The following is a 57671-nucleotide window of genomic DNA, read 5'->3' on the forward strand; positions in this document are numbered from 1 at the left end:
GGCGTGGCCCGCAAGCCGTGATCAGACCAGCGCCGCGGGCTCGATGTTCTGGTTGAGGCGGAACAGGTTGCCTGGGTCACGCTCGGCCTTGATCCAGGCGAGCGAGCGGGCGGGCGAGCGGGCGAGCGGGCGAGCTCGGCGGGCGAGCGGGCGCGGCGAATGGGGATTACTCGTCGGTTGCCGCCGCGGGCAACGCGGCGGGCGAGCAGGCGCAGGCGAGTGGGGGATTTACTCGTCGGTCGCCGCCGCGGGCAACGCGGCGGCCGGCCGCTGCCATCCCCGGGATCCCCTGGCCCGGAGCCACGCCGTGGCCTCGTCGGCGGGCATCGCGGCGGCGACCAGCCATCCCTGGACCGCGTCGCAGCCCAGATCGCGCAACCGCTCCCACGTCTCGTCGTCCTCGACGCCCTCCGCGACGACGAGAAGCCCCAGCGAGTGCGCCAGGTCCACCGTGCAGCGCACGATCTCCGCGTCCTCGGTGTCGACGGCGAGCCGCGCCACGAACGAGCGGTCGATCTTCAGCTCGCTCACCGGCAGCCGGCGCAGGTGCACGAGGGAGGAGTACCCCGTACCGAAGTCGTCCAGCGACATCTTCACCCCGTGCCCGGTCAGCCCGGCGAGGGTGTCGGCGGCACGCTGCGGGTCCTCCAGCAGCACGTGTTCCGTTATCTCCAGCTGCAGCGACCCCGCCGGGACCCCGTGCCGGGCGAGCCGGGCGGCGACCGCGCCGGCGAAGCCGGGGGTGTGCACATCGCGCGGCGAGACGTTCACCGCGACCGGCACGTGCAGGCCCTGCGCCCGCCAGCGCGCGACCTGTCCGAGCGCCGTCTCCAGCACGTACTCGGTGAGGTGGGGCATCAGCCCGGACGACTCGGCGATGGCGATGAACTCGTCCGGCGGCACCTTCCCGCGCTCGGGATGCACCCAGCGGACCAGGGCCTCGAGTCCGGCCACCTGTCCGTCGAAGCGGACCTTGGGCTGGTAGTGCAGTTCGACGTCGCCGGCGTCCAGGGCCCGGCGCAGGTCGCCGAGAAGGCCGAGCCGGTCGGGGGTGTTGGAGTCGCGCTTGGACTCGTACACCTCCACGCCCGTACGGTCCCGCTTCGCCTGGTACATCGCGACGTCCGCCCGGCGCAGCAGCCCCTCCGCGTCGAGCGCGTGGTCGGGGAAGACGGCGAGTCCGGCGCTGGCCTCCAGGACGAGGGTGAGTCCGTCGAGGTCGAGGGGCGAGCCGAGGGCGGCTACGAGATTGCGGGCGACCCGCGTGGCCGACGTCGTGGAGTCGACGACGGGGAGTAACACGGCGAACTCGTCGCCGCCGAGCCGCGCGGCCTCCGCCCCGCGCGGCAGCGCGAGGCGCAGCCGGTCGGCTATCTGAAGCAGCAGCCGGTCCCCGGCAAGGTGCCCCAAAGTGTCGTTCACAGAACGAAAACGGTCCAGGTCTATCAACAGGAGGGCGGCACGCGCACCGATGCGCTCGGCATCGTCCAGAGCCGTCCAGGTACGTTCGAGCAGCCACTGCCGGTTGGGCAGCCCGGTCAGCGGGTCACGCAGCTGCTCCTCCGCCCGCGCGCGGGCGATCCACAGCGTGGAGTCGAGGGCGATCAGCGGGATGGAGAACAGCGGCAGCAGCATCGGCAGCGCGACCGCGACCACGCAGATCAGCGGCGCGATTCCGAGCAGCGCGACGGCAACGAGCCCCTGTCTGACAAGGGCTGTACGGGCGACGGTGGGCAGACCGCCGGAGCGCGGCGCGTGCAGGTACCACAGCAGGGCGCGGCTGACCGCGAGATACGCCCCCGCGACCAGCACCACCTCGGGGGCGGCGTAGAACGTCCAGGCCTGAGGGTCCCAGGGCGTCTCGACGGAGGGGTACCGTCCGAAGGCGGCGAGCACCAGCGCTCCGGCGCCGATGCCGAGGATGTCGACCGCGCCGTGCAGCAGACCCTGCCGCCAGCGGTCGCGGCGCGCGGTGCCGACCAGGACGACGACGGTCAGGCTGACCATTCCGGCGGGCACCCAGCCGTACAGCAGCAGGACCGCGAGGGTGAGCGCCGCGCCGGATCCGGTGCCGCCCCACCAACGGGCCCGGCCGAGGGCGACCAGATGGCCGACGATGACGCCGGTCAGTACGGCGAGCGACCAGCCGGCGGTGCCGGACGGGAAGAGCGCGTGATCGCCGCTGAACGCGTGGTAGAAGCCGACGCCCAGGACGAAGCCGGCCGCCGCGACGACCGCCGCGGACAGCGCGGGCCAGGAGACGCGCCGTTCGGGGTCGGGACCGTGCAGGCCGGTGCCGCGTTCGGCGGTGAGTCTGCCGACGCCGGGTGCGGTGGGTGCCGTGAGGGGTGCGGAGCCCGGTCCGCCGGCGCCGGGGCGCTGCGAAGGCCGCCCCGTCCGGAGGCCGGTCCGCCACACGCCGGTCATCCGGCGCAGGCGCAGCCATGAGTCGAGGGCAGCGCTCTTGGTCGGTTCCATTCCCGTCCCTCTCACAGCCGGCGGTGCCCACGCCACGCGGTCCGTTGCCAGCGACAACTGCCAACGGCGCCGCGTCTGAAATCCCTTCCCCAGGCTCTCGAAGAGCATGGGGATGCCCCAACCGCAGTTGGGCACGGCAGGCGCACACCTCAACAGTAGGCCGCAGAAGGCTTCCACGGGCACCGGTCGTCGACGGTTGCCCGAATGCGACCCGGCCACCCGTATGCATCTGATATGCGCCGAACGGGTGGCCTTCAACCGCTACTCCGCGATCGGAAGCGCGACTTCCGCTGCCGCGTCCGGTCCTTGCTCGAGCAGGACGGCGAAACCCTCCTCGTCCAGAACAGGAACCTTGAGCTGCATCGCCTTGTCGAACTTCGAACCAGGATTGTCACCCACCACAACGAAAGCCGTCTTCTTGGAGACAGAACCGGTCACTTTCGCTCCTCGGCTCTGCAGTGCCTCCTTGGCGCCATCCCGTGTGTGGTGTTCGAGCGTTCCGGTGACGACGACGGTGAGCCCTTCGAGCGGGCGCGGCCCCTCGTCCTCGCCGGAGCTCTCTTCCTCCGTCCGCACCCCGGCAGCCCGCCACTTGCGGAGGATCTCGCGGTGCCACTCCTCGGCGAACCACTCCTTGAGCGAGGCGGCGATGATCGGTCCGACGCCCTCGGTGGCGGCGAGCTCCTCCTCCGTGGCTTGCTGGATCCGGTCGATCGAGCGGAACTCGCGCGCCAGCGCCTCTGCGGCCACCGGCCCGACATGACGGATCGACAGACCGGTGAGGACGCGGGCGAGCGGGCGGTCCTTGGCGGCGGCGATGTTGTCCAGCATCGCCAGCGCGTTCTTCCTGGGCTCGCCCTGCTGGTTGGCGAAGACCGTGGCGATCTTCTCCTCGCCGGTCTTCGGGTCGCGCTTGGGCAGACCGCTGTCCTGGTCGAGGACGTACGCCTTGATGGGCAGCAGCCGCTCGATGGTCAGGTCGAAGAGGTCGCCCTCGTCCAGCAGCGGCGGCTCGGCGGGCTCCAGCGGCTTGGTGAGGGCCGCAGCGGCCACGTATCCGAAGTGCTCGATGTCCAGCGCCTTGCGGCCCGCGAGGTAGAAGAGCCGCTCGCGCAACTGGGCCGGGCAGCTGCGGGCGTTGGGGCAGCGCAGGTCGACGTCGCCCTCCTTCATGGGCCGCAGCGCCGTACCGCACTCGGGGCACTCGGCGGGCATCACGAACTCCCGCTCGCTGCCGTCGCGCAGGTCGACGACAGGACCGAGGATCTCCGGGATGACGTCGCCGGCCTTGCGCAGCACGACGGTGTCCCCGATGAGGACGCCCTTGGCCTTCACCACGTCCTGGTTGTGCAGGGTGGCGAACTCGACCTCGGAGCCCGCGACCGTGACCGGTTCGACCTGCGCGTACGGTGTGACCCGGCCCGTACGCCCCACGCCGACCCGGATGTTGATGAGCTTGGTGTTGACCTCCTCGGGCGCGTACTTCCAGGCGATCGCCCAGCGCGGCGCGCGCGAGGTGGAGCCCAGTCGGCCCTGGAGGGGGATTTCGTCGAGCTTGACGACCACGCCGTCGATCTCGTGCTCCACGGAGTGGCGGTTCTCCCCGAAGTACGCGATGAACTCCCGTACGCCGTCGAGGTCGTCGACCACCTTGTTGTGCTGGGCCGTGGGCAGGCCCCAGGTGTGCAGCAGGTCGTAGGCCTCCGAGAGGCGGCTGAGGCCGTCGAAGCCCTCGAGGGCGCCGATGCCGTGGACCACCATGTGCAGCGGGCGGGTCGCGGTGACGCGGGGGTCCTTCTGGCGCAGCGAACCCGCCGCCGCGTTGCGCGGGTTGGCGAAGGGCTTGTCGCCGGCCTTCACCAGGCGGGCGTTGAGTTCCTCGAACTTCTCCATCGGGAAGTAGACCTCGCCGCGGATCTCCACGAGGTCCGGGACGCGGTCGCCCCGCAGACGGTCCGGGATCTCGGCGATCGTACGGACATTGGGTGTGATGTCCTCGCCCGTGCGGCCGTCGCCGCGGGTCGCCGCGCGCGTGAGGCGGCCCTGCTCGTAGGTGAGGTTGACCGCGAGGCCGTCGACCTTCAGCTCGCACAGGAAGTGGTACTTGGAGGTGCCCACGTCCTTGGCGACGCGCTCGGCCCAGGCCGCGAGCTCCAAGTCGTCGAAGGCGTTGTCGAGGGAGAGCATGCGCTGGCGGTGCTGGACGGCCGTGAACTCCGTCTCGTACGCCCCCGCGACCTTCTGGGTCGGCGAGTCGGGGGTGCGCAGCTCGGGGTACTCCTCCTCCAGCGCCTCCAAGGAGCGCAGCAGCTTGTCGAACTCCGCGTCGCTGACGACCGGAGCGTCCTTCACGTAGTACCGGAAGCGGTGCTCCTCGATCTGCTCAGCGAGCTGCGCGTGCTTCTCCCGTGCTTCGGCGGGTACCGATGTGGGCTGTGCGTGCTTTTCGCCGGCCACCGTGTTGTCCTCCCGTTACTCAGGGTTGTCCGCGAGGGATCTCGCCGCCCGGACGCAGTGGGCGAGTGCCTTGCGCGCGAAGTCGGGGGAAGCCCCCGCCAGCCCGCACGACGGAGTGACCGTGACCGCCTCCGCGAGAAGGTCCGGATGCAGCCCCAGCCTGCGCCACAGCGTCCTGACACCCATGACGCTACCGGCAGGGTCTGACAACGGGCCGTCCACGCCGGGGACAACACCGGCGAACAGGCGCGTCCCGCCTTCGACGGCTTCCCCGATCGCGTCGTCGTCACGCTCGGTGAGGAGCGCGAAGTCGAAGGAGATCGCCGCCGCGCCCGCCCGGCGCAGCAGGGCGAACGGGACGTCCGGTGCGCACGAGTGGACCACGACCGGGCCCGCTTCGTGAACGCCGACGACGTCCCTGAGCGTGGCCTCGACGACCTGCCGGTCCACGGCCCGGTGGGTGCGGTAGCCGCTGGCGCTCCTGACCTGACCGCGCAGCACGGCGATGAGCGACGGCTCGTCGAGCTGGAGGACGACCTGGGCACCGGGGACGCGCCGCCCTACCTCTTCGAGATGGAGCCGCAGTCCCTCGGCGAGCGATCCGGCGAGGTCCCGGCACGCGCCCGCGTCGGAGAGGGCCACCTCGCCGTTCCTCAACTCCAGTGCGGCGGCCAGCGTCCAGGGACCGACGGCCTGCACCTTCAGCGGGCCCTCGTACCCCTGCGTGAACTCCTCGAGGGCGTCGAGGTCCTGTCCCAGCCACGACCTGGCCCGCTTGGTGTCGCGCCCCGGCCGGTCCCCGATCCGCCAGCCACTGGGCTCCACGCGCGCGTACAGCTCGACGAGCATTCCGGCGGTCCGGCCGATCATGTCCGCGCCAGGACCCCGCGCGGGCAGCTCGGGAAGGAACGGGAAGTCATCGAGGGACCCGGTGACGGTCTTCGCGGCCTCCCGCGCGTCACCGCCCGGCATGGACCCGACGCCGGTGGCGGGACCGAACCTGAACTCGCTGTTTTCACTCACCCCGGAAGCGTACGGAATGACTCGGGGAGGTCAGTGGCCCGGTCGTACCGTCAGGTCGTTGACCTCGGCGTCCCGGGGCAGGTCGATGGCCATCAGGATCGTCGTCGCGACCGACTCGGGGTCGATCCACTTCGACGCGTCGTACTCCTTGCCCTCCTGCTGGTGGACCTTGGCCTGCATGGGGCTCGCCGTGCGCCCCGGGTAGACGGACGTCACCCGCACCCCGGCCGCGTGCTCCTCGTGGCGCAGGGAGTCGGCCAGGGCCTTCAGGCCGTGCTTGGAGGCGGCGTACGCCGACCAGTCGGCGTGGGCGTTGAGGCCGGCCCCGGAGTTCACGAACACCACATGGCCCTGTGCCACGCGGAGTTGGGGCAGGAAGTGGCGGGTCAGCTCGGCGGGGGCGATCAGGTTGACGTTGAGCTGGTGGCGCCAGGACTTGGGAGTCAGCTCGCCGACCGGACCCAGGTCGACCACGCCCGCGATGTGCAGGAGCGAGTCGACGCGGTCGGGCAGGGTCTGGTGCGAGAACGCCCAGGAGAGCTTGTCGGGGTCCGCGAGGTCGCCGACCAGGGTCTTCGCGCCCGGGTACTCCGCCGCGAGCTCCTTCGCGCGGCCCGCGTCGCGCGCGTGCAGCACGAGTTCGTCCCCGCGCGCGTGGAGGCGGCGGGCGACGGCCGCGCCGATGCCGGAGCCCGCCCCGGTGATCACATGTGTAGCCATGTCCGCCATGCTCGCATCACCGTGCGCCCCGGCTCGCCCCCAGGTGGGACTCTCTTCCCGGTAAGCCGGCGCCTACCGCGTGCCCTGGCCCTCCCTCAGGCAAGCCGGCGCCTACCGCATGCCCTGGCTCTCCCCCAGGCAAGCCGATGTCTACCGCGTGCCCTGGCTCTCCTCCAGGTAGGCGAGCGCGCCCACCGGCTCCTCGGCGAAGAAGACCAGGTCGGTGAGCGGCCGGGGCAGGAAACCCTCGTCCTCCATGCGCCGGAACTGCTCCTTCAGGCCGTCGTAGAAGCCCGCCGTGTTGAGCAGCACCACCGGCTTCTCCGTCTTCCCGTGCTTCTTCAGCTCCAGGATCTCGGTCGCCTCGTCGAGCGTCCCGGTGCCGCCCACCATGATCACCACTGCGTCGGCCTTCTCCAGGAGCAGCGCCTTGCGCTCGGCGAGGTCACGCGCGATGACCATCTCGTCGGCGCCGGTCCGCGCCTTGGACGCCAGGAAGTCCACGGAGACACCCAGCAGCCGCCCGCCCGCCTCCTGCACCCCGTCGGCGACCACCTTCATCAGACCGACGTCCGATGCGCCCCACACGAGCGTGTGGCCGCCCTTGCCGAGCAGTTCGGCGAACTCCCGCGCCGGACGCGTGTAGCGCTCGTCGAGGTCGGCGGCGGAGAGGAAGACGCAGATATTCATGCAGTCACCGTACGCGGGAAGAAAGCTCACCGTCCGCGGGAAGAACCCGGGCCCCCCGAGCGCTCTTCCGGTATGGCCGAAGGACACACGATCACCATCGAGCAGGGCACCCGGCGCGTACGCGTCGTGCGCGGCGACCAGGTCCTGGCGGAGAGCGACCGCCCCCTGGTACTCCGCGAGACGGGCTGCCCGGTGCGCTACTACCTCCCGCCCGAGGACGTCCGCCTGGACCTCCTGACACCCTCCGACACCCATACGTACTGCCCCTTCAAGGGCACCGCGTCCTACTGGTCCCGACCCGACGCGGCTGATCTCGTGTGGGCCTACTCCGACCCCAAGCCGGATGTCCTCCAGATCAAGGACCACCTCTGCTTCTACGAAGTGGAAGTGTCGTGACCCGATGAGTTCCGGGGCTTTTGGCAGTCTCCACGGGCATGGACAAGGAGACGCTCTCGCGCGACGGAACCCCCATCGCGTACGAACGCTACGGTGACGGCCCGGCGATCATCCTGGTCGGCGGAGCCATGTGTACGGGTGCCACGCTGGCGCCCCTGGGTGAGGCCCTCTCGGACCGCTTCGGTGCGGTCAGTTACGACCGCCGGGGCCGCGGCGACAGCGGCGACACCGCCCCGTTCGCGGTGGCCCGGGAGGTCGAGGACATCGCGGCGCTGATCGAGGCGTCCGGGGGCGGCGCGGCGCTGTACGGCATCTCGTCGGGCGGCGCGCTGGCCCTGGAGGCGGCGGCGAGCGGACTGGCCGTCAGCAAGGTCGCCGTCTACGAAACGCCGTTCGCCGTCTACGAAGGGGGCGGCAAGGAGCGTCAGGAGTACACCGAGCGGCTGACCGAACTCCTCGGCCAGGACAGGCGCGGGGACGCGGTCGAGCTGTTCATGGCGATCGCCGGTACGCCCCCGGAGATGATCGCCGGCGCCCGCCGGTCCCCCGCCTGGCCGCACATGGAGGCCATCGCGCCCACGCTCGCGTACGACAACGCGGCCATGGGCGACGGTCTGGTACCCCGGGCGCGGCTGGCCGCCGTCACCGTCCCCTTGCTCGCGATCGCGGGCGGCGCGAGCCCCGAGTGGATGCGCGAGGCGGCCCGGACCGTCGCGGACGCGGCGCCCGACGGGACGTACCGCATGCTGGACGGCCAGACCCACATGGTGGACCCCCAGGCGCTGGCCCCACTCCTGACGGAGTTCTTCGCGGGGCCCGGACAGGACGCCTAGACGCTCGCCGTCGCGCGCGTGGTCGTCGCGATCGTCGCCGAGCCCAGCACGCGCGTGCCGTCGTACAGGACGATGGCCTGGCCGGGAGCGACCCCGCGGACCGGCTCGGTGAAGGTGACCCCCAGCTCGCCGTCCACGAGCTCGGCGGTGACCGTCGTCTCGCCTCCGTGGGCACGGAGTTGGGCGGTGTAGGTGCCGGGGCCGGACGGGGCCTCGCCGCACCAGCGGGGCTTGATGGCGGTCAGGGCGGACACGTCCAGGGACGCCGCCGGGCCGACCGTCACGGTGTTGTTCACCGGCGAGATGTCGAGGACGTAGCGCGGCTTGCCGTCGTCGGCCGGGGTGCCGATGCGCAGCCCCTTGCGCTGGCCGATCGTGAAGCCGTACGCGCCCTCGTGGGTGCCGAGCTTGGCGCCGGACTCGTCGACGATGTCGCCCTCGGACTTGCCGAGCCGGTTCGCGAGGAAGCCCTGGGTGTCGCCGTCGGCGATGAAGCAGATGTCGTGCGAGTCCGGCTTCTTGGCGACGGCGAGACCCCGGCGCTCGGCCTCGGCGCGGATCTCGTCCTTCGTGGTGAGCGTGTCGCCGAGCGGGAACAGCGCGTGGGCGAGCTGGCGGTCGTCGAGGACACCGAGGACGTACGACTGGTCCTTGGCCATGTCGGAGGCGCGGTGGAGTTCGCGCGTGCCGTCCTCACGGACGATCACCTTCGCGTAGTGGCCGGTGCAGACCGCGTCGAAGCCGAGCGCGAGCGCCTTGTCGAGCAGGGCGGCGAACTTGATCTTCTCGTTGCAGCGCAGGCAGGGGTTGGGGGTGCGCCCCGCCTCGTACTCGGCGACGAAGTCCTCGACCACGTCCTCGCGGAAGCGCTCGGCGAGGTCCCACAGGTAGAAGGGGATGCCGATGACGTCCGCCGCGCGGCGGGCGTCGCGCGAGTCCTCGATGGTGCAACAGCCGCGCGCACCGGTCCGGAACGACTGCGGATTCGCCGAGAGGGCGAGATGCACACCGGTCACGTCGTGCCCGGCCTCGGCGGCGCGGGCGGCGGCTACGGCGGAGTCCACTCCGCCCGACATGGCGGCGAGGACGCGGAGGGGGCGCTGCGAGGTGTCAGTCATAACCCCTCCAGGGTAAGGGCTGCGGGAACCGAAGCCCGCGAGTATCCGTTGAAGGCCGCATGGGGGAGAAAAAGGGCGGGGACACCGACCAGCGCATCGGACGCCGGGCGCTGCTCATCGGCGGTGCGGCGGCCGCCGTGGGCACCGCGGTGCTGGCGCGGGAGGAGCTGGGGCACCTGTGGTGGCGGCTGCCGGGCGTGGAGAAACCGCGGGTCGAGGGCGCGGTCGACTTCCGGGGCGCCCAGTGGGTGGCGGCGTCGCCCGCGAACTGGCGACGCGCGGACCGGCCCGACGACTACGGCATAGACCGGGTGATCATCCATGTCACCCAGGGCAGCTTCACGAGCGCGGTGAAGGTCTTCCAGGATCCGGGGCACGGCGCGGCCGCCCACTACGTGGTCCGCGGGGACGGCCACATCACGCAGATGATCCGCGAGCTGGACGTCGCGTTCCACGCGGGCAACCGTGAGTACAACGAGCGGAGCGTCGGCATCGAGCACGAGGGCTTCGTCGAGCGCGCCTCGTCGTTCACGGACGCGATGTACGAGGCCTCGGCGCGGCTGGCGGCCGGGATATGCGGGCGGTACGACATCCCCGTGGACCGCGAGCACATCATCGGGCATGTCGAGGTGCCGGGCACGGACCACACGGATCCCGGGCGGTACTGGGACTGGGACCGGTACATACGGCTCGTGCGCAAGGCCCGTACGGCGAAAGCGAAGACCCAGGCATAGGACCGTACGGCCGGGACCTGGTCCCGCGGACGGGGCTCGACCCCGCGGGGATGCCCAGGACCTGTCCGGCCGATCATGACGCAGACGCGGGGTCCGGCACGCACTCCCCCACGCTCGGCTTCGCTCGCGCGGGGGCCCCATCGCCGTTGTCGTCGGTCACCGACGCTCCGCGTCGACTCTCCCCTCCGCCTTGCCGCTGCACCCACCGGACCCCGCTCACCGGCACTGCCGAGGCACCGTCGCTTTCCTGCGACTTGATCGGCCGGACAGGTCCTAGCTGAGGCCCGCCGTGCGTGCCCGTTCCACCGCCGGGCCGATCGCCTTGGCCACCGCCTCGACGTCCGCCCGTGTGGAGGTGTGGCCGAGGGAGAAGCGCAGGGTGCCGCGGGCCAGGTCGGGGTCGGTGCCGGTGGCCAGCAGGACGTGGCTGGGCTGGGCCACGCCGGCCGTGCACGCGGAACCCGTGGAGCACTCGATGCCCTGGGCGTCCAGCAGCAGGAGCAGCGAATCGCCCTCGCAGCCGGGGAAGGTGAAGTGCGCGTTGGCCGGGAGGCGGCCCTCGGCCGCGGGGTCGCCGCCGAGGATGGCGTCGGGCACGGCCTTGCGTACGGCATCGACCAGGTCGTCCCGCAGGGCACCGATCTCACGCGCGAACCACTCGCGCTGCTCGACGGCCAGCCGCCCGGCGACGGCGAACGACGCGATCGCGGGCACGTCCAGCGTGCCGGAGCGCACATGACGCTCCTGGCCGCCGCCGTGCAGCACGGGTACGGGGCTGTACTCGCGACCCAGGAGCAGCGCGCCGATGCCGTACGGGCCGCCGATCTTGTGGCCCGACACCGTCATCGCGGCGAGGCCCGAGGCACCGAAGTCGACGGGGATCTGGCCGAAGGCCTGGACCGCGTCGGCGTGCAGCGGTACACCGAACTCGGCGGCCACCTCGGCCAGTTCCTGGACCGGCACTACCGTGCCGATCTCGTTGTTGGCCCACATGACCGTGGCGAGGGCCACGTCGTCGGGGTCGCGGGCGATGGCCTCGCGCAGGGCGTCCGGGTGGACACGGCCGTAGGCGTCGACGGGGAGGTACTCGACGGTGGCGCCCTCGTGTTCGCCGAGCCAGTGGACGGCGTCGAGGACCGCGTGGTGCTCGACGGGGCTCGCCAGGACGCGGGTGCGGGCCGGGTCGGCGTCCCTGCGGGCCCAGTACAGGCCCTTCACCGCGAGGTTGTCGGCCTCGGTGCCGCCGGAGGTGAAGACCACCTCGCTGGGGCGTGCGCCTAGGGCGTCCGCCAGGGTTTCGCGGGCTTCCTCGACGGTGCGGCGGGCGCGGCGGCCGGCTGCGTGCAGCGAGGAGGCGTTGCCGGTGATGCCGAGTTGGGCGGACAGGGCCTCTGCCGCCTCGGGGAGCATCGGGGTGGTCGCGGCGTGGTCGAGGTAAGCCATGGTGAGCCCGATTCTACGGGCCTGCTCTCCACTGCCTCGGCCCCCACCGGTGTGAGGGTTGCCCGTGCTGGCGCCCGGGGTTGCTTTGCGCCCTATCGGTGCCTTGGCTGGGCCTCTTCGCGAGGCACCCGGCGCTGCGGGCTGTGCCCACCCTCCCCCACTTTCGGCTTCGCTCGAGCGGGGCCCCATCGCCCTGCGGAACGATGGCCCACAGCGGTAGCGACGAGCGAGAACGCGTCTCCTCTAGAAGTTCCAGGACACCGTGCTGTCGAAGTGCATGAAGGCGACCAGGACTATCAGGTCCGCGATGCCGAGGGTGAGGCCCAGGAAGGCGCGGCCGCGGCGGGCCGTGCCGCGCCAGAGGGCGACGGAGGCGAGGGCGATGGAGATGGGGCCCAGGAAGACGTTGAGGACCAGGAGGCCGACCAGACCGAGGATGAAGGAGGCGACGGCCATGCCGTCGGCGTCCCTGGTGCCGGTGCGGCGAGTGGGCGTGGCGGTGAGTTCCATGACGTGTCAGCTCCCGACGGTCAGTTGGTGGAGGTGTGGCGCCGGCGGGCGTGGCGCTCGCGGACCGCGAAGATCGCGAGCCAGACGCCGATGACGACGGCGGCGACGAGCGTGACGGGCAGCGGCGCGTGGGCCACGGAGCCCATGACGACACCCAGCAGCAGGAGGGCGGCGACGAGGAACAGCATGAGATGCCTCTCGTGGAAGTCTCGAAGTCCCATCCCGGGCTCTTCGGACCTCGACGGTGAGGCCCGAATGTTTCCGGGACTTGACGACTCAGTGAACGGTTGTAGTTACAGTTGTTCACTGACTCTTGAGTCTAGCGCGTCCCCCGGCTTTCCAATTACAGAGAACAGTTGTTAACTGCATGGCATGAGTCACACTCTCGGCATCCGACAGGCCCAGAAGCAGAAGACCCGACAGGCGCTCCTGGACGCGGCGTTGGTCTTGCTGGAGGAGCAGAGCCTGAGCAGCCTGGGCCTGCGCGAGGTCACCCGCGCGGTCGGCGTCGCGCCGACCGCGTTCTACCGGCACTTCCGCTCGACGGCGGATCTCGGCGTGGCCCTTGTCGAGGAGGCCCTCGGCAGCCTGCATCCGATGATCGGGACGACGGTGTCCGCGTCCGGCGACAGCGACGAACGCATAGCGCGCGCCGTCGATCTGATCGCGCGGCACGTTCACGCGTACCCCGCCCATGTCCGTTTTATCGCCCGCGAGCGACATGGCGGCGTCCAGCCGGTGCGGGAGGCGATCCGGGACCAACTGGCCCGGTTCGCCGAGGAGGTGAAGACCGAGCTGGCCAAGCACCCCGAGTCCGAGGGGTGGAGCGACGACGACCTGCTGATGCTCGCGGGACTGTATGTCGACCAGATGCTGGTGACGGCCTCGCTCCTCCTGGAGGCGCAGGAGGGCTCGGAGGAGGAACGCGAGCGGGTGGCCCGGGTGGCGAGCCGCCAGATGCGGCTGATCGCCATCGGCCGCCGCAACTGGCTGGGGTGACGCCCCGTTCACCGAACGGGCACGTCACCCCCGAGAACCTGTGACGTACGGCCCGGGTCAAGAACCGTGACCGTGCGGTCCCGGGTCAAAACCGGTGACCGTACGTCCCCGGATCAGCCCTGCGCCTGCTGCCCCCGCCCACCGCCGGGGCCGCCGCCACAGCCGCCCTTGCCACCACGGGGACCGCCGCTCGGCATACCGGAGGGGTTGCCGGAGGGCGCCTTGCCTGTGGGCCTGTTCGACGGTGTGCCGGGCCGCGACGGCATCCAGGACGGGGCGCCGCTGGGGCGCCCGGACGGGCCCGTGCTCGGCATGCCGGACGGCCGCCGGCAGTTCTGCTGCCCGGAGTTGCCGCTGTTCGAGGACGACGAGGAGTCGCCCGAGCCGCAGGCCGCGAGCAGGGGCGAGAGCGCCAGCAGGGCGACGACGGGGACAAGTCGTGCGCGACGGATCATGAGGGTTACTCCCAGTCAGATCACGGGGCCGGTTTATGAGTGCCGGATGAGCGGGGGGCCAGAGCACCAGATCCACATAGGCCCGCGCTGTGCCGGACCTGTGCGTTGCTGTGGATCACCGGCCCCGCGCCGGTCTCAATCGCCCTCGTAGACCGCGCTGATGGCGGCCGCCGTCGCCGCCAACTCCTGCCGCACCCGCGGCGGCCCGAGGACCTCCACCGCGTTCCCGAAGGCCAGCAGCGTGCGGGCCTCGCCCACGAAGCCGTACGACAGCCGGGCGCGTACCCACTCGCTCGCGCCGTCGTCCGGCGGCAACTCCGTGAGCGAGGCGGCGTTGAGGCGCAGGAACATGTCGAGGCGGGAGCGCTGTACCCGAACTGTGACATCGAGACCGCCGGGCCGCTCCTCCACCTGCCGTCGCAATACCTCCCAGGCGTCGGCGAGTTCGACGCCGGGCCGCCGCTTCACCGGATCCGGCAGCACCGTCGCCGACCGCACCCGGTCGGCCCGGAACAGCCGCGGCTTCCCACGCCGGTCGGCGACGAGGTACCAGACGCCCGCCTTGGACACGAGTCCGTACGGGTCGACGGTGTACATGCTCGGTTCGGCGTCCCCGCTGTGCCGGTAGCGCAGCCGCAGGCGGCGGTCGGTGAACACCGCGTCCTGCAGCACCTCCAGGTCGACGGCCCGCTGCGGGCCGCCCTTCCAGCGCGTCGCGTCGACCAGGATGCGACGGCTGGTCACCTCGGCGGCGGGGCGGTGCGGCGCGGGCAGCGCGGCCATCACCTTGCGCAGCGCGGACCCGAGCGCCGCGTCCAGGCCGAGCGCGGCGTGCGCGCCCTGTGCGGCCAGGATGAACAGCGCGCGGGACTCGTCGGCGGTCAGCCCCGTGACGTCCGTACGGAATCCGGCGAGCAGCTCAATGCCTCCGTGCCGCCCGCGCTCGGCGTACACCGGTACCCCCGAGGCGGACAGGGCCTCGATGTCCCGGTAGATGGTGCGCACGGACACCTCGAGCCGGTCGGCCAGTTCATGCGCCGGCACGCGGCCACGGGTCTGCAGCAGCAGGAGGATCGAGAGCAGGCGGTCGGACTTCACGCCCTCAGGATCGCGCCCGGCGAAGGTCTCGGCAAATGTTGACGGAAACTGTCAGGTTATGCGGCGAACGTGGGGGCACACCGACACACGGAAGAGGTTCAGCCATGAACGCCATCGACCCCCGCCCCCTGTACGCCCGCGCCGCCGAGCAGATCGCCGCGCTGGTCGAGACCGTGCGGCCGGAGCGGCTCGCCGGCCCCACGCCGTGCGCCGAGTACGACGTACGGACCCTGCTGTCGCACATCGTCGGAGGCACCCGCCGTATCGCCGTGATCGGGGCGGGCGGGGACGGGCTCGCCGTACGGCCGTTCGCCGAGGGGGTTCCTGACGACGGCTGGAGTGCCGCGTACGACGAGGTCAGGGCGCAGGTGCGGAAGGCCTGGGCGGACGACGCGCGGCTGGACGCTCCGGTCCACGTGCCGTGGGGAGAGGCACCCGGCCGCAACGCCCTCGCCGGTTACGTGATGGAGGCCGTCACCCACACCTGGGACCTCTCCGAGGCGCTCGGACGACCGCTCGAACTCGACCCTGAACTCGCCGAGTTCGCGCTCGCCATGGCCCGGCGGGTACTGCCGGACGAGCTGCGCGAGGGCGACGAGCTGCCCTTCGACTCGGCGGTTCCGGCTCTCGAAGAGGCCGACGCCTACGGCCTGTTGGCGGCCTACCTCGGCCGTCGCCCCCTGATCCCCGCGTAGGACGAACGCGCCGTACTCAGCCCAGTCTGACGCGCGCGAGCTGCCGGGACTGCGCGACCAGCCGGTCCGCGCTGTCCCACACCTCGGCGTCCTCCTCCAGGAAGCCCCCGGCGAGGTTGCGCGTGGTGATCGACACCCGCAGCGGACCGGGCGCCGGACGCGAGCGTACGTGCACGGTCAGCTCCACGGTCGGCACCCAGCCGGACAGCCCGATCTCGAACGCGGTCGGCGGCAGCGCGTCGACCGCGAGGAGCAGCGAGAGGGGATCGGCGTCGCGGCCGTCGGCGAGCCCGAACCAGGCTCGCATCTCGCCCTTCCCGGACGGCGCACCGAGCGCCCAGCCCAGGGTCGAGGGGTCGAGCTTGAGGAACAGCCGGTCGGCGATCGCCGAGCTGCCGGGAACGGGCGCCGGGGCGTCTTGCGGTCCGAAGCACTGGTCGATCGGCGGGATCGCGGGCGGCCGCGCGGTCGTACGGACGTCGTCGGGCAGGGTGTCGAGATCGCCGTACGAGGCGAGGACACGGATCCGCTCGATCTCGCGGCCCTCGTCGTCGTACTGGAAGAGGGACGCCTGTCCGGTCGACAGGGTCCGGCCGGTGCGGACGACGTCCGTGCGGACGACCGCCGGGCCCGGCTGGGAGGCGGTCAGATAGTGCGCGGAGATCGTGAACGGGTCGGAGTGCGGCAGGGCGTCCGCGAGCGCGCGGCCGAGGACGGCCAGCAGATAGCCGCCGTTGACGGCGTTGATGATCGTCCACCCGGCGGAGAGGTCGATGTCGTAGACGCCGGGTCCGCGCAGGGTGACCACGGTGTCGCGGTCGAACTCGCTGTCGCCGATCGTGGCCCGTACGGCCCGTACCGAAGCTGCTTCTGGCATGGGTGAACGGTACAACAGGAAATTACTAAGCGGTAGCTTTGGATGTTTCGGAGGCGTGACGTCTCCGCACAGGGGCGTGACGTCTCCCCACAAGGGAAGGGTGAGGACCCGGCAATTTCTTGGTAAGTGTCCGCACTCGTCCGTGACCGACTCCCCCGCCCACTCCTCTGACAGGACATGAGCCTCACCGGGACGCCGTTCCTCTTCACCGCGATCACGCTGTTCGCCGTCGCCCTGCTCGTGCCTCTCGTCCTGTGGTCACGGGTGCGCGGCCCCGCCCCCGTGCGCGGCGCCGCCCGCCTGCTGATGCTGCTCTTCGCCCAGGGCACGGCGATCACCCTGGTCTTCGTCCTCGTGAACAACGCCAACAGCCTGTACGACAACTGGGCCGACCTGCTGGGCACGGGCAACCACGTCCAGCAGGCCGCCGACCTCGGCGCGGACGGCACCGGCGGGATCGCTCTCAAACAGCTGCCCAGGGTCCGGCAGACGTTCACGCAGGCCGACGGTCCCGGCATGCACCAGGCGGGCGGGGTGCGCGTCACTCAGCTCAAGGGCCGGGTGTCGGGGGTGAACGCGGAGGTGTATGTGTGGCTGCCGCCGCAGTACCAGGAACCTGCCTACCGCCACCGGAAGTTCCCCGTCGTCGAGCTGCTGCCGGGCTATCCGGGCTCGGCGAAGGCGTGGTTCGGCTCGATGAAGGTGCATGAGCAGCTGCTGCCGATGATGCGCACCGGGCAGGTCGCGCCGTTCATCCTGGTCGCGCCTCGCACCAACCTGGTGGCCCGGGTGGACACGGGCTGCGCGAACATCCCGGGCACGGTGAACGCGGACAGCTGGCTCAGCATCGACGTGCCGAGGATGGTGACGGACAACTTCCGCGCCGAGGCCGCCCCGGACGGCTGGGCCACCGCCGGCTACTCGGCGGGGGCACACTGCGCGGCCAAGCTCGCCATCGCGCATCCCGACCGCTACCGGGCCGCGGTGAGCCTGTCCGGCTACAACGACCCCATCGGCGAACGCAATTCGCTCCCCGCGCGCAGCCTGGCACTGCGCCGGCAGAACAATCCCTACCTGCTGCTGCGCGCCTACCGCACCCCGCCCCGCGTCGCGCTCTACGTCTCCGGCGAGTCCGGCGACGGCTACCAGGCGGGCGTGGCGCTCCAGCGGATCGCCCGGCGGCCTACGACCGTCGACGTGACGCTGCTGCCGAGGAGCGCGGGCGGCCACGACATGGGGCTGTGGCGGCCGCAGGTGCCTGAGGTGTTCCGCTGGCTGACCCAGCAGTTCCGCTCCGGGACCGGCGGGACCACCGGGACCACCGGGACCGGCGGGATCACGGGGGCTAAGGGGTCTCCTCCTCCCGCACCGTCGAGCGGCGGTTCCAGGCGCGCGGCGCTCGCCAGTGGAACCGCATCGCGAGCAGCCTCAGCACGAAGGCCGTGACCACGGCCAGACCACTGGTGAACGGGGTGAGCGCGTCGTAGCGGATGCACAGCACCACCAGTGCGCTGCCGACCATCGCGGGGACCGCGTACAGGTCGCGGTCCCAGCGCAGCAGCGAGGGCACCTCGTTGGCGAGCACGTCACGCAGCACACCACCGCCGACGGCGGTGGCCAGACCCAGGGCGGCCGACTGGGTCAGCCCGAGCCCGTACTCGTACGCCTTCGTCGTGCCCGCGACACAGAAGAGGCCGAGTCCGGCCGCGTCGAAAACGTTGACGGCGACCTGGGTCCGCTCCACCTGCGGGTGGAGGAAGAAGACCAGCAGGGCGGCGAGCAGCGGGGTGCTGAAATAGCCGAGATCGGTGAACGCGGCCGGGGGCACGGCCCCGATGATCAGGTCCCGGAACAGCCCTCCGCCCAGCGCGGTGACCTCGGCGAGTACGGCGATGCCGAAGACGTCGAAGTTCTTGCGGACGGCCAGCAGCGCGCCGGAGATCGCGAAGACGAAGATTCCCACGAGGTCGAGCACATGCTGGACGGAGGGGCTGAACAGTTCCTGGAGCACTCGAACATTCTCACCCGCCGACGGGCGTGAACCTTACAAAGCAAGGTCCGCGCCCGTCAGCACGGCCTACACCACCGGCTTGCCCGTCGTGTAGATCCAGGTCTGAAAGAGGTCGTCGAGCTGCTGTCCGGAGACCTTCTCGGCGAGGCGGATGAAGTTGGCGGTGTTGGCGTTGCCGTACTTGTGCAGCTTCGTCCAGGCGGGCAGCAGCTTGAAGAAGGCGGTGTCGCCGATGCGTTCGCGCAGCATCTGGAGTGTCATCGCGCCGCGCTGGTAGACCGCCGAGGCGAACATCGTGTCGCGCTGCGGGTCGGCGACCGTGATCTGCCAGAAGGCGGAGTCCGCGGGCCGCGCGTTGTATCCGGCCGCGAACGAGTCGCGGGCCGAGCGGATGCCCTTGTGCTCGGCCCACAGCCACTGGGCGTAGGTCGCGAAGCCCTCGTTCAGCCAGATGTCCTTCCAGCGCTCCACCGAGACGGAGTCGCCGAACCACTGGTGGGCCAGCTCGTGCACGATGGTCGTCTCGGACCGCACGGCCGAGTACGCGGGCTTCGACTGCACCTCCAGCGAGAACCCCGCCTCCGGCATGTCGTCGACGATCGCGCCGGTCTCCTCGAAGGGATAGGGACCGAAGACCTGCGACCAGTAGTCGGTGGCCTCGGCGGTGACGCCGTACACGTCGACGCTGTTGCTGTTCGCGAGCACCGGGTCGATGGCGACGTAGATGGGCGTCCCGGCGGGGGTCGTGCCCGTCTTCACGTCGAACTTTCCGATGGTGGCGGTCGCGAGATAGGTGGCCATGGGTTTGCTCTCGCGCCAGTGCGTGAAGGTCTGGTCGCCCTTGTCGTACGTCGATATCAGGCGGCCGTTGGAGACACCCGTCAGGCCTTTCGGCGCCTTGATGCGGATGTCGTAGGTCGCCTTGTCGGACGGGTGGTCGCTGGCCGGGAACCAGGTGGAGGCGGCGTTGGGCTCGCAGGCGACGAAGACGCCGTCGGTGGTCTTCATCCACCCGTAGTCGGAGCCGAAGACGATGGGCCCGTTCAGCGGCTCGGGGACACCGCCGTAGGTGACGGTCACCGTGAAGGTCCGGCCCTTCGACAGCGTGCCGCGCGGAGTCACATGGATCTCGTCGCCGTCCCGCGTGAAGTCGGCGCGTCTGCCGTTCACTTCGACCCTGGTGACCTCGAGCTTCTGGAGGTCCAGGTCGAAGGCGGAGAGGTTCTGGGTGGCACGGGCCGTGAGAGTCGTACGGCCGTCGAGGCGGTCGGTGTCCGGGTTGTACGCCACGTCGAGGTCGTAGTGGCGGGCGTCGAAGCCGCCGTTGCCGAGCTGCGGGAAGTAGGGATCGCCGATGCCGTCGGCGCCCGGGGTGGGGGCGGAGGAGGCGGCGATGACGAGGAAGGAGGCCGCCGCGGTCGCGAGGGCTCCTAAGCGTGCCGAACGGGAGAGTGCCATGAGCGTCCCTTTCGAGCGTGTTCCGATCGCACGGACACGCGAGACTCTGCACTCTCCCGTTCAGGCATGTTCATGACTTTGCCAACTTGTCATGCGCGACCCCTTGGTTCACTCCTGTTCGTGACGCGGATCACATCGCCTCGAGACTATGTCCGTTTGAATACCGGAAGGGAAGATTTCCCGCCTCCGCACGACGGGAAAACCAGACATCCAGAAGTGCGCCCACCGCCCCCGAAACAAGGAATTGAGGGTCGCTTGAGGGTAAATACAGGTAAAATGCCCATCCCGCTTGTCGTGGTCACAGCAGCTGAGTAACTTCACATACATCAGCGCGGAACAGGGACGACCGGTATCCCACGCCGCAATAAAACTGAGTGCACACAAAAGAAAACGGGGTTGCAATAATGAGAGAATTCGGCAAGACCGGCCGAGTGATCGCGGCGACAGCGCTCCTGGTAGGCGCCTCCATCGCCGTTCCCGCCGTCGCCTCCGCGTCGCCGTCGGCGAATCACCCGATGAACTGCGGAACCGACCCGTTCATCACCGTCGACTCGTACGGCACGCCGTACTACAAGCCCATCGGCAGCACCGCCGGGAAGTACAACGCCAGCAGCTCGACCTCGACACTCACCTACGCGCTCCAGACGACCACGAGCCGCTCGACCAGCTGGACCATCGGCGGCAGTGCGAGTGTGAGCTGGGGAATCGGCAAGGTCGAAGCGAACTTCAACCACAACGTGACCAAGACGACCACCAAGGGCATCACGGTTACGGACACCTTGAGTGTCAAGGGAAAGAACTACGGCTATGTCACCCCGAAGGTCGAGTACCGCCGTTTCAACATCCGCAAGGAACACTACGGCGCGAATTGCAAGGTCGTCGTGAACCAGGACTACGGCGTCATCGACGTGATCTGGACTTACCCCTTCTTCTCCGAATGCGTCGCCCAGCACGCGTGCACGACGAAGCCGTGATATACGGAGAATGAATCGGGGCGTGCGTGCCGTAAAAAGGCCGAGCGCAGCCTCAACGCCGGAAAGGGGGCGGACAGACGGGATTGCTCCCGTCTGTCCGCCCCCTTTCCTGTGGCAGCGGACCGTCTTTTCAGCTCTGGGTGTTTCCCGGGTCCTCAGGCTCCTGCCCACTCGCCTCCGCCGAGGCCTCGGCGTCCGGAGAAACCTCAGCGTCCGAAGCGGCCGAGGAAGTCACGGCATCGTCCTCGACCATCGCGGCCACCGCGGCCGACGTCTCCGCCGACTCCTCCAGCACCGCCTTCGGCACCAGCTCCACCGCCTCCTTGGCGTCGGAGAGCAGGACCGTGTCATGCGGAGCCTGGTCCTCGAAGTTCTCCGGGTGGTGGCAGGCGACCTGCTGACCGGGCTTCAGCTCCAGGAGCGGGGGCTCGGTCGTCTTGCAGATCTCCGTGGCCTTCCAGCACCGCGTGTGGAAGCGGCAGCCGCTCGGCGGCGAGATCGGCGAGGGCACGTCGCCCTTGAGCAGGATGCGCTCACTCTTGGCCGACTTGCGCCGCGGGTCCGGGATCGGCACCGCCGACATCAGCGCCTTGGTGTATGGGTGCATCGGCGCCCGGTACAGCGACTCGCGGTCGGCCAGCTCGACGATCTTGCCGAGGTACATCACCGCGATCCGGTCCGAGACGTGCCGGACGACCGAGAGGTCGTGCGCGATGATCACGTACGTGAGGCCGAGCTCCTGCTGCAGGTCGTCGAGAAGGTTGACGACCTGCGCCTGGATCGACACGTCGAGCGCCGAGACCGGCTCGTCCGCCACGACCAGCTTCGGGTTGAGCGCGAGCGCGCGGGCGATGCCGATGCGCTGGCGCTGACCGCCGGAGAACTCGTGCGGATAGCGGTTGTAGTGCTCGGGGTTGAGGCCGACCACGGACAGCAGGCGCTGGACTTCCTTCTTGATGCCGCCCTCGGGATTGACGCCCTGCAGCTTGAAGGGGGCACCGACGATCGTGCCGATGGTGTGGCGCGGGTTCAGCGACGAGTAGGGGTCCTGGAAGATCATCTGGACATCGCGGCGCAGCGGGCGCATACCGCTGACCCCGAGGTGCGTGATGTCCTTGCCCTCGAACTCGACCGTGCCGGCCGTCGGTTCGAGCAGCCGGGTGATCAGCCGGCCCATCGTCGACTTGCCACATCCCGACTCGCCGACGACACCGAGCGTTTCACCGGCCTTGACCTCGAAGTCGATGCCGTCGACCGCGCGCACCGCGCCGACCTGCCGCTGGAGCAGGCCCTTGCGGATCGGGAAGTGCTTCTTGAGCCCGGTCACCTTCAGCAGGGTCTCGCCGGGGGCGGCGCCGTCCTTGGTGACCACGGTGCCTTCGCTCTGCGCAGGGATGCCCACTGCTTTGTCCTCGCTCACAGCTTCGGCGCAATCTCTTCGGTCCAGATACGCTCCCGCTGCTCCTGCGTCATGTGGCAGGCGGCCCAGTGCTGGCTGCCGACCTCGGTCAGCTCGGGGCGGACCGTGCGGGTGACGTCGTCCTTCGGGATGTCGGCGTACGGGCAGCGCGGGTTGAAGGCGCAGCCGGACGGGATGTTGATCAGCGAGGGCGGGGATCCCTTGACCGGGATCAGTCGCTCCTGCTGCTCGCGGTCCAGGCGCGGCATCGAGCCGAGCAGACCCCAGGTGTAGGGGTGCCGGGGCTCGTAGAACACCTTCTCGGCCGGGCCCCGCTCGACGCAACGGCCGCCGTACATCACCAGGATGTCGTCGGCGAGCTCGGCGACGACGCCCAGGTCGTGGGTGATGATGACGACCGCGGAGCCGAACTCCACCTGCAGATCCCGAATCAGGTCGAGGATCTGCGCCTGGACGGTCACGTCCAGGGCGGTCGTCGGCTCGTCCGCAATCAGCAGTTCGGGGTTGTTGACCAACGACATCGCGATCATCGCGCGCTGGCGCATACCGCCGGAGAACTCGTGCGCGTAGCTGTCCACCCGCTTGTCCGGCTGGGGGATGCCCACCCGGTCGAGCATCTCGACAGCGCGGCGCTTCGCGGTCTTCTTGTCGACGTTGTGGTGGATCCGGTACGCCTCCACGATCTGCTGACCGATCGTGTAGTACGGGTGCAGCGCCGACAGCGGATCCTGGAAGATCATCGCCATGTTGCGGCCGCGCAGCTTGCGTACGTGGTCCGGGTCCGCGGACAGCAACTCCGTGCCGTCGAGCCAGATCTCGCCGGAGATCTGCGCCTTGCGCTTGCCGTACTGGCCGGCGGTGTGCAGGCCCATGATGCCGAGCGAGGTCACCGACTTACCGGATCCGGACTCGCCCACGATACCGAGGGTCTTGCCCTTCTCCAGCTGGAAGCTGAGCCCGTCGACGGACTTGACCAGACCGTCGTCGGTGGGGAAGTGCACCTTCAGGTCGCGTACTTCCAGGAAGGCCGTCGGGGCGGGCGAGGCGCCGGTGGGCTCGCCCACGGCCGCTCCGCTCTTGCTGAGTTCCGTCATGCGAGCCTCACTCGGGGGTCGATCACGGCGTACAGGACGTCCACCACGAGGTTGGCGATCAGCACCGCGAGAGAAGTAATCAGGGTGACGCCCAGAATGATGGGCAGGTCCTGGTTCCTGATGGCGTCGAGTACGGCACGGCCGAGGCCGGGCAGGTTGAACGTCGACTCCGTCAGGATGGCGCCGCCGATGAGGGCGCCGAGGTCCATGCCGAGCATGGTCAGGATGGGCGTCATCGTGGAGCGCATGGCGTGCTTGCCGATGACGACCTGTTCCTTGAGGCCCTTCGCGCGTGCCGTGCGGATGTAGTCCTCGCCGAGGATCTCCAGCATGGTGGCACGGGTGATCCGGGCGTACATCGCCGCGTACAGGAACGCGAGGGTGATCCACGGCAGGATCATGCCGCCGAACCAGCCGCCGAAGCTCTGGGACAGGGGCACGTACTGCGCGTCGATCCACTTCAGCCCGAAGGCGAAGATCGCCAGACTGAGCAGACCGGTGAAGTAGATGGGGAGGGAGACACCCGCCAGGGCCACGACCATCGCGCCGCGGTCCCAGATGGTGCCCCGCTTGAGCGCGGAGAGCACGCCGGCCGCGACACCGAAGACCAGCCACAGCACGGCGGCACCGAGCGCGAGACCCAGGGTCACCGGGAAGCGGTCGGTGAGCACCGGCCAGACGGCCTGCTCGCTGCGGAAGGAGTAGCCGAAGCACGGTGCGGCGCAGTGCGTGACGTCGCCGCCGCCCGAGTAGGTGCGGCCGGCGAAGATGCCCTTGAAGAACTCCCAGACCTGGGAGTAGATCGGGTCGCCGAGTCCGAGCTTCTGCCGCACCGCCTCGACGGCGGCCGGGTCGGCCTGCTTGCCCACGAAGCTCGAGGCGATGTCGACGCCCGCCCACTTGGGGACGAGGAAGAAGATGCCGAAGACCACCATGACGATGACCACGAGCATCACTGCGGCGGCGAACAGCCGCCTGATGAGGTAAGCGAGCACAGCTTACGGCCCGCCGCGGGACCGCGGGCCACCGGAGGTCGTCCAGTGGCCCGCGATCACGCCGCGCCGGCCTTCACCTGCCTTTCGTGCCGTTCGGCGGGTGTGCCGGGTTTACTTCGCGGACTTCAGACCGAGGTTGACGAAGTCGTACATGCCGCTGTAGCCGTCGGTCGTGTAGACGTTCGCCAGGTTGTCCGAACGCCAGTTGATGAACTTCTCGAAGACGAAGGGCAGGTAGTAGCCGCCCTCCATGACCTTGTGGTTGATCTGCGTGGAGATCTTGGTCTTGCCGGCGTCGTCCAGCGTGTTGACGTACTGGTCGAACAGGCCGTCGATCGCCTTGTCCTTGATCAGCGCGTAGTTCGAGTTACCGCTCGGCAGGATGTACTTGCTGTCCCACAGCGGCAGACCGAAGCCCTGGACGGACGGGAAGTCCGGACCCCAGCCCATGATGATGATGCCGTAGCCCTTCTTCGCCACGTTCGAGGGGCTGCCGATGATGCCGGTGGTCTGCGAACCGTCGTACTGGTCGATCTGCGCGTTGATGCCGATCTTCTTCAGCGACGCCTGCAGGGACTGAGCGGTGGCCACCTCGACCGGCTTGTTGTTGCGGACGGCGATGGTGGTGGAGAAGCCGCTCGGCTTGCCGCAGGCCTTCAGCTCTTCCTTGGCCTTGGCGACGTTGCCGTTCTTGTTGGAGGTGGCGAGCTGGTACGGGTCGTACTTCTGGCCCTCGGCACCCGCGACGGACGGCGGCAGCATGTTGGTGCCGATGTCACCACCGGCGACCGGGCCACCGCGGGCGGTCTGCAGCGACACGTGGTCGGCGCCGTAGATCACGGCCTTGCGGCAGTGCTCGTTGTTGAACGGCTTCACGCTCTGCGGGAAGGTCGCGTAGCGGATGTAGCCGGAGACCGGGTTGTCCAGGTTGGCCTTGTGCTCCTTCAGGGCGGTGGTGCGGCCCTGCGGCGACATGCCGGTCTGGTTGATGTCCAGGTCCAGGTCACCGTTGAGCAGGCGCTGGTCCAGCTGGTTGGCGTCCGAGAAGAACGTGACCGAGATCTTGTCCGGGTACGCCTTTCGGATCGGGTCCGCAGACTGCTTCCACTCGGTGTTGCGCACCAGGTTCAGGCTCTTGCCCGGGCTGTACGACTCGAACTTGTACGGGCCGGAGGAGAACGGCTTCAGGCCGTACTTGGACTTGGTGTCCTTGTCCTGGCGGACCGGGGAGGCCGAGACCAGGGCCAGCATCTCCTCGAAGTCCGAGTTGGCCTTCGGGAGGTGGAAGACGATGGTCTTGTCGTCCGGCGTGGTGATCGCCTTCAGACCCAGCTTGTCCTTGGAGGTGTCCTTGTACGGGCCCTTGTACTCGCCCTTGGGGTCGAGCACGTCCTTCAGGTAGACCGGGCCGCCGGACAGCACGTCCTGCGCCCAGACACGCTCGATGCCGTACTTGACGTCCTTGGAGGTGATCGGCTTGCCGTCCTCCCAGGTGCTCCCGTCGCGCAGCGTGTACGTGTAGGTCTTGCCGCCGTCCGAGACCTTCGCGGTGCTGGTGGCCAGGTCCGGAGTGACCTCCGCGCCGGCCTTGCCCGGCTCCGTCTTGTTCGTGACGAGCTGGCGGCTGTAGTAGCGGGCGAAGTTCCACATGAAGCCGTAGTAACCGCGCGTGGTGTCCCACGAGTCGGCGTCCTGGGCACCACCGAACTTCAGCGTGCCGCCCTTCTTGGCCAGGGAGGCCTGGGCGGCCTTGTTGTTGGCTGCGTCGAAGCCGGCGGCGCCGGACTTCGAGCCGCCGCCGTCATTGCCACCGCCGCCGCACGCTGCCGTGGTCAGCAGCGCGGCGACCGCAGCAGCAGCGGCCAACGCCTGCTTACGCCGCCCTGAGGTGCGTTGGGTAGTCACGATCTCGGATCCTCCGGTTTTGATGAGAGACCCCGTGTTGGTGCCACGGGACGCTTGGGTACGGCAGTTCAGCGGGACGCCTTCGGGTCCAGCGCGTCCCGCACGCCGTCGCCGAAGAGGTTGAAGGCGAGGACGGTGATGAAGATCGCCACACCCGGGACCACCATGTACATGGGGTCCGACTCGTAGTAGTCGATCGCGCTCGAAAGCATCTGCCCCCAGGAGGCCGTGGGCGGCTTGACGCCCACGCCCAGGAAGCTGAGTGCCGCCTCGGTGAGGATGTTGGTGGGGATCATCATCGTCGTGTACACGATGATGGGCGCGACGAGGTTGGGCAGCAGCTCCTTGAAGAGGATGTAGAGCCGCCCGGCGCCCAGGGATCGGGCGGCCTCGACGTACTCGCGTTCACGCATCGAGAGCGTCTGGCCGCGCACCACGCGTCCGATGTAGGGCCAGCCGAAGAAGCCGATGACCAGGATCATCATGAACACACGCACGTTGGACCCGCTCAGGCCCAGCATGTTGTTCGGCATGACGGAGACCAGGGCGATGGTGAACAGCAGCTGCGGGAAGGCCAGCAGGCCGTCCATCACCCGGCTGATGAGCGAGTCGACCCAGCCGCCGAAGAACCCCGCCAGGATGCCCAGCACGGTACCGAGGATCACGGCGACCATGGCGGACAGGAAGCCGACCAGGAGCGAGACCCGGGCGCCGTAGAGGATGCGCGCGAAGATGTCGCGGCCGTTGACCGGCTCGACACCCAGCAGGTGGTGGCCGCTGATGCCGCCCAGCGCCCCCTTGGGGGTGCCGAAGAGCGGGTCGATCAGGCCCTCGTGGTAGGCGTCCGGATCCTGTCCGACCAGGCTCGTGATCACCGGCGCGAGCACGGCGACCACGATGAGGACGAGCACGACTACGCCGCCCGTCAGGGCGAGCTTGTCCCGCTTGAGACGCTCCCAGGCGATCCGGCCCAGGGAACGTCCCTGTACGGCCTTCACTCCGGCAGTGGCAATCGCCGCTTCCTCGGCCGCGCTCGGGGCCGCTTCCGCGGTCGGCTCGTGCAATGGTGCCGTCATCTGGCAGGGACCCCTCTCAACCGGCGGTAGCCGGCCCACACTTGCCGCTGTAGCGGCGTGATCAGTCCGTCGTACACGGGGGCGAACCCCCCTGGAGCGGGAGTCTTCAACGCATTGGCGATCTGTTACCAGACTTGACGGTGAATGGATGCGCAAACGTGATGCAGGCTGGAAGGTTCCGTTATCCGGACGGCGGGTAACGGGGGGCGGACAGTGGTGAGTTGGGGCAAAAGGGAGGAAATGGGACCTTCCTGCCTCATCTACGCGCGGAGAAGAGCCCACGGCCCCGGCTTCGATCCGCACCCCCCGGGCACTTCCGCGCGGGCCTCACCAGCCAAGCAAGGTCGGGCCCGCCGCCCTTCCGCGGGGGCGGGCCCGATCGCGTCGGATTCCTCGGGTCAGTAGCCGCCGGGGGCCGGCGGATAGCCGTATCCGCCCGGCACCGGTGCCTGGGCCGGAGCCGCGTGTGCCTCGCGGTCGTAGAACGGCCGGGCGTTGGCCCGCAGCCACATCGCCACCGGGTCGTACTCGTCGGACATCGCGACCGTCGAGACGGGCAGCCCGTCCGGGACCGCGCCGATGGACTGCTGCATCATCGCGCGCACCGAGTCGACGGCGGGCGGCGAAGTGTCGTACACATCCAGACCGACGGCCAGATACGGCGCCCCGAGCGCGGGCTGCACCCAAGCGCGGCGCAGTGAGCGCACGGCCGGGGTGCGGTGCGCGTTCTGCGTGAGCAGGGCGTAGAACTGCGGGATCTCGATGGCCGGTTCGCAGAGCCGGAGCGGGCCCGAGGGCTGCCGTTCCAGGCCGGTGGCGATGCGGCGCAGATCCAGCCAGGGGATGCCGACGCCGCCGCCGGGGGCGTGCGGATTGAGCCAGAGGCCGAAGTGGTCGGCGTAGAGGGTGCGGGCGACGTCGAGGCCGTCGACGACCTCGTACGAGCGGTTCCAGCCGCTGGCCGAGAGCTCCTGGGCGGAGGTGACACAGGGCGCGTACCCGAAGCCGTCGACCTCCATGTTCCCGTACTGGGCGTCCGGGGAGCCGGCCTGGCCGTGCCAGAGCAGCATCCAGACCTGGCCGGACGACGGGGTCGCGAGCGCGCGAAGGAGCGCCTCGTAGGCGTCGTAACGCCCCGGCGTCACCTGGCGCAGCATGTGCTCGACCTGCCCGGCAGCAGCCGTGCCGCTCGCGCTCACCGTTTACCGCCCTTCAAGGAGGACCTGGACCTTGGATATGAAACCAGCTTAGGTGGCCCCGCCGACAGCAACCGCCCAAGAGCTCGGGACTTGCTGTCGTCTCGCGGCTGCGGGCCGGTTCCTGGCTGGTCGCGCGCACGCGGCGGAGCCGCACAATGTCACGCCCCGCCCCCCTGAAGGGCGCTGCTCAGTGGCCGTGTTGATAGAAGGGCCGCACGTTCGTGCTCATCCAGTGGCCCACCGGGTCCTGGGCCACGTCCAGGAGGACCAGGTTCACCGGCCACTTCACCGGGACCTTGCTCAGGGCCCGGCCCAGCGCCTCCATGGGGAGCGCGCGGAGGTCTCCCTCCCACTGGGACAGCTCGACTCCGACGAACATCACCGGATCGGCGGTCTCGATGGCGGCGAGGCAGCGACGGGCGGTCAGGACGACGCCGGTCCCGGCGAACTCGGCGGAGGCGGCGGACAGGAAGTCCACCGGATCGTCCTGCCAGTCGGGCTCGAACAGCCGCACCCGGCCGCCGCTCGCGGGTCCGTCCAGCGGGGTCCGCCCGGTCCGGCACAGCTCGGCGACGGCGATCGGCGGCAGCGGTACGCCCACCACACCGTCCGGGTTGACCGCGATGCCGACCTGCGGCGGGAGTCCTCGGGCGAACTCGACCGCCGGCGCGATCGTGTACGACATATGGCCGCCGGTGACCTGGCGGAACTGCTCCTCGGAGCTGAAGACGGGGACGTATGACTGGCCCTCGATCTCCAGCGTGGGCAGGTCGAGCGGGCCGCCGTGCGGGCCGCCGCCGTTCGGCAGGGGCACCCAGACGAAGCTGCGGCCGAGCACCTCGACGATGCGCGCGCCGGCCGAGGGGACGCCGAGGGACGCGGCGAGTACCTCCTCCAGCTCGTTGCCCGGCCATCCGCCGTGCGGATGCGGGTGCGCCGACGCCGAGAAGCCGGGGCTTTCGGGGAATTCGGGGAAGTCCATCTGTCTACCGCCTGCTGTGAACCACTGTTCCGGCTGGCAAGGTTAATGGGCTCATGCGACCGGTCGGCGTTAACGGGCTCATGCGACCGGTCGGCCGCGCTCAGTCGGCGAAGTCGATCCGGCGCAGCACGTCCGCCGCGGCCCGGTCGATGAGGACCGCCGAGCCGCAGCCCTCCGGCAGGTCGCCCCGCTCGACGGAGCGCAGCAGCCGGGTGAGCGCGCCGCGGTGGCGTGCGAAGGCGTAGCGCGACACGCCCCGGCCGCGCTCGCGCTGGCCCTCACGGGCGGTGCCGGGCGCCACGTCGAGCAGCAGCAGGTGCAGCGCGCCGCCCCGGCGCCGGGCCTCCCGGGCGAGCCAGCGGCGCACCCATGCCTGCGTACCGCAGTCGTGCACGACGACTCCGGCGCCGGAGCGCAGCGTGCGGCGCAGACCCGCGTAGTGCGCGAGGCGGACCAGGGGGCGGTAGACGGCGTACGGCAGCCAGCCGGCCATCCGGCCGTCCCAGCGGTCGCGGGTGTCCTGCGAGTCGACGCGCGCGCCCGTGACGGCGCGGCGCATCAGCGTCGACTTGCCGCTGCCGGGCAGCCCGGTGACCACGACGAGGTCCGACGTTCCGAAGCGCAGACCGTGCGGGCTGTGTGCCGCGCGGTCCCTGAGGTCGCGCACGACGGCCGTCGGGAGCGGCCCGCAGGCCTCCCGGGCCGGGGCGCCGGGCCGCTTGGGCAGCGCGATGGCCGAGGTCGTCGCGTACGCCGTGGCCTTGTTCACCGTGATCGTCCTCCCCTTGGGTGTGGAGTGCCCTCCCCGCCGAGTGTAAAGAGAAGGTAATGCGCGGTGTCTGTCGTTTCCGTACCCGGACTGCCACAGCCCGGTTACAGATCCGGGCTGCCCGGATCGGACGGCGCGTGCAATGATGTGCCCGCCAACTGCATACCGGCCGCTTGAATCCGCGCGGGAGAGTCCCAGGTCACCCTGGGCGCCGAAGGAGCAAGTCCCTCCCTTGAATCTCTCAGGCCCCGTTACCGCGCGGGCGAGGCACATCTGAAAAGCGGGCCGCTGACCAGTGGCTCCACCCAAGGTGCAAGTCAGGACCACCGTTTCGCGTGGTCTTGATGAACCTCTCAGGTTCCGATGACAGATGGGGAGGAACGACCTCGCCGTCATGCCTTGGGAGCCCCACCGATGAGCAGCAACGCACCCCGTCACACCGCGCTCGATGCCCTGCATCGTTCGCTCGGCGCGACGATGACCGACTTCGCAGGCTGGGACATGCCCCTGCGCTACGGCTCCGAGCGCGACGAGCACCTCGCCGTCCGCACGAAGGCCGGTCTCTTCGACCTCTCCCACATGGGCGAGATCACCGTCACCGGCCCGCAGGCGGCGGCCCTCCTGAACTACGCCCTGGTCGGCAACATCGCCTCCGTCGGCGTGGGCCGCGCCCGCTACACCATGATCTGCCGGGAGGACGGCGGCATCCTGGACGACCTGATCGTGTACCGGCTGGCCGACACGGAATACATGGTCGTCGCGAACGCCTCCAACGCGCAGGTGGTACTGGACGCGCTGACCGAGCGGACGGCCGGTTTCGACGCCCAGGTCCGCGACGACCGTGACGCGTACGCGCTGATCGCCGTGCAGGGCCCCGAGTCCCCCGGCATCCTCAAGTCGCTGACCGACGCCGACCTGGACGGCCTCAAGTACTACGCCGGTCTGCCGGGCACGGTCGCGGGCGTCCCGGCGCTCATCGCGCGCACCGGCTACACCGGCGAGGACGGCTTCGAGCTGTTCGTGGCCCCGTCCGACGCCGAGAAGCTGTGGCAGGCGCTCACCGAGGCGGGCGCGCCCGTCGGGCTCGTCCCCTGCGGCCTGTCCTGCCGCGACACGCTGCGCCTGGAGGCGGGCATGCCGCTGTACGGCCACGAGCTGAGCACCTCCCTCACCCCCTTCGACGCCGGGCTCGGGCGGGTCGTGAAGTTCGAGAAGGAGGGCGACTTCGTGGGGCGCGAGTCGCTCGCCGAGGCCGCTTCGCACGCGCAGGAGAACCCCCCGCGGGTGCTGGTCGGCCTGATCGCCCAGGGCCGCCGCGTTCCGCGCGCCGGGTACTCCGTCGTCGCCGACGGCAAGGTGATCGGCGAGATCACCTCCGGCGCCCCCTCCCCGACGCTGGGCAAGCCGATCGCGATGGCGTACGTCGACGCCGCGCACGCCGCGCCTGGCACCGCCGGCGTCGGTGTGGACATCCGGGGCAGCCATGAGCCGTACGAGGTCGTGGCGCTGCCTTTCTACAAGCGCCAGAAGTGACACTGGGCCTCATGCGCCAGAAATGACCCTGGCCCTCGAGCGCCCGACGACTGCGCCCCGCGAGCACCGAACCGACCTGCCGCAAATGACCCCGGGCACATCCGCCCAGCTCATCAACACTCCCCCGTTCATCAGCACTCCCCCGCGTACAGGAGAATTCAGGCCATGAGCAACCCCCAGCAGCTGCGCTACAGCAAGGAGCACGAGTGGCTGTCGGTCGCCGAGGACGGCGTCTCGACGGTCGGCATCACCGAGTTCGCGGCCAACGCGCTCGGCGATGTCGTCTACGCCCAGCTTCCGGAGGTCGGTGACACGGTGACCGCGGGCGAGTCCTGCGGCGAGCTGGAGTCGACCAAGTCGGTGAGCGACCTGTACGCGCCGGTCACCGGCGAGATCGTCGAGGCCAACCAGGACGTCGTGGACGACCCGTCGCTGGTCAACTCCGCGCCCTTCGAGGGCGGCTGGCTGTTCAAGGTACGCGTGACGGACGAGCCGGCCGACCTGCTCTCCGCCGACGAGTACACCGCTTTCACCGCCGGCTGAGGAGTCCCCGCATGTCGCTTCTGAACACGCCCCTGCACGAACTGGACCCGGACGTCGCCGCCGCCGTCGACGCCGAGCTGCACCGCCAGCAGTCCACCCTGGAGATGATCGCCTCGGAGAACTTCGCTCCGGTCGCGGTCATGGAGGTCCAGGGCTCGGTCCTGACCAACAAGTACGCCGAGGGCTACCCCGGACGCCGCTACTACGGTGGCTGCGAGCACGTCGACGTGGTCGAGCAGATCGCCATCGACCGCGTCAAGGAGCTCTTCGGCGCCGAACACGCCAACGTGCAGCCCCACTCGGGCGCCCAGGCCAACGCCGCCGCGATGTTCGCGCTGCTCAAGCCGGGCGACACGATCATGGGTCTGAACCTCGCGCACGGCGGGCACCTGACCCACGGCATGAAGATCAACTTCTCCGGCAAGCTCTACAACGTGGTCGCGTACCACGTCGACGACGCCACCGGCCAGGTCGACATGGCCGAGGTCGAGAAGCTGGCCAAGGAGTCCAAGCCGAAGCTGATCGTGGCCGGCTGGTCGGCGTACCCGCGTCAGCTGGACTTCGCCGCGTTCCGCCGGATCGCGGACGAGGTCGGCGCGTACCTCATGGTCGACATGGCGCACTTCGCCGGTCTGGTGGCGGCGGGCCTGCACCCGAACCCGGTGCCGCACGCCCACGTCGTGACCACGACCACCCACAAGACGCTGGGCGGCCCGCGCGGTGGTGTGATCCTTTCCGTTCAGGACCTCGCCAAGAAGATCAACTCCGCGGTCTTCCCCGGTCAGCAGGGCGGTCCCCTCGAGCACGTGATCGCCGCCAAGGCCGTCTCCTTCAAGGTCGCCGCCTCGGACGACTTCAAGGAGCGCCAGCAGCGCACGCTGGACGGCGCGCGGATCCTGGCCGAGCGCCTGGTGCAGGCCGATGTCACCGAGCACGGCGTCTCGGTCCTCTCCGGCGGCACCGACGTGCACCTGGTCCTGGTCGACCTGCGCAACTCCGAGCTGGACGGTCAGCAGGCCGAGGACCGCCTCCACGAGGTCGGCATCACGGTCAACCGCAACGCCATCCCGAACGACCCGCGCCCGCCGATGGTGACGTCCGGTCTGCGCATCGGTACGCCGGCCCTGGCGACCCGCGGCTTCCAGACCGAGGACTTCACCGAGGTCGCCGACATCATCGCCGAGGCCCTCAAGGCGCCCGCTCCCTTCGGGGAGGCCGACGCGGAGGCCCTCAAGGCCCGGGTGTCCGCTCTGGCCGACAAGCACCCGCTGTACCCCGGCCTGAAGTAATTCGTACGGAACGTACGATTCTTCAGGGCGCCGCGCACACTGGATGGTGCGCGGCGCCCTACCCCCTGCACCACCCCCGCTTTGAGGAGTTCCCGTGGCCATCTCGGTCTTCGACCTGTTCTCGATCGGCATCGGCCCGTCCAGCTCCCACACGGTGGGCCCGATGCGCGCGGCACGCATGTTCGCGCGGCGACTGCGCAAGGAAGAGCTGCTGGAGCCGGTCGCGTCGATACGCGCCGAGCTGTACGGCTCCCTGGGCGCGACCGGCCACGGCCACGGCACCCCTAAGGCGGTGCTGCTCGGCCTGGAGGGCGCCTCGCCGCGGACGGTGGACGTGGAGGGGGCCGACGACCGGGTCGAGGCGATCAAGTCGTCAGGGCGCCTGAGCCTGCTCGGCGAGCACGAGATTTCCTTCTCCTTCGACGACGACCTGGTCCTGCACCGCCGCAAGGCCCTGCCGTACCACGCGAACGGCATGACGATCTTCGCCTACGACGCCTCCGGCGAACTCGTGCTGGAGAAGACGTACTACTCCGTGGGCGGCGGCTTCGTCGTCGACGGGGACGCGGTCGGCGAGGACCGCATCAAGCTGGACGACACGGTGCTGAAGTACCCCTTCCGCACCGGCGACGAGCTGCTGCGGCTGACCCGGGAGACGGGCCTGTCGATCTCCGCCCTGATGCTGGAGAACGAGCGGGCCTGGCGCACCGAGGAGGAGATCCGCGAAGGACTCCTCGGCATCTGGCGCGTGATGCAGGCGTGCGTGTCGCGCGGCATGTCCCGCGAGGGCATCCTGCCGGGCGGCCTCAAGGTCCGCCGCCGCGCCGCCATCTCGGCCCGCCAACTGCGCGCCGAGGGCGACCCGCTGGCCCACGCGATGGAGTGGATCACGCTCTACGCGATGGCGGTCAACGAGGAGAACGCGGCGGGCGGGCGGGTCGTGACGGCCCCGACGAACGGTGCCGCAGGCATCATCCCGGCGGTCCTGCACTACTACATCAACTTCGTGCCCGGCGCCGACGAGGACGGGGTGGTGAGGTTCTTGCTGGCCGCGGGCGCGATCGGCATGCTCTTCAAGGAGAACGCCTCCATCTCCGGCGCCGAGGTCGGCTGCCAGGGCGAGGTCGGCTCCGCCTGCTCGATGGCCGCGGGCGCCTTCGCCGAGGTCCTCGGCGGCAGCCCCGAACAGGTCGAGAACGCCGCCGAGATCGGCATGGAGCACAATCTCGGCCTCACCTGCGACCCGGTCGGCGGCCTCGTGCAGATCCCCTGCATCGAGCGCAACGGCATGGCGGCCGTGAAGGCCGTCACCGCCGCCAAGATGGCCATGCGCGGCGACGGCTCCCACAAGGTCTCCCTCGACAAGGTCATCAAGACCATGAAGGACACCGGCGCGGACATGAGCGTCAAGTACAAGGAGACGGCTCGGGGTGGGCTCGCGGTGAACATCATCGAGTGCTGAGGGGGCGGGGCCCGGCCTGCGCGTTCGGTTCTTTCAGCACTGTCGGGGTCTTCCCTGCTTACGCGGCGGAAGGTCCCCGGAATGTCCCTGGGGCAGGCGTGAGAGCCCCCGAAAAGTCCCCGGGAAATCCCACGGGATGGGCGTCTGGCCTGGGGGTTGGTGGGCCCTGCTCTCCCCCCGCGATCTGGCGTCCTTGGTCGCGGAGGGAGAGATGGACGAACCGTCCCGGGGGGTCTACCGGCGGGCAGACGCACCGGAGACCGCGCACGCAGATCTGCTGGCCGTGTGCGCGCGGGCTCCACGCGCCGTCGTGTGCGCTGAGTCCGCCCTGGCCCTGCACGAGCTGATCGACGACATCCCCTCAGCAGTACACATCGCCGTGCCGCGCGGTTCACAACGCCCACGATTTCCTACCTGCCGACCGTGGTGGCGCAGTACGCCTCGAAGACCTTCGCCCTCGGCGTCGAACGGTTCGAAGCAGCCCCGGGAGAGACCGTCCCCGCGTACAACGCAGCCCGCAGTGTTGTCGACGCGATGCGCCACCGCAGCCGCATCGGCGAGACCCTCACCCTCTCCGCACTCGGCCGCTACCTGCGCCAGAGCGGACGCGGCGCGGTCACCGAACTCCCGCACATCGCACGCGAGTTGGACGCTCTCTCGAACGCGTCAGCGAAGCTCGCGCCAACGAAAGCACGGCCCATTGCCTTGTCGTCCTCACTCCATGCAGTTACCTTCGTTGGCAGGGCGGGACGGCATGGGGGAAGCGTCGCGCCACAGGGGACGGCGCGACTACGCTGTGGATCGCTGCCGACACGGGGGGCAGTCCGTATGACAAGTCGGGTAACTCGCGGCCCGATGTCGATGTCCAGTGCCCGCATCCGGTTTGTCGTGGTGGACGATCACAACCTGTTCCGCACCGGTCTCGTGTCCCTCCTCACGTCGGTTCCGACTTTCGTGGTCGAGGCCGAGGGCTCGACCGGCGCCGAGGCGGTCGTCCTGTGCAGGCTGCTCCGTCCGGACGTCCTGATCATCGACATCGAGATGCCCGGTTCCGATCCGCACGAAGTGTTGATCGACATCCTCAAGGACAGCCCGGACACCAAAGTGATCATCCTGAGCATGCACGACGACGGCGCGCAGATCCGCGAACTGTTAGCCGTTGGAGTGTCCGGCTTCCTGCACAAGTCAATCGACTACCCGGCGCTCAGAACGGCGATCGACTCCGTGCTGATGAACTCGGATCAGCTCGTCATCCACCTCCCCCAGAAGTCTCTGCTCGCCGATGACCGGGCCGAGGCCAAGCCGTCCGGTCTGATCTCGGCCCGCGAGCTCGAAGTGCTCTCCATGCTCGCCAAGGGCATGAGCAACGCCGAGCTCGCCCGACGGCTGTTCATCAGCGTGAGCACGGTCAAGCGCCATCTCACCAACATCTACCGCAAGCTCGGCGCGGTCTCCCGAGTCGACGCACTGCGGCGGGCCGAGGCAGCGGGCATGTTGCCCGCACGCCACCCCGACGAGCGATCTCCTACTTCAGGCTCGCCGCTACCTCCGTGGCAAGGTCGCTCACGTCCGCCTGACCGGTGGCGTGAGACGTCATAAGACGGGTCACTCCGGCCGGCAGGAGGTGAAAGGTCCAGCTCTTGCGCAGCGTGTTCGTCGCGGCAGGTGGTAGCTCGACGAAGACCGCGTTGGACTGCACAGGCTGGGTCAACCGCAGTCCGGGCAGTTTTTCCAGGTCCGCCGCGAGGCGGGTGGTCATGCTGTTCGCGTGCCGCGCATTGTCCAGCCAGAGCTCACCGTCGAGCAGCGCGCTGATCTGCACGGCGAGGAACCGCATCTTGGACGCCAACTGCCCCTGCTGTCTGCGCAGGTAGGGCGCCCGCTCAGCGAGGTCGGAAGTCATGAGGAGCAGCGCGTCGGCGCCGAGCGCCCCGTTCTTGGTGAAGCCGAAGCTCAACGCATCGGCGAAGCGAGCGATGTCTGCCACCTTGCAGCCCAGATGGGCCACGGCGTTGGCGAGCCGTGCCCCGTCCAGGTAGATGCGGAGCCCCTTCCGGTCGCAGAGTTCGCGCAGCGCCGCGAGCTCCCGCAGTGTGTAACAGGTTCCCAGTTCAGTGGCCTGTGTGATCGCCACAGTTGAAGGACGCGGCGTCCGTACGTCCGTGCACCGCTCCAGCACGGCCTCGATCGCCGCCGGGGTGAGCTTGCCGTCCGGTGCCGGGGCGAGCAAGAGCTTCCTGCCCAACATCGCCTCGACCGCCCCGCATTCGTCCACCGCGAAGTGAGCGTTGTCGGCACATATGATCGCATCACCCGGACCGAGCAGGACGGACAGGCCGAGAACATTCGCGGCCGTGCCGTTGAAGACCAGCAGCGGAACCGCCGCCGGCCCGGCCAGGTCGCGGAGGCTCGCCTCGGCAGCCGCCGTCCAGCGGTCGCCTCCATAAGCTGGAGCCGACCCGCGGCCGGCCGCCATGATCGCGGCCAGTACGGCGGGATGCGCCTCCGCGTGATTGTCGCTCGCGAAATCCTCGCGTGTGACACCGGTCGGTCCGTTCATGGTGACAAATTTTCCGGCACCCCGAAACCACCGGCAACCTCTCCGTGGCTCGGATCGCTACGCCTTCCAGCTCACCTTCGATACGACCAGGCGTACCACCTGGCCAGGAAAGGTGGTATCTCCACCGCTACTACCTCCTCACCACCAGAAGGCGAACTTAACCTCGGGACCGGCTATGGCGATCCGCGGGGGCAGCCCGCGAGAGGAGTGAGAGAGATGAGCGTCACGACGATGCTTGCGAACTTGCCGGAAACTCCACCCGCGTACCTGTCGGTGTGTTTCTTCGGGCGGTTCGCGACCTCGGTGGGCGGCATGCCGGTCGAGCGTTGGAGGGCCGGGAAGTCACGCAGCTTCTTTCAGTACCTCATGCTGCACCGGAACCGGGTGATGACCCGTAACCAGCTGCGGGATGCGCTCTGGCCGGAGGCCGAGTGGCGCGCCTCCTCCAGTTCGCTGAAGGTCGCTTGTTGCGGAGCTCGCAGCACGCTCGGCGCCAGCAAGCAGTCGGAAGGCGCCGGGTCGCCCATCCGGCTGCTGCATCGGGATGGCGGCTACCTGCTCGACGCCGACGACGCCTGGTGCGACATCGAGGAATTCCGGGAACGGATCCACGACGGCATGCAGCACCGCTCCCACGGCCGCTCGGATCAAGCCGCAGAGAGCCTGACAAGAGCGATAGCGCTTTACCACGGTGACTTCCTGGCAGGTCAGGATGAGGACTGGACCGCCGAGGCGCGAGAGTACTACCGGTCCTTGGCGTTAGGCGCCCTCGACGTCCTGCGCTGCACCGCGGTGGAGCGCGGCGACGCGGACGCGGTCTTCGCGCTCGGTCAGCGCACGCTACAGATCGACGCGCTGCACGAGCCCACCTACCAGGACCTGATCAGGGTCGCGGGCCTGCTCGGCCAGCCGGAGCAGGCGATGCGCTGGTACCAGCTGTGCGAGCGACGGCTGCAACGTCTCATCGGCGTCGAACCGTCCGCCGACACCAGGCAGGCCCTGCACCAGGTCCTGAACGGACGCGGCCGGCCGCTCGCCCTCTAGTCCACGCGTCCGCAAACCGGTGAAGGAAGGACTCGGGCATGACCACGACCCCTTCGACAGCCACGCCTCCAGTCGTCATCTCCCGCCTGCTCGACCATGTGGCCGACCACGCCGCCGAGCGTCCCGACGAGCCCGCGGTCATCACGGCCGACGGCAGCCTCACCTGGGCCGGGCTCGCCGTGTCCGTGGGCACGGCGACCCGTACGTTAGGCGCCTACGGGATCGGACGCGGCACCGCGGTAGCGCTCGCCACCGGCCGTGACCGGCACGCCGTCACCGCTCTTCTCTCCGTCTGGGCTCTCGGTGCGACCGCGGTGCTCCTCGACGAGCGGCATCCAGCAGCACACCTCAGCAGTGTCATCGCCAACTCCGGTGCCGAGTGGATCATCGCGGCCGAGCTGACGCCGGAGGTGCTCGGCAACGGCGTTCCGGTTCTGACGACCTCAGACCTACTCGAGGAGCCCGGCGGAGTCGCCGGCGCCGTCACGGCGGAACCGGTCTCCCCTGAGGACGTCGCCTACGTGATCCACACATCCGGCAGCAGCGGCCGGCCGAAGGGGGTCGACGTCTCGTTCACGAACCTGGAGGCGTTCGTCGGCGCGATCGAGACCCTCGGGATGCCACGCGGCGGCAACGGCATCAACGCGGTGTCGCCCGCGTTCGACGGCTGGCTGTGGTGCACCCTCCTGTACTTGGTGTTCGGAAACGCGCTCGGCATCGTGGACCTCGCGCGATCGGCGGCCGACGGACCCGCCGCCGCGATTGCCGCCCTCGCCCCTCAAGTGGTGTGTCTGACGCCGTCGTTGCTGGCCGCCTGCGAAGGAGGCGTGGACAGCGCGGAGGCGATCGTGGTGGCCGGCGAGCCGTGCCCGCCGGACCTGGCGAAGCGGCACGGGACCGGTCGCCGGCTGCTCAACGTATACGGGCCGACCGAGGCCACCATCGCGGCCACCTGGGCGGACAGCGCCCGCGGCGACGACCTGGCCACGATCGGCACCTCGATCCCCGGTTACGCCGTCCACGTGCTCGGCCCCGAGGGCCGCCCGATACCCGACGGTGAGCAGGGTGAGCTGTACATCGGCGGGCCCGGAGTCGCCCTCGGCTACCGGAACGAGCCAGAGCTGACGGCACGCCATTTCGTGACCGATCCCCTGCGCGGCCGCATCTACGGCACCGGGGACCTCGTCCGGCGGCGGACCGACGGCCAGCTGGAGTTCCGCGGCCGGGTCGACACACAGGTCAAGGTACGCGGGTTCCGCGTGGAGCTCACCGAGATAGAGCGTCGGGCCGTCGGCCCCGGTGTGGCACAGGCCGTCGCCTACCTGCTTCCGGGACGCCGGACCATCGGCCTGGCCGTGGTGCCCGCCAACGGCTACCCGGGGGACGGGGAACTGCGGGACCTCCTCGCCGCAACGCTCCCCGCGCACCAGGTGCCAAGCGGGATCCGGCGTCTGGAGACGCTGCCGCTGACCCCCAACGGCAAGACCGATCGGGCCGCGCTCGCCGCGGCGCACGCGGCCGCCGACGGCGCGGGGCACCACCCGCCGGAGGCTACGGACCCGTTGCTGAGCACCGTCATGAAGGTCTGGAACACGGTCCTGGAGCATCCGGTGACCGACGTGGACGCCGACTTCTTCGCCTCGGGCGGGCACTCCCTGCTGGCCGCCGGGATGATCACCGCGCTGCGTCAGGAGACCGGGGTGTCCCTGTCGATGCGCGAACTGCTGAGCAACCCCACCATCCGAGCCTGCGCGGATGTCGTCCGCGCCCGGCTGGGAGAACCCACGGCGGCGTCATGACCTACCTTCGCAGTTGGCCGAACGGCGCGTCGGCGGCCGTCCCGGTCCTGCTCTGCCTGCCGCAGGCCGGCGCCGGCTCGTTCCAGTTCCAGGACTGGCAGGTCCGGCTCGGCTCGAGCGCCACGGTGTGCGCCGTGCAGCTGCCCGGCCGGGAGGACCGGTGGGGCGAGCCGGCACCGTCCAGCATCGCCGAGGTGGTCGGTGCCGTGGTGGCGGAACTGGCGGACGCCGGGCTCCTCGACCGACCGCTGGTCGTCTTCGGGGACAGCCTCGGCGGACTGATCGCATACGAGTTGGCCCGTGCGGTCGGCCCGTCCGCACTCGTGGTGTGCGTCTGCCGGGCGCCGGTCCACTGGGCACGGCAGGGCGGGCTCCGCGACGACGACGTCGAACGGCTGGCCTCCGCAAGCGTCGACGGTTCGACCCTGCCACCGGAGCTCGTCACCGAACTGCGCGACATCGCCGCCGAGGTGCTGCGCCGCGACGCGGCGTTGTCGACGACCTTCCGGGACGCGCCGGGCGCTCAGCCGCTGCGCTGTCCTGTGTACGCGTGGGGCGCCGTTGCCGACGAGACAGTCACCCCCGCACAGCTGGACGACTGGCGCGATGTCACCACCGGGCCGCTGCACCGCCACGACTTCATCGGCGGGCACCGGGTCAGCCGCGAGGATCCGGTCGCGTTGCTCGGACGGCTCTCCCAAGTTCTGGCCGACATCGCCGAGGAGGAACCGTCGTGATCCCGCAGGCACCGCCAGTGATCGACCTGATCGATCCCGGCCCCTTCGAACGCAACGACTTCTGGGACGCCCTCGCCTGGCTGCGCGCCAACTCGCCGGTGTACCGGCATCCGGGCGACCCCGCGCCGTTCTGGGTGCTCACCAGGCACCGTGACATCGCCGCCGTGTACGGGGACTCCACACATTTCGGTTCCCGCTTCGGGATGCGGATCGGCAGCGACGCGGCCGCCGTGGCGGCGGTCGCCCAGCGGATGCTGATCGTCTCCGATCCGCCGCAGCACACCGCGGTCAAACGGACGCTGATGGAGTGGTTCGGGCCCTCCCGCATGCCCCGGGTCGACGGGCTTGTGCGGCAGGTGGTGGACGAGCTGATCACCGAAGACATCCTCGACCGGCCGCTGGATTTTATCGAGGTGGCCAAGCGGCTGCCGAACCACGTGGTGTGCGCCTTGATGGATCTCCCCCGGGCAGACTGGGACTGGATCGGCGCGGTCACCACCGAGGCGTTCGACGACACGTCAGGCAAACACGCCAATGGCGAGATCTTTCTGTACTTCGCCGATCTGCTCGCGGCGCGGCGGGCGCAGCCGGGTGACGACTTCGTCAGCTGGGTCGCGACCCAGGGCAGGGTGGACGCCGACGGCGGTCGCCCGCTGACCGACGAGGAGATCATCTTCAACTGTAACGGGGTGCTCTCCGGCGCCAATGAGACCACCCGCTATGTCACGGCCGGAGGACTGCTCGCCTTCGCGCAGTTCCCCGAGCAGTGGGAGCGGCTGCGCGCTCTCGGCGCCGCCGGGGTGGCCGCCGCCGTCGAGGAGGCGTTGCGCTGGACCTCACCGGGCGTGCACGCGATGCGCACCGTCCTGCGCCCGACGGAGATAGCCGGGCAGCGGCTGCGGCCCGGCGAACGGATCACGCTCTGGAACGCGTCCGCCAACCGGGACGAGGAGGTCTTCGACGAGCCGGACCGGTTCCTCGTCGACCGGAGTCCCAATCGGCACCTGGCGTTCGGCCACGGCAGACACCTTTGTCTGGGCGCGCGCATGGCGCGCTGCGAACTCAACGCATTGTTCGGCCGGCTGGCCGAGCGCGTCGCAAGTGTGGAACTCACCGGCACGCCTTCGTTCACGCCGTCCAACTTCACCTGGGGAGTCAGCGCCCTCCCGCTCCGGCTCCACGGGCGTGCGTAACCAGCAAGTAATTGCTGCCGCCGACGATGCGGCGAAGACAACCATCTGATGGAGGTCACCATGGGGGAGCCCATTCGCAACATCGTCATCATCGGCGGCGGCACCGCCGGTTGGATGGCCGCGTCCTACCTCGGAAAGGCGCTGTCCGGCCAGGCCGCCATCAGCGTCGTCGAGGCACCGGCGATTCCGCGAATCGGCGTCGGTGAGGCGACCGTGCCCAACCTCCAGCGGGTCTTCTTCGACTACCTCGGCCTGCCGGAAGAGGAGTGGATGAGCAAGTGCAACGCCGGTTTCAAGATGGCCGTCAAGTTCATCAACTGGCGTACGCCGGGTCCGGGTGAACCGACCAGCCGGCACGACGGCACCTGGTCAGACCACTTCTACCATCCGTTCGGCCTGCTGCCCTCCCCCGACGGTGTGCCGCTGTCGCACTACTGGACGCGAAAGCACCTGGCCAACACGACCAGCGAGCCGTTCGACTACGCGAGCTTCGTCGAACCGCCGTTGATGGACGCGAAGCGCTCACCCCGGTTCCTCGACGGCACCCGCTGCACGAACTACGCCTGGCACTTCGACGCCGCCCTCGTGGCCGAGTTCCTCCGCGACTTCGCCACTGCCAAGCATGGCGTGCTGCACATCGAGGGCACCGTCTCGAACGTCCGGGTCGACCCGCGCGGCTCCATCGAGTCGGTCACGCTGGAATCGGGCCAGGTCGTCGAGGGCGACCTCTTCGTCGACTGCAGTGGCCTGCGTGGCCTGCTGATCAACAAGACACTCGGCGAGCCCTTCATCGACATGAACGACCACTTGCTGAACAACAGCGCGGTCGCTACCCAGGTCCCGCACGACGACGAGGCGAACGGGATCGAGCCCTTCACCTCATCGATCGCGATGCCCGCCGGGTGGACTTGGAAGATTCCGATGCTGGGCCGGTTCGGCACCGGCTACGTGTACTGCGACACGTTCGCGAGCAAGGACGAGGCCACCCGCGATCTGTGCCGGCTGTGGGGGCTGGACCCCGAGAAGGTCCCGCTCAACCACATCAAGTTCCGGGTCGGCCGCAACCGCCGCGCCTGGGTGGGCAACTGCGTCAGCATCGGACTGTCCTCGTGCTTCGTCGAGCCCTTGGAGTCGACCGGCATCTACTTCATCACCGCCTCGCTGTACCAGTTGGTCAAGCACTTTCCGGAACGCAACGTCGACCCGGTACTGCGCGACCGGTTCAACCGCGAGATCGTCGACATGTTCGACGACACCCGGGACTTCTTGCAGGCGCACTACTCACTGTCCCCGCGCACCGACACGCCGTTCTGGCAGGCCACCAAGGACCTCACCCTGGCCGACCAGATCAAGGAGAAGATCGAGATGTTCCGCTCCGGAGTCCCGATCAACCCTCCGGCGACCGACGAGCGCACCTACTACGGCAACTTCGAGGCGGAGTTCCGCAACTTCTGGACGAACGGGAGCTACTACTCGGTTTTCGCAGGGCTCGGCGTCCGGCCACGAACTGCACTGCCGATCCTCTCCTACCGGCCCGACTCGGTGGCCTCAGCCGAACAGGCCTTTGCCGACGTGAAAGCGCGCCAGCGCCGACTGGTCTCCGATCTGCCCTCGACCTACGAGTATCTGCGGCAGCTGCACCGGGACGAATCGCCGCAGCCCACCGCCGCATGGGCGCCGCGGCGGACAGCGTGACCAACACCTCGGCAACCTCCGTCACGGCGGAGCAGGCGTTCCGCCGGGTCATGGGATCGCTCGTGACCGGAGTCACCGTGGTCACCGCGCCGGCGACCGACGGTCCCCGGGGTATGACCTGTTCTTCGCTGACCAGCGTATGTCTCGAACCGGCGACGCTGGCGGTGTGCCTGCGCACCGCCAGTTCGACGCGTACCGCCGCCCTCCGGCACGGGATGTTCGCGGTGAACCTGCTGCACGGCGGGGCCGAACGCACGGCCCGGGTGTTCTCAACCGACGTCCCCGACCGGTTCGCCCTGGTCGACTGGCGCATGTCGGGGACGGGGCTGCCGTTGCTCACCGAGGACGCCTGCGCGTACGCGCTGTGCGATGTCGTCCACACGGTCGAAATCGGCGACCACACGATGATTTTCGGCACGGTCACCGACTCCTGCGTGCTGCCCGGGACGCCACTCGTCTACGCGCGCCGGTCATACCGCTCCTGGGACGCCCTTCCCCCTACTCAAGACCGCCAGGAAGGCGACCAATGATGCCCACCCCTGCCGTAGAACCGCCGCCGGCGCTGCTCGCGGACCGGCCGGCCGCCCCCGGCGACCTTCGTGAGCCGCACCGCCCCTGGCACGTCGCACCGGCCGGCAGCAGTCTCGGCCGCGACCACCGGTGGTGGTCCGGAGTGTGGGTCGCCCTCCTCGCCCGTTACAACGGTCACGACCGGGTGTGGCTGGCCGGCACGAGCGGCTGGTACGAGGTGCCGGTGGCTCAGGAGACGCTGGTCGGCAACCTGATCTCCGCCACGGTGGAGGTGCTCGACGGGCCGTCGTTCCAGCCGTCCCGCCAGCCGTCCGCCCCGGTGGCGGTGACCGCGGGTGAGCCCGGGGAGCATCGCGGCGTCGGCGACATCGCGGTCGAGCTGGCGGACGGCGTCGTCAGCGTGGCCGGTGACGCGCGGCTGTGGGAGCCGGCGACGCTGCAACGGCTGGCCGGTCAGCTGCGGCTGCTCGGCGAACAGGCGGCGGCCGCCCCGAGCACGCCGTTGACGACAGTCGACCTGCTGACCGCTGAGGACCAGCGGCTCATCACCGAGGGGTGGAACCGCACCGCCGCCGACTGGCCGTCGACCGGATACCTCGACCTGGTCGCGGCGCAGGTGCGCGCCCGCCCGAACGCTCCGGCGGTGGAGCACGGCGACCTCATCATCTCCTTCGCCGAGCTGGACCGGCGCAGTGACCAGATCGCCGCCGAGCTGCGGCGGGTCGGGGTCGCGGCCGGGGACCGCGTCGGGTTGTTCTGCCCGCGCGGCGCCGACTACGTGCTTGCCGTCTTCGGCATCCTGAAGGCCGGCGCGGCGATCGTCCCGTTCGACCCGGTCAACCCTGACGCGCGGATCTCGTTCATGCTCCGCGACAGCGCGGCCACGGCGGTCTTGACCAGCGACGATCTGGGCGACCGGCTCCCGGACGGCCCGCCGGTCCTCGACATCGCGGCCACCGCGGCCGCACCCGGTGAGCCCCCGGCCGCCACCGTGGATCCGGACCCCATCAGTCACCTCATCTACACCTCGGGATCGACAGGGGAACCGAAGGCGGTCCTCGAACGCCTGCACGCGATAGAGAACCTGGTGCACTGGACCGGCCGCGCCTACGGGGTACGGCCCGGCGATCGAGCCTCCTGGCTGTCCGCGCCCGGGTTCGGGGTCCAGATCATGGAGTGGATGCCTTACCTCGCGCTCGGCGCCACGGTATGTGTCCCTGCGGCGCGGCACGCGCTGTCCCCGGCGCAGCTGCGGGACTGGCTGGTCGCGGAGAAGGTCACCCATACCATGCTCGTGGCCGCCCTCGCGGAACCGGCCTGGGCACTCGACTGGCCCGCGGACGCCGCGCTGCGCATCTTGGTCACCACCGCGGAGCGGGTGCACAGCTGGCCGCCCGTGGACACCCCGTTCCGCGTCGTCATGACCTACGGCACCACCGAAAGCACCAACGCGCTGACCTGCCTGGACCTGGGCGCCGGTATCGACCTGACCAGTCAGGCGACCTCGTCGCACATCAAGGCGGCGCATCCGGTGCCCGCGGGACGGCCGATCGCCAACGTCCGCGCCTACGTACTCGACGAGCTCGACCGTCCGGTGCCACCGGGGCTGACCGGCCGGCTGCTGATCGGTGGGGCCGGGCTGTCCGCCGGATACCACAACCGGCCTGAGCTGACTGCGAAGCTGTTCCGCCCCGACCCGGTGACCGGGACCGGGCTCGCCTACGACACCGGCGATCTCGCCCGGTACCGGGCGGACGGCGCGATCGAGATCCTCGGCAGGGGCGACGCCCAGGTGAAGATCCGGGGCTTCCGGGTCGAGCTCGGCGAGGTGGAATCCGCCCTGATCGGCTGCTCCGAGGTGGCCGAGGCGGTGGTCACCACCGTCGAGACGGGTCAGGGTGGCCGACAGCTGGCTGCCTACGTCACCGCAGTGGACGGCGCCGACCTGGACGGCGCCGCGCTGAAAGCCAGGCTCAGTGATCGGTTGCCGTACTACATGGTGCCGTCGACGGTGACGCCGCTGCCGGAGATCCCTCGATTGCCGAACGGCAAGACGGACCTGCGTTCACTGCCCGCACCGGATCCGGCGGGGCAGAGTGATGACGACTTCGTCCCCGCCCGGACCGAGACCGAGGCCGCCATGGCCCGGCTGTGGACCGAGATCTTCGACGGTCGAACGATCTCGATGACCGACAACTTCTTCCATCTCGGCGGCCACTCGCTGCTGGCCTTCCGGCTCATCGACGAACTGCGCGGTCGGTTCGACGTCGAGCTGTCGATGACGGAGCTGTACGCGAACCCGACCGCGGCCGAGCTGTCCGCGGCCGTCGACGCAGGCCTGGCGGGCTCGGCCGCCTTCGCGGATCTGCCGCCGATCGAGCCGAACCCGGCCGCACGATTCGATCCGTTCCCGCTGAACGACGGACAGCAGGCGATGTGGATCGGCCGCGGCAGCATGGTCGAGCTCGGAAACGTCGGCTGCCACGGATACTTCGAGTGGGAGTCGGACGACCTCGACCTCGACGCGTTCGAGCAAGCCTGGCAGACGCTGGTCGAGCGCCACGACGCGTTGCGCACCATCGTGCTGGTCGACGGCACCCAGCGGGTGCTCGCGGAGGTTCCCGACTTCGTGATCAGGCACCACGACCTGCGGGAGGCAGCGGACCCCGAGCGGGAACTGCTGGCCGTGCGCGACCAGTTGTCGCACGCCATCCTCGACGCGGCCAAGTGGCCGCTGTTCGATCTGAGGCTGACCCTCCTGCCCGGCGGCAGGACCCGGATACACCTGGTGCTCGACTTCCTGGTCGCCGACGCCTGGAGCTACTTCCAGGTGATCGTTCCCGAGCTGAGTGAGCTGTACGCGGGCCGGGGCTCGACGCTCGAACCACTGCGGCTGACGTTCCGCGACTACGTGCTCGGCCTCGCGGCGAACCTCGAGGAGAGCGACGTCTACCAGCGCTCCCAGTGGTACTGGCTGGACCGGCTCGAATCGCTACCCGGCGCGCCACTGTTGCCCGAACGGCCGACGACCCAACCCGTACTGCAGGCCAAGATCGAACGGTACAGCGGCGTCCTCGGCGCCGAGGACTGGGCGACGATCGCCACCCTGGCCAGCGAGCACGGCGTCACCGGATCCGGCGTGCTCGCCGCCGCCTACGCCGAGGTGCTGCGGTCCTGGTCCGCCAAACCGTCGTTCTGCCTGAACTTCCCGCTGTTCAGTCGGCTGCCCTTGCATCCCCAGATCACCAAGGTGATCGGTCACACGACCACGACGCTGCTCCTGGAAGCCGCCGGGGCCGGACGGACGTTCGCAGACCGCGCTCAGACGCTGCAGCGGCGGCTCTGGTCCGATCTCGAGCACCGCCATTTCACCGGCATCCAGGTCCTGCGCGCATTGACCCGCTCGCGCGGAACGCTGGTGCCCGCGATGCCGGTGGTGATGACCAGCCTGGTCGGCTACCCGCCTGACCAACGGGACACCACGTTCGGCTCAGCGGTGTACGGGATCTCCCAGACCCCCCAAGTGAGCCTGGACTTCCAGGCCTTCGAGACCGACGACGGGGGCCTGCGGTTCAACTGGGACTACATCCAGGCCGTCTACCCCGACGGATTGATCGGCGAGATGTTCACCGCCTTCCTCGACCTGCTGGGTCGGCTCACTACGCGCGATGCCTGGCGCACCGACGACTTCCGCTACGGTGTCGCCCGGCATGCGGCCGACGCTGCCGACGCGGAGGTGGACGCCGGTGCGAAGCGCACCGGGACGGCATGGGAGCAGTACTGGGCATCGGTGGACTCCACCGGCCGCGGCGGAGACGTGTTGTGGGACGCCGACGACGCCGACGAGATGCGCTGGCTCCTCGACGCCACGGCGCGGCACCTGGATCCGGCGCTGCCGGTCGTCGACCTGGGCTGCGGCAACGGTCGGTACGCCAGGGCGCTCGCCACCCGGTTCCGCACCGTGGTCGGGGTCGACGTGTCACCCACTGCGATCGCCAGGGCCCGCGAAGAGGGCGCCGGGCTCGACAACTTGTCCTTCGACGTCCTCGACCCGGGTGACCTGGACACCGTCAAGGCGCTGGCGACACGGATCGGCCCGGCCAACGTCTTTGTGCGCGCGGTCCTGCACGTCCTCGGCGACGAGGAACGCGCCGCGATGGCCGCCGCCATGACCCTGCTCACCGATGGCCGAGCAGGTGTGCTCATGATCGAACCCGACTACGCGGCGAGCTCGTTCGGCTATCTCGGCCATGTGGGTGGCGCCCGCGGCCGAGCCGCACATCTGGTCCGGCCACTCGAAGCCGCAGGCGTACGGCACTCGACCCGCTTCGGCCCGACGGACCTGGACCACTACTTCCCCCGCGACCAATGGCGATGGCTGTCTACCGGCCCTGCGGAGATGCATGCCGTCGACCCCGAGTCCGACCAGAGCACGATCCGCGTCCCCGGCTTCTTTGCCGCCGTCCGCCCCATCGCCCCCGATCGATGACCAGGGTGCCGGGGTGCAGCGGTCCAGTTCAGTCAGCCCTGTGAATAGACACGAGCGACCCTGGCCGGATTGGATTGGCGACAGCGACGGCCGATCACTTCCCGAGGTGCTGTTCGCTGAGATCAGTGCGCGAATTCCTCAGCTTCGGTACGAAAGCAGGATGAACCCATGGTCTTCACCGGGATTCCGGACGAGGCGTTCGACTTCTTCCGAGAGCTTGGCCTGGACAACTCGACATCGTTCTGGCGACAGCACCGCGACAGATACGAGCGGGCAGTCCGCGAGCCGATGGCGAACCTGGTCGCAGAACTGTCCCCGGAGTTCGGCGCGCTTCGGATGCTGCGGCCCCAGCGGGACACTCGGGCGTCCAACGACAAGTCGCCGTACAAGACTTACCAGGGGGCGCTGGTGGATCTCGAACCAGGCCTCGGCTTCTGGCTCCACCTCGATGCCTCCGGCCTGCACGCCACCGGACGGTACTACTCACGCGCCCCTCAGGAGACGGCCGCGTACCGCTCGGTGGTGACCGAAAACCGAGGCGAAGAACTGGAGTTCCTCGTGAACGGCCTGGAGACGCTCGGATTCACCATTGGCGGGGTCACGCTGCAGACCAGGCCACGCGGGATCCCGGCCGACCACCCGCGCGTGGGGCTTCTACGTCACCGAACGCTGGACATCGGCCGCAGCTGCGACCGAGCCGCTGCCGGCCACCCGTCAGCGGTCCAGTGGGTGGCCAAGACCTGGCGCGAACTTCGCCCGACGCTGGACTGGATCTCGACCAATGTCTGCCCACGCGCCCGCGAGTTGCGCAGGTCAAGTACTTAGGGCCTGATCGAACCATGGATGATCCATCCAGGTTCGCGTCCCGTTCGAACGGTGCGGTGACGACGATCGTGGCCTGGGCGCCGGCTCCTCGGGCTGCCGGGCCCCCACTCAGGTCTCGTTGAGGCCGGCGGACGGGACCGCTTCGTCGGAGGCGGACGCCGGGCGGCGGGGCAGGGCGAGGAGAGTCAGCAGCGGGCTGGCCGTGGCCGTCGTGATCAGGGCCATCAGAACCAGGACGGTGAAGAGCCGGCCATGGATGATTCCGGCGCTCAGGCCGACATTGAGCGCGATGAGCTCGGTGAGCCCGCGGGTGTTGAGCAGCGCCGCGATGGTGGCCGACTCGCGCCTGTCCAGGCCGTTCAGCCGGCTCGCCAGATAGCCGGGCACCAGTTTGCCCGCGACCGAGATCAGCAGAATCAGGCAGAGCAGGAGCACACTGCTTCGACCGATCGCGCCGACGTTCAAGGAAAGCCCGGTCACCACGAAGAACAGCGGCAACAGCAGGCCGGCAGCTCCCTCCATCGCCCGCAGGACGTCGAGGTCGGGCACACCGTCGCGGCGCGGCATGAGCAGCCCGGCCAGGAATCCACCAAAGACCGCGTGCAGGCCCAGTTCGGAGGTGGCCCAGGCACAGCCCATCGCCAGGACGATCGCCATGGGCAGCTGATGGGTGAACATACTGCCGGGCCGGTGGATCCACCAGCGCAGCAGCGGACGGACAATCAGGCCACCGCCCAGCACGAGACCGGCGGTCAGCAGGACGGTCTGCCAAGCCGGCAGGCCGTGCGACTCACCCGGCATCGCCGCAGCGAGTGCGGTCCAGGCGGCCACGTCCATGACACCGGCGGCGGACAGCGCGATCACGCTGGCGCGAGTGCCGGCGATCCCGGACTCCCGGACGATGGCCGCCAGCACGGGTAACGCCGTGATCGACACGGCGACGGCCATGAACAGCACGAAGGAGCGCGAGTCGACGTCGTGTTCTCCCACCGAGGTGAAGGCGGACGGCATGAGGAGGACCGCGCCCGCGCCCAGGCCCATCGGGACGAGCAGGGCCGCGGCCGCCACCGACAGCGTCGTCCTGCTGCTCATGCGCAAGGACCCGAGGTTGAGCTCGTAGCCGACCACGAACATGAAGGTGACGATGGCAACCTGGGCGAGCACGCTCAGATACGGGAGGACCTCCTGCGGAAACAGCCTGCCGGTCAGATCCCCCGGGAGCCGGCCCAGCAGGGTCGGGCCGAGCGCCACCCCGGTCAGGATCTGCCCGATGACCACGGGCTGGCCGAAACGTGTGGCCAGCCCGCCGAGCAGCGATGAGACGAGCAGGATGATGGCGATGTCGCCCATCACTTGAGTGGTAACGGCTCCCACGCTCAAGAGCGGCCTCCCGAAGTGCACTCACGGCAATTGCGTTGCCAGATCTCCGAAGTGACTGCTGACAGGGCGGCCCGACGGCCCGCCCTGTTCGTGACCGCGGTCATCCGCGTACCCAGGGATGGGGTGCTCGGCGCAGATCCGGCGGACCTCGGCCCGGATCTTGGCGGCCACCGCCGGGTGCACGACACCGGCGGTGCGCAGTTCCTCGACCACGTCCGCGATCAGATCCGCGCACAGGGCGGCCGTCTCGGGCGGGACGGCCCGCGCAGCCAGCGTGTTGGTGCCGAGCCTGATCCCTCCGGTCACCCGCGGCGGCGTGTCGTCGCCGGGCACCCGGTTTCGGTTGACCAGGATCCCGCAGGCTTCCAGGGCCTCCTCGGCGTCGGCGCCGGTAACTCCGTAGGGTCGCAGGTCGACGAGGACCATGTGAGTGTCGGTGCCACCCGTGACCACCCGCAGGGCGCGGCGCTTCAGCTGATCTCCGATGGCGACGGCGTTGTCGAGCACCAGCTCCATCACGGCACGGAACGCGGGTTGGGCGGCCGCATGCAGAGCCCGCGCCTTGGCCGCCACGTTGCCGAGATCGGGCGTGCCCTGCACGAGCGGGAACACCGCGCGGTCGACCAGCTTCCGCAGCGGCACCCGACCGTCCGGTCCGGGCGCGTCTGCGTCCCGGCCGAGCAGGATCATGCCGCCTCGAGGCCCGTAGAGCTGCTTGTAGGTGCTTGTGGTGGTCAGATGCGCGTGGTCGATCGGGCTCGGGTGCAGCCCGGTGGCCACCAGACCGGAGATGTGCGAGATGTCGGCGATCAGATACGCGTCCACCGTGTCGGCGATCTCCCGGAACCGGGCGAAGTCGATCTCCCTGGGGTAGGCGCTGGCACCGGAGATGATGACCTTCGGCCGGTGCTCGGTAGCCAGCGCGGCGATCTGCTCGTAATCCAGCAGATCGTCGTCGCCCGTGCGATAGCAGACGGAGCGGAAGTAGCGTCCGGTGACCGAGGCAGCCGAGCCGTGCGACAGATGCCCGCCGCAATCCAGGTCGAGTCCGAGAATGGTGTCGCCCGGCTCCAACAGCCCCATGAGGACTGCGAGGTTGGCCGAGGATCCCGAGTGCGGCTGGACATTCGCGGCCCGAGCCTGGAAGAGCGCGCAGGCTCGGCTGATGGCGAGGCGCTCGACCTCGTCGGCGATCTCGGCGCCCGCGTGGTAGCGGCCGCCCGGATACCCCTCCATGGTCAGGTTGGCCAGCGACGAGCCCGCACAGGCCAGTACCGAGGGTGGCGCCACGCTGGAGGAGGCAACCAGCACCAGGGTGTCCTGCTGCCGGATGTGCTCGCGTGCGAGCAGGTCCGCCAGATCCGGGTCGTCCTCGGCGAGCGCGCTCGGGGGCCGCTCCGTGACGGCGGCCGACTCCTCATCCGGCTCCTCCAGGGTGTGCAGTAACTGTGCGACCCGCAGCGCCTGCGATCCGGCGGCCGGATCGGCGGCGATCACCGACGCAAGGTCGGAGATCACCGGATTGCCGAACACGGTGCGGATCGGCACGGGGGCACCGAGCAACTCCTGCAACCGGGCGGCCAGTCGGGTGCCGCTCAGCGAGTCGCCACCCAGCCGGAAGAAGTTGCCCGTCGTGGCGACCTCGGCAAGTCCGAGGATCTCCCCCACGCAGGCCGCGACGAGCTCCGCCAGCAACCCGGTATCGGTCTGCGGCTCAGGTTCGGCCGGCAGTTCGGGGGCAGCCGCAAGACTCGCGAGCGCCAGGCGGTCGACCTTGCCGTTGGCGGTGAGCGGCAGCTCGGGCAGAAACCTGATCGCCGCGGGCACCATGGCGGCGGGCAGTTCCTCGGACAGGTACGCCCGCAGCGCGTCCGCGCTCAAGCTCGCGCTCGTTTCCAGCACCACGAAGGCCTGCAGCCGGACCACGGCGGCGCTGCTGCGCGGCGCCGTCACGACCGCGGTCCGCACCCCGTCGACACGGTTCAGTACCGCCTCGATCTCGCCGAGCTCGATCCGCTGCCCGGCGATCTTGACCTGGAAGTCCTCCCGGCCGAGGATCTCGATGTCACCGTTCGGCAGCAGACGGCCGAAGTCCCCGGTCAGATAGGCGCGCTCGCCGGTCCCCGGAAGCGTGACGAACTTGGCCTGGGTGCGCTCAGGGTCGCCGAGGTAGCCGATGGCCAGGCCCAGCGGGCTCGCCACGGCCATCTCGCCGCGCGCCCACGTCGGGCGCGGCCGCAGGTCCCGGTCCACTATGTAGTACCGCTGATTGGCGATCGGTTTTCCGTAGGGGATGCTCGTCCATTCCGGATCGACCGCGCCGATCGGGTAGAAGAGCGACCAGCAGATGGTCTCGGTGGGACCGCCCGATCCGACGACCCGCAGCCCGGACGCCTGGGCGCGCGCCCGATCGGGCAGGTTCAGCGGAATCCAGTCACCGGACAGCACCGCGAGCCTGAGTGTGCCGAGCGGCCGGTCACTACGGGTCTCCGCCTCGCCGACCAGCAGTTCCATCAGCACCGGTACCGAGTTCCAGATCGTCACCCGCTCGTCCCGCACCAGATCGACCCAGACGTCTGGTTCGGCGCGCCGGAACGGCGGCGGGATGACGACCGCGGCCCCGCAGCCCAGCGGGCCGAAAACGTCGTAGATCGACGCGTCGAAGTGCAGCCCGGAGATCGCCAGGAGGCGGTCCGCCGAGGTGACTGCGAACCGCCGCTGCACGTCCCGCACCAGGTTTGCCACACCGCGGTGCCCGACCATGACGCCCTTCGGGTCCCCGGTGGATCCCGACGTGTAGATGACGTAAGCCGGGTCGTCCGGTCCCTGGACAGCGGTGAGCGGGGCGGTGGACGCGGTCTCGAAGTCGGTGTCGGCTCGCAGCACGGTCACCCCGGCCGGCAGGTCGAGCGAGTCCGCCAGGCGGGACTGGGTGAGGACGATGCTCACCTCGGCCGACTCCAGCAGCCGGGCGATCCGCCCCCGCGGTGTCTCCGCGTCGAGCGGCAGGTAGGCGCCGCCGGCGGCCAGGATGCCGTAGACGGCGGCGTACTGCTCCCAGCCCTTGTCCATCACCACGCCGACCAGTTCCCCGGGCCGTACGTCCTTCTCGCGCAGCCCGTTTCCGATGCGGTGCGCGTGGTCGGCCAGCTCGTCGTAGGTCAGCCGCCGATCGGGCGCCACGACGGCGTCCGCGTCGGGCGTCCGCCGCGCCTGGGCGAAGAACCGCTCCTGCAGAAGCACAGCGGGTACTGGCTCGGCGGTGTCGTTGGCCTCGTTCCAGACCGCCCGGTCACGCCTGCTGCGCATGTCGAGGTGCGGGGCATTCCAGACGCCGTGACCCGGCTCGTCCGCGAGCATCCGCCCGATCAGGTCCCGGAATGCCTCGAACGCGTCCGCGACGACGCCGGGCGCGAAAGCGCCGGACCGGTGGTCCCACACCAGCCGGAGCTCCCCGTCCTCCTCCCGGATCTGGAAGTCCAGCGACACCTGCGGGGTCTGCGTGATCGAGTGCACCTCCGCGCCGAACTCGGTGATCGATCGGGCGGGTGGCAGCCCGAGCAGGCTGGTCACCACGACCGGCATGGACGCGGCAGCGAGACCTCGGCGCCGGGCCAGCTCACGCAGCACATCTACGCCGTTCACGCTCGCGTGCCGGATGTCGGCGCGCAGCTGATCGGCCAGGCTGACGATCCGCTCGGCCACGGTCTGCCCCGCCGGGCGGACCTCGAGCAGGATCGCGTTGGTGTAGTCCCCGATCACGTCCTCGATGCCGGGCACGTCGAACCGTTGGAAGATCGGCACGTTGAGGGTGAATGCGGGGTCGGAGCTCCAGCCGCGGAGCACCTCGGCGAACGCGCCGACGAGCAGTTCGGTCTCGGTGAGGTGATACCCGAGGGCCCGTTGGCGCAACACCGCGAACTCCTCCGCGGGATAACGGACCGTGCACCGTTCGAACTGGCCCGGTCCCTCCCCGGTGTACCGCGCCGCAGGCAGGTCGGGCGCAGGCGGCAGACCATCGATGCGCTCCTGCCAGTAGCTCCAGTCAGCCCGCCACCGCGCTCCCCCGCGCACGTCCTCATCCAGCCACCGGGCGAAGTCCCGGAACGCGAGCAGCTGTGGTGCCAGCGCCGCGTCCGGGTCCTCGTACAGCGCGATCAGGTCGGGAAAGAGATTGAGGAACAGGCTGCTCGCGTCCATCAGCTGGAGGTCGATGCCGAGTTGCACCCGGACCCGGTCGGACAGCAGCACCACCCGGAGGTCGAACATCGGCCAGGTTTCGGGGTCGAGGATCCGATGGCCTCCTTCGGCGCGGCTCTCCTCCAGCCGCCGGGCCGCTTCCGGATCATCGCGCAGATCGTTGACCGTGATCGGTACCGGCCCCGGCCGCTCGAGCACGAACTGGGTGCCGTCCGGTCCTACCACGGTGCGCAACCCGGGATGGTGCTCGACCAGCCGCTCCCAGGCACGGCGATACCGGGTCAGGTCCAGTTCGTCCCGCTCCCACTCGAAGTAGCCGTAGCATCCGACATTGCCCAGCTCGACGGCGTCCGCCCGGCCGACCCACAGCGCCTGCTGGGTAGGAGTCAGAGGGAACGGTTCACCAGCGGCGCCCGGATCCGGCACCAGAGGCGGCAGCTCGACCGTCTCGCCGCCGGCCGCGGCGCTACCGTCTGGCGTGCGGATCGTGCTGTCCCCCGGGACAGTGATCGTCATCGCGACTCCTCGAACGTGACGGCGGACAACAAGGTCCGACTGTAGGAATCGCAGTTACCCCAGGGTTACGTCACCGGCGGATAACCAGCGCGGTCGATGCTGCGCCCATGGAGACTATGAGCGCCGCGATTCCTGCGGCGGCCCGTCGTTCACGCTCGGTCCAGTGGATCGACGGCGACTGGCGCGCCGCCCAGTGCGACCACGCCCTCCCGGTCGTCGATCCGGCGACCGGTCTCACCCTCGCGGAAGTGCCCGCCGGCGGCCAGGCCGATGTGGACGCCGCCGTCGCCTCCGCCGCCCGGGCATTCCCCGCCTGGTCGAGAACACCACTCATGGAACGCCTGCGGCACCTCGACCGGCTCACCGAACTGCTCGACCAGCACGCCGACACCGTGGCCGGCGTGCTGACCGCGGAGACCGGGATGCCGGTGACCCTGGCCCGGCACGCCCAGGTCTCCTTCGGCGTCGAGGCCCTCCGCTCGTGCACCGAAGCCGCCCGAGAGCATGTCTGGGAGCAGCGGATCGGCAACTCCCTGGTCCGCTCCGAGGCCGCCGGGACCGCCGGGTGCATCACACCGTGGAACGCGCCGGTGGCGTTGAATCTGCAGAAGATCCCAGCGGCGCTGGCGGCCGGCTGCACCGTGGTGCTGAAGCCCAGCGAACTGGCGCCGCTGAGCAGCTACCTGCTGGCCGAGCTGATCGCGCAGACCGACCTGCCGCCCGGTGTGTTCAACCTGGTGTGCGGAACCGGTCCGCAGGCCGGCGAGGCGCTGGCCGCCCACCAGGAGGTCGCCGTCGTCTCACTGACCGGCTCAATCCGCGCCGGACGCCGGGTCTCCGAGCTGGCCGCGCCCCGGGCCGCGCGGGTCAACCTGGAACTGGGCGGCAAGAGCGCCTCGATCGTGCTGCCCGACGCCGACCTTCGCGCCGCGGTGACCGCGACCGTGCAACAGGCGAACTTCAACACCGGCCAGGTCTGCTTTGCCTGGAGCCGTCTCCTGGTCCCGGCCGACCAGTACGACGAGGCCGTGGCGATCGCAGCCGAGACGGCCGGGGCCCTGCGAGTCGGCGACCCCTGGGACCCGGCCACCCAAGTCGGACCGCTGATCCACCACGACTCGGTCGAGCGGGTGCGCGGCATCCTGGACGACGCAATCGCCGACGGCGCGACCCTGGTCACCGGCGGTGAGGTCCCTCCCGAGGCCGCCGGCGGCAGCTACCTGACCCCCGCGGTGCTCGCCGACCTGCCGCCGCGGGCACGGGCGGTTGTCGAGGAGGTCTTCGGTCCGGTCGTCGTGGTGCTGCCGTACCGGGACGAGGACGACGCGGTCCGGCTCGCCAACGGCACCGACTACGGCCTGTCCGGCGCGGTGTGGTCCCGGACCGTCGAGCACGCCACCGTGATCGCCGCGCAGCTGCGCACCGGCCGGGTGGACGTCAACGGCGCCCCGTTCAACATGCGCGCG

At 69.8% G+C, this 57671-nt stretch carries 46 protein-coding genes and 1 riboswitch (1 of these 47 running past the window's edge); of the genes, 21 read left to right on the forward strand and 25 right to left on the reverse strand.

The features are described from left to right. Positions 1–228 precede the first annotated feature (228 nt). The 5 genes from AB0D27_RS23260 to AB0D27_RS23280 form a co-directional block, all read right to left on the reverse strand. Entirely contained in the window at positions 229–2478 is a 2250-nt protein-coding gene (locus tag AB0D27_RS23260; protein ID WP_362511850.1) for a bifunctional diguanylate cyclase/phosphodiesterase, read from the reverse strand. A gap of 261 nt (positions 2479–2739) precedes the next feature. Then, complete coding sequence (ligA, locus tag AB0D27_RS23265; RefSeq protein ID WP_362511853.1) at positions 2740–4935, reverse strand: NAD-dependent DNA ligase LigA; 2196 nt, start codon at positions 4933–4935, stop codon at positions 2740–2742. A 15-nt stretch (positions 4936–4950) separates the two neighbouring features. Continuing rightward, positions 4951–5958, reverse strand: coding sequence for a methionine synthase (locus AB0D27_RS23270; RefSeq protein WP_362511856.1), 1008 nt, complete (start codon positions 5956–5958; stop codon positions 4951–4953). Positions 5959–5988: 30 nt separating this feature from the next. Next, positions 5989–6687, reverse strand: coding sequence for an SDR family oxidoreductase (locus tag AB0D27_RS23275; protein WP_362511859.1), 699 nt, complete (start codon positions 6685–6687; stop codon positions 5989–5991). Positions 6688–6828: 141 nt separating this feature from the next. Further along, entirely contained in the window at positions 6829–7368 is a 540-nt protein-coding gene (locus AB0D27_RS23280; RefSeq protein ID WP_362511862.1) for a TIGR00730 family Rossman fold protein, read from the reverse strand. 72 nt (positions 7369–7440) lie between these two features. Here AB0D27_RS23280 and AB0D27_RS23285 point away from each other — a divergent pair, with 72 nt between their 5' ends. Together AB0D27_RS23285 and AB0D27_RS23290 are read left to right on the forward strand one after the other, a co-directional pair. After that, a complete protein-coding gene (locus tag AB0D27_RS23285; RefSeq protein ID WP_362511865.1) occupies positions 7441–7764 on the forward strand; it encodes a DUF427 domain-containing protein in 324 nt (107 codons plus the stop codon). 38 nt (positions 7765–7802) lie between these two features. Beyond that, entirely contained in the window at positions 7803–8597 is a 795-nt protein-coding gene (locus AB0D27_RS23290) for an alpha/beta hydrolase (RefSeq protein WP_362511868.1), read from the forward strand. On the opposite strand, the gene mnmA is transcribed toward AB0D27_RS23290, so the two are convergent. Further along, positions 8594–9715 carry a tRNA 2-thiouridine(34) synthase MnmA gene (gene mnmA, locus AB0D27_RS23295; protein WP_362511869.1) on the reverse strand — a complete coding sequence of 374 codons (1122 nt, stop codon included), beginning with the start codon at positions 9713–9715 and terminating at the stop codon, positions 8594–8596. The genes AB0D27_RS23290 and mnmA overlap by 4 nt on opposite strands. Before the next feature lie 59 nt (positions 9716–9774). Between mnmA and AB0D27_RS23300 the strand changes: the two genes are divergently transcribed. Beyond that, positions 9775–10449 carry an N-acetylmuramoyl-L-alanine amidase gene (locus AB0D27_RS23300; protein ID WP_362511872.1) on the forward strand — a complete coding sequence of 225 codons (675 nt, stop codon included), beginning with the start codon at positions 9775–9777 and terminating at the stop codon, positions 10447–10449. A gap of 273 nt (positions 10450–10722) precedes the next feature. On the opposite strand, the gene AB0D27_RS23305 is transcribed toward AB0D27_RS23300, so the two are convergent. The 3 genes from AB0D27_RS23305 to AB0D27_RS23315 all read right to left on the reverse strand — a co-directional run bounded on the left by AB0D27_RS23305 (position 10723) and on the right by AB0D27_RS23315 (position 12623). Further along, positions 10723–11892 (reverse strand): cysteine desulfurase family protein, encoded by a 1170-nt coding sequence (locus AB0D27_RS23305; protein ID WP_362511875.1) that lies wholly within the window; start codon positions 11890–11892, stop codon positions 10723–10725. Positions 11893–12135: 243 nt separating this feature from the next. Further along, a complete protein-coding gene (locus AB0D27_RS23310) occupies positions 12136–12402 on the reverse strand; it encodes a DUF4190 domain-containing protein (RefSeq protein ID WP_362511878.1) in 267 nt (88 codons plus the stop codon). 20 nt (positions 12403–12422) lie between these two features. Further along, positions 12423–12623: a hypothetical protein gene (locus AB0D27_RS23315; RefSeq protein WP_362512027.1), complete on the reverse strand. Its 201-nt coding sequence runs from the start codon at positions 12621–12623 to the stop codon at positions 12423–12425. 151 nt (positions 12624–12774) lie between these two features. Between AB0D27_RS23315 and AB0D27_RS23320 the strand changes: the two genes are divergently transcribed. Then, positions 12775–13401: a TetR family transcriptional regulator gene (locus AB0D27_RS23320; protein WP_362511881.1), complete on the forward strand. Its 627-nt coding sequence runs from the start codon at positions 12775–12777 to the stop codon at positions 13399–13401. Positions 13402–13514: 113 nt separating this feature from the next. On the opposite strand, the gene AB0D27_RS23325 is transcribed toward AB0D27_RS23320, so the two are convergent. Continuing rightward, positions 13515–13856, reverse strand: coding sequence for a hypothetical protein (locus AB0D27_RS23325; protein WP_362511884.1), 342 nt, complete (start codon positions 13854–13856; stop codon positions 13515–13517). A gap of 135 nt (positions 13857–13991) precedes the next feature. Continuing rightward, a complete protein-coding gene (locus AB0D27_RS23330) occupies positions 13992–14954 on the reverse strand; it encodes a YafY family protein (protein ID WP_362511887.1) in 963 nt (320 codons plus the stop codon). A gap of 104 nt (positions 14955–15058) precedes the next feature. On the opposite strand from AB0D27_RS23330, the gene AB0D27_RS23335 reads away from it, so the two are divergent. Then, on the forward strand, positions 15059–15649 hold the full coding sequence (locus tag AB0D27_RS23335) for a TIGR03086 family metal-binding protein (RefSeq protein WP_362511890.1): 591 nt from the start codon (positions 15059–15061) through the stop codon (positions 15647–15649). 16 nt (positions 15650–15665) lie between these two features. Here the strand turns inward: AB0D27_RS23335 and AB0D27_RS23340 are convergent, their stop codons facing one another. Beyond that, on the reverse strand, positions 15666–16526 hold the full coding sequence (locus AB0D27_RS23340) for a thioesterase family protein (RefSeq protein WP_362511893.1): 861 nt from the start codon (positions 16524–16526) through the stop codon (positions 15666–15668). A 177-nt stretch (positions 16527–16703) separates the two neighbouring features. Between AB0D27_RS23340 and AB0D27_RS23345 the strand changes: the two genes are divergently transcribed. Then, positions 16704–17972 (forward strand): alpha/beta hydrolase-fold protein, encoded by a 1269-nt coding sequence (locus AB0D27_RS23345; protein WP_362511896.1) that lies wholly within the window; start codon positions 16704–16706, stop codon positions 17970–17972. Here AB0D27_RS23345 and AB0D27_RS23350 read toward each other — a convergent pair. Further along, positions 17872–18537: a trimeric intracellular cation channel family protein gene (locus AB0D27_RS23350; RefSeq protein ID WP_362511899.1), complete on the reverse strand. Its 666-nt coding sequence runs from the start codon at positions 18535–18537 to the stop codon at positions 17872–17874. The two genes, AB0D27_RS23345 and AB0D27_RS23350, sit on opposite strands and share 101 nt — an antisense overlap. A 66-nt stretch (positions 18538–18603) precedes the next feature. Further along, positions 18604–19995 (reverse strand): M1 family metallopeptidase, encoded by a 1392-nt coding sequence (locus tag AB0D27_RS23355; RefSeq protein ID WP_362511902.1) that lies wholly within the window; start codon positions 19993–19995, stop codon positions 18604–18606. A 404-nt stretch (positions 19996–20399) separates the two neighbouring features. Here AB0D27_RS23355 and AB0D27_RS23360 point away from each other — a divergent pair, with 404 nt between their 5' ends. Further along, on the forward strand, positions 20400–20969 hold the full coding sequence (locus tag AB0D27_RS23360) for a hypothetical protein (RefSeq protein ID WP_362511905.1): 570 nt from the start codon (positions 20400–20402) through the stop codon (positions 20967–20969). Positions 20970–21099: 130 nt separating this feature from the next. Here AB0D27_RS23360 and AB0D27_RS23365 read toward each other — a convergent pair whose 3' ends face one another. The 8 genes from AB0D27_RS23365 to AB0D27_RS23400 all read right to left on the reverse strand — a co-directional run bounded on the left by AB0D27_RS23365 (position 21100) and on the right by AB0D27_RS23400 (position 30415). Further along, the gene (locus AB0D27_RS23365; protein ID WP_362511908.1) at positions 21100–22371 is read right to left on the reverse strand and encodes a dipeptide ABC transporter ATP-binding protein; all 1272 of its coding nucleotides are present in this window, start codon (positions 22369–22371) and stop codon (positions 21100–21102) included. 14 nt (positions 22372–22385) lie between these two features. Further along, the gene (locus AB0D27_RS23370) at positions 22386–23483 is read right to left on the reverse strand and encodes an ABC transporter ATP-binding protein (RefSeq protein ID WP_362511910.1); all 1098 of its coding nucleotides are present in this window, start codon (positions 23481–23483) and stop codon (positions 22386–22388) included. Continuing rightward, the gene (locus tag AB0D27_RS23375; protein WP_362511913.1) at positions 23480–24478 is read right to left on the reverse strand and encodes an ABC transporter permease; all 999 of its coding nucleotides are present in this window, start codon (positions 24476–24478) and stop codon (positions 23480–23482) included. The genes AB0D27_RS23370 and AB0D27_RS23375 overlap by 4 nt, the downstream gene beginning before the upstream one ends. A gap of 111 nt (positions 24479–24589) precedes the next feature. Further along, a complete protein-coding gene (locus AB0D27_RS23380) occupies positions 24590–26383 on the reverse strand; it encodes an ABC transporter substrate-binding protein (protein ID WP_362511916.1) in 1794 nt (597 codons plus the stop codon). A 68-nt stretch (positions 26384–26451) separates the two neighbouring features. Then, a complete protein-coding gene (locus AB0D27_RS23385; RefSeq protein WP_362511919.1) occupies positions 26452–27459 on the reverse strand; it encodes an ABC transporter permease in 1008 nt (335 codons plus the stop codon). A 398-nt stretch (positions 27460–27857) separates the two neighbouring features. Beyond that, complete coding sequence (locus AB0D27_RS23390) at positions 27858–28658, reverse strand: enhanced serine sensitivity protein SseB C-terminal domain-containing protein (protein ID WP_362511922.1); 801 nt, start codon at positions 28656–28658, stop codon at positions 27858–27860. 187 nt (positions 28659–28845) lie between these two features. After that, positions 28846–29640, reverse strand: a complete 795-nt coding sequence (locus tag AB0D27_RS23395; RefSeq protein WP_362511925.1) for an enhanced serine sensitivity protein SseB — start codon at positions 29638–29640, stop codon at positions 28846–28848. A gap of 100 nt (positions 29641–29740) precedes the next feature. Further along, a complete protein-coding gene (locus AB0D27_RS23400; protein ID WP_362512020.1) occupies positions 29741–30415 on the reverse strand; it encodes an AAA family ATPase in 675 nt (224 codons plus the stop codon). Positions 30416–30583: 168 nt separating this feature from the next. After that, positions 30584–30676, forward strand: a riboswitch (glycine riboswitch). Positions 30677–30823: 147 nt separating this feature from the next. On the opposite strand from AB0D27_RS23400, the gene gcvT reads away from it, so the two are divergent. The 5 genes from gcvT (at position 30824) to AB0D27_RS23425 (ending at position 36835) form a co-directional block, all read left to right on the forward strand. Continuing rightward, on the forward strand, positions 30824–31942 hold the full coding sequence (gene gcvT, locus AB0D27_RS23405; RefSeq protein ID WP_362511928.1) for a glycine cleavage system aminomethyltransferase GcvT: 1119 nt from the start codon (positions 30824–30826) through the stop codon (positions 31940–31942). A gap of 165 nt (positions 31943–32107) precedes the next feature. Next, positions 32108–32485, forward strand: a complete 378-nt coding sequence (gene gcvH / locus AB0D27_RS23410; protein WP_362511931.1) for a glycine cleavage system protein GcvH — start codon at positions 32108–32110, stop codon at positions 32483–32485. Between the two features lie 11 nt (positions 32486–32496). After that, positions 32497–33774: a serine hydroxymethyltransferase gene (gene glyA, locus AB0D27_RS23415; protein ID WP_362511933.1), complete on the forward strand. Its 1278-nt coding sequence runs from the start codon at positions 32497–32499 to the stop codon at positions 33772–33774. A 94-nt stretch (positions 33775–33868) separates the two neighbouring features. Then, a complete protein-coding gene (locus AB0D27_RS23420; protein WP_362511936.1) occupies positions 33869–35236 on the forward strand; it encodes an L-serine ammonia-lyase in 1368 nt (455 codons plus the stop codon). Positions 35237–35659: 423 nt separating this feature from the next. Then, on the forward strand, positions 35660–36835 hold the full coding sequence (locus AB0D27_RS23425; RefSeq protein WP_362511939.1) for a response regulator transcription factor: 1176 nt from the start codon (positions 35660–35662) through the stop codon (positions 36833–36835). On the opposite strand, the gene AB0D27_RS23430 is transcribed toward AB0D27_RS23425, so the two are convergent. Further along, entirely contained in the window at positions 36762–37796 is a 1035-nt protein-coding gene (locus AB0D27_RS23430; RefSeq protein ID WP_362511942.1) for a beta-eliminating lyase-related protein, read from the reverse strand. The genes AB0D27_RS23425 and AB0D27_RS23430 overlap by 74 nt on opposite strands. Positions 37797–38012: 216 nt before the next feature. Between AB0D27_RS23430 and AB0D27_RS23435 the strand changes: the two genes are divergently transcribed. The 8 genes from AB0D27_RS23435 to AB0D27_RS23470 all read left to right on the forward strand — a co-directional run bounded on the left by AB0D27_RS23435 (position 38013) and on the right by AB0D27_RS23470 (position 50109). After that, on the forward strand, positions 38013–38840 hold the full coding sequence (locus AB0D27_RS23435; protein ID WP_362511945.1) for a BTAD domain-containing putative transcriptional regulator: 828 nt from the start codon (positions 38013–38015) through the stop codon (positions 38838–38840). A gap of 38 nt (positions 38841–38878) precedes the next feature. Then, the gene (locus AB0D27_RS23440) at positions 38879–40639 is read left to right on the forward strand and encodes a non-ribosomal peptide synthetase (protein WP_362511948.1); all 1761 of its coding nucleotides are present in this window, start codon (positions 38879–38881) and stop codon (positions 40637–40639) included. Then, positions 40636–41376 carry a thioesterase domain-containing protein gene (locus AB0D27_RS23445; RefSeq protein WP_362511951.1) on the forward strand — a complete coding sequence of 247 codons (741 nt, stop codon included), beginning with the start codon at positions 40636–40638 and terminating at the stop codon, positions 41374–41376. Before AB0D27_RS23440 ends, AB0D27_RS23445 begins: the two co-directional genes overlap by 4 nt. After that, positions 41373–42569: a cytochrome P450 gene (locus AB0D27_RS23450; protein WP_362511954.1), complete on the forward strand. Its 1197-nt coding sequence runs from the start codon at positions 41373–41375 to the stop codon at positions 42567–42569. The genes AB0D27_RS23445 and AB0D27_RS23450 overlap by 4 nt, the downstream gene beginning before the upstream one ends. A 60-nt stretch (positions 42570–42629) precedes the next feature. Beyond that, a complete protein-coding gene (locus AB0D27_RS23455) occupies positions 42630–44264 on the forward strand; it encodes a tryptophan halogenase family protein (RefSeq protein WP_362511957.1) in 1635 nt (544 codons plus the stop codon). Beyond that, the gene (locus AB0D27_RS23460) at positions 44261–44794 is read left to right on the forward strand and encodes a flavin reductase family protein (RefSeq protein ID WP_362511958.1); all 534 of its coding nucleotides are present in this window, start codon (positions 44261–44263) and stop codon (positions 44792–44794) included. Before AB0D27_RS23455 ends, AB0D27_RS23460 begins: the two co-directional genes overlap by 4 nt. Beyond that, on the forward strand, positions 44791–49284 hold the full coding sequence (locus AB0D27_RS23465) for an amino acid adenylation domain-containing protein (RefSeq protein WP_362511961.1): 4494 nt from the start codon (positions 44791–44793) through the stop codon (positions 49282–49284). Before AB0D27_RS23460 ends, AB0D27_RS23465 begins: the two co-directional genes overlap by 4 nt. Before the next feature lie 168 nt (positions 49285–49452). After that, positions 49453–50109: a DUF2461 domain-containing protein gene (locus tag AB0D27_RS23470; RefSeq protein WP_362511964.1), complete on the forward strand. Its 657-nt coding sequence runs from the start codon at positions 49453–49455 to the stop codon at positions 50107–50109. 108 nt (positions 50110–50217) lie between these two features. Here AB0D27_RS23470 and AB0D27_RS23475 read toward each other — a convergent pair whose 3' ends face one another. Both AB0D27_RS23475 and AB0D27_RS23480 read right to left on the reverse strand, forming a co-directional pair. Next, positions 50218–51459 carry a cation:proton antiporter gene (locus AB0D27_RS23475; RefSeq protein ID WP_362511967.1) on the reverse strand — a complete coding sequence of 414 codons (1242 nt, stop codon included), beginning with the start codon at positions 51457–51459 and terminating at the stop codon, positions 50218–50220. Positions 51460–51510: 51 nt separating this feature from the next. Further along, positions 51511–56205, reverse strand: a complete 4695-nt coding sequence (locus AB0D27_RS23480) for a serine hydroxymethyltransferase (protein ID WP_362511969.1) — start codon at positions 56203–56205, stop codon at positions 51511–51513. 107 nt (positions 56206–56312) lie between these two features. On the opposite strand from AB0D27_RS23480, the gene AB0D27_RS23485 reads away from it, so the two are divergent. Beyond that, positions 56313–57671, forward strand: the 5' portion of a protein-coding gene (locus AB0D27_RS23485; protein WP_362511972.1) for an aldehyde dehydrogenase family protein. It continues 144 nt past the right edge of the window; 1359 of the gene's 1503 nt are visible here — the first part of the coding sequence; the start codon lies at positions 56313–56315; its stop codon lies off the right edge, out of view.

Source organism: Streptomyces sp. NPDC048415 (assembly GCF_040651675.1).
Lineage (GTDB): Bacteria > Actinomycetota > Actinomycetes > Streptomycetales > Streptomycetaceae > Streptomyces.

Coding starts and splice junctions, on each gene's coding strand:
- AB0D27_RS23435 (WP_362511945.1), top strand. CDS start 38,013: ATGAGCGTCACGACGATGCTTGCGAACTTGCCGGAAACTCCACCCGCG.
- AB0D27_RS23345 (WP_362511896.1), top strand. CDS start 16,704: ATGAGCCTCACCGGGACGCCGTTCCTCTTCACCGCGATCACGCTGTTC.
- gcvT (WP_362511928.1), top strand. CDS start 30,824: ATGAGCAGCAACGCACCCCGTCACACCGCGCTCGATGCCCTGCATCGT.
- AB0D27_RS23465 (WP_362511961.1), top strand. CDS start 44,791: ATGATGCCCACCCCTGCCGTAGAACCGCCGCCGGCGCTGCTCGCGGAC.
- AB0D27_RS23310 (WP_362511878.1), bottom strand. CDS start 12,402: ATGGAACTCACCGCCACGCCCACTCGCCGCACCGGCACCAGGGACGCC.
- AB0D27_RS23395 (WP_362511925.1), bottom strand. CDS start 29,640: ATGGACTTCCCCGAATTCCCCGAAAGCCCCGGCTTCTCGGCGTCGGCG.
- AB0D27_RS23370 (WP_362511910.1), bottom strand. CDS start 23,483: ATGACGGAACTCAGCAAGAGCGGAGCGGCCGTGGGCGAGCCCACCGGC.
- AB0D27_RS23340 (WP_362511893.1), bottom strand. CDS start 16,526: ATGCCAGAAGCAGCTTCGGTACGGGCCGTACGGGCCACGATCGGCGAC.
- mnmA (WP_362511869.1), bottom strand. CDS start 9,715: ATGACTGACACCTCGCAGCGCCCCCTCCGCGTCCTCGCCGCCATGTCG.
- AB0D27_RS23385 (WP_362511919.1), bottom strand. CDS start 27,459: ATGACGGCACCATTGCACGAGCCGACCGCGGAAGCGGCCCCGAGCGCG.
- AB0D27_RS23280 (WP_362511862.1), bottom strand. CDS start 7,368: ATGAATATCTGCGTCTTCCTCTCCGCCGCCGACCTCGACGAGCGCTAC.
- glyA (WP_362511933.1), top strand. CDS start 32,497: ATGTCGCTTCTGAACACGCCCCTGCACGAACTGGACCCGGACGTCGCC.
- AB0D27_RS23260 (WP_362511850.1), bottom strand. CDS start 2,478: ATGGAACCGACCAAGAGCGCTGCCCTCGACTCATGGCTGCGCCTGCGC.
- AB0D27_RS23285 (WP_362511865.1), top strand. CDS start 7,441: ATGGCCGAAGGACACACGATCACCATCGAGCAGGGCACCCGGCGCGTA.
- AB0D27_RS23355 (WP_362511902.1), bottom strand. CDS start 19,995: ATGGCACTCTCCCGTTCGGCACGCTTAGGAGCCCTCGCGACCGCGGCG.
- AB0D27_RS23455 (WP_362511957.1), top strand. CDS start 42,630: ATGGGGGAGCCCATTCGCAACATCGTCATCATCGGCGGCGGCACCGCC.
- AB0D27_RS23320 (WP_362511881.1), top strand. CDS start 12,775: ATGAGTCACACTCTCGGCATCCGACAGGCCCAGAAGCAGAAGACCCGA.
- AB0D27_RS23440 (WP_362511948.1), top strand. CDS start 38,879: ATGACCACGACCCCTTCGACAGCCACGCCTCCAGTCGTCATCTCCCGC.
- AB0D27_RS23470 (WP_362511964.1), top strand. CDS start 49,453: ATGGTCTTCACCGGGATTCCGGACGAGGCGTTCGACTTCTTCCGAGAG.
- AB0D27_RS23300 (WP_362511872.1), top strand. CDS start 9,775: ATGGGGGAGAAAAAGGGCGGGGACACCGACCAGCGCATCGGACGCCGG.
- AB0D27_RS23305 (WP_362511875.1), bottom strand. CDS start 11,892: ATGGCTTACCTCGACCACGCCGCGACCACCCCGATGCTCCCCGAGGCG.
- AB0D27_RS23325 (WP_362511884.1), bottom strand. CDS start 13,856: ATGATCCGTCGCGCACGACTTGTCCCCGTCGTCGCCCTGCTGGCGCTC.
- AB0D27_RS23480 (WP_362511969.1), bottom strand. CDS start 56,205: ATGACGATCACTGTCCCGGGGGACAGCACGATCCGCACGCCAGACGGT.
- AB0D27_RS23315 (WP_362512027.1), bottom strand. CDS start 12,623: ATGGGACTTCGAGACTTCCACGAGAGGCATCTCATGCTGTTCCTCGTC.
- AB0D27_RS23335 (WP_362511890.1), top strand. CDS start 15,059: ATGAACGCCATCGACCCCCGCCCCCTGTACGCCCGCGCCGCCGAGCAG.
- gcvH (WP_362511931.1), top strand. CDS start 32,108: ATGAGCAACCCCCAGCAGCTGCGCTACAGCAAGGAGCACGAGTGGCTG.
- AB0D27_RS23445 (WP_362511951.1), top strand. CDS start 40,636: ATGACCTACCTTCGCAGTTGGCCGAACGGCGCGTCGGCGGCCGTCCCG.
- AB0D27_RS23290 (WP_362511868.1), top strand. CDS start 7,803: ATGGACAAGGAGACGCTCTCGCGCGACGGAACCCCCATCGCGTACGAA.
- AB0D27_RS23430 (WP_362511942.1), bottom strand. CDS start 37,796: ATGAACGGACCGACCGGTGTCACACGCGAGGATTTCGCGAGCGACAAT.
- AB0D27_RS23275 (WP_362511859.1), bottom strand. CDS start 6,687: ATGGCGGACATGGCTACACATGTGATCACCGGGGCGGGCTCCGGCATC.
- AB0D27_RS23360 (WP_362511905.1), top strand. CDS start 20,400: ATGAGAGAATTCGGCAAGACCGGCCGAGTGATCGCGGCGACAGCGCTC.
- AB0D27_RS23475 (WP_362511967.1), bottom strand. CDS start 51,459: ATGGGCGACATCGCCATCATCCTGCTCGTCTCATCGCTGCTCGGCGGG.